Raw genomic sequence first — 40,533 nt, 5'->3', positions numbered from 1 at the left:
CCGAACTACTAGGGCTAACATCAGATACCGTCTTGCGGCGTACCGCAGGGGCGGAATCCTCATTTCCTTCGGACCTGAACCGAGGCGATTCGTGGGTATAAACCCTTCGAACCTCCGTGGGTTCTGGCCCGGTGAGGCAGGACGCGTTGAATCGCCCTGCAATCGCGGTGTGTCGTTCGCATTCATCCGAAATGCCTTGGACCACTTAAGGCCGTCGTATCGTGGCGACCCCCGGGAAGGTGTGTCATCCCGGTGAGCGCCTGACGACCTTGGGGTCGGGGCGTTCGGTGGAAGCTTTCGGGGGGAGTACCCCCGTGCGCTTCTTCGCATTAATCCGAATGCCGGGGATACATAAAAGGCCGTCGAACCGATGGCGCTTCGTCATGCGGTTTCATGGCGGGATTATTCATAAAATAATGATAGACTCTCGGAGAGACGAATAACTCTCGAGGATGTAGATATCGCGCGACTGGAGGCCGGTCGGTCATCCCCCGCGTCGTACGTTCGGTCTGACCGGGTGTCGGTCGCGCAAGCAGACGCTGGCGGCGCTGTTTGAAAGGCGTATCGACTAGACTACGACTCGAGTGCTACACGTGCGTGCGCACGATAAGAATGTGAACGTCGGTCGCGCTACTCGTCGAGGTGCTCGATTCCCTTCTTGGAAACGTTTCCTTTGGTAATCTTCCCCTCCATCCAGCCGGGCTTGTCCTCCGGGGCGCTGCTGTTCCACGCCCACGCGTCGAAGATGTGGACCTTGTCGGTCCCCTTTTCCCGGAGTCGAATCTCGACCGCGTCCGACTTCGCGTCGTCTTCGGACCCGGCGGGGTCGAGTCGTCGGGCCGCCTTGAGCGCCGCTTGCCTCGGCATGCTGCCCGAAAACACGCTCGTCTCTGTACCGTCCTCCTCTCGGAGCACGAAGTTCCGCTTACCGTCCTCGCGTACCATGATTTTCCACCTCTATGCCAATGAACCACATGGCACATGATAAATATATCGACGAATTTCGACCGACGACGCCGTGTTACTTATATACTCGACCGGTTCGACGCGCCGACTCACCTCGCCAACGGTGCGACGGACTTCGCTGCGAGACGGTCGGGTTCCGGCGAAAATCACCACTCTCCGGGAGGACGGAGACAACACTTATGTATCCCCTGCGGCGAACCAACGGATAGACCCCCAGATGGTCCGGAAAAAGAAGCTCAGTCCGAGTGGCGCCAAAGACGAGAACGGCGAGTACCACAACGTCCATGTCAACCTCCACGAAGACGAACTCGCAGTCGCCGGAATGGAGATCGGCGACGAGGTGTTCGTCCGCGTTCGGGACGGTAAAATCATCATCCAAAAAGCGGACCCAGACCAGGTCGAACACGACTTCTGAGCGCGTGATACGCATCGTCTCGAACCGACCCGTCACCAGCGGAAGGCACGACAGAGAGCAATGAACCCCTACCACCTCGCCAAACCACTCCTCTTTTCGTTTCCACCGGAGACTGCCCACCGGACCATCCACGGACTGCTCGCGACCGCTCGCGGCACTCCGGTCGAACCGCTCTTAGAGCGGCGCTACCGCGTAAACGACTCCCGACTCGCGACGAACGCGTTCGGCCTCGACTTCCCGAACCCGGTCGGCGTCGCGGCCGGGTTCGACAAGAACGCCGAGATACCCACCGTTCTCTCGGCGCTCGGCTTCGGCCACGTGGAAGTCGGCGGCGTCACCGCGGAGCCCCAGCCCGGTAACCCGCGCCCCCGGATGTTCCGCCTCCCCGAGGACGAGGCGCTCATCAACCGCATGGGCCTCAACAACGAGGGCGCGGACGCGGTCGGAGAGCGCCTCGCCGCCGGACCCCTCCCGGACATCCCTGTCGGCGTCAACCTCGCGCTCTCGGAGGTAACGCCCGCCGAGGAGGCTCCCGACGACTACCGCTACACCTACGAGCGCGTCGCCGACGGCGCGGACTACTTCGTCGTCAACGTCTCGTGTCCCAACAGCGAGGGCTTCCGCGACCTACAGAACCGCGACTCGCTCGAAGCGATTCTCGGGACGCTCGTCGACGCCGGCGCCGACCCGCTTCTCGTGAAACTGTCGCCCGACCTCCCGGACCCCGCGGTGGAGGACGCGCTCGAAGTCGTCGACGAACTCGGTCTCGACGGCATCATCGCCAGCAACACGACCACCTCGCGGCCCGACACCCTGCGGAACCCAAACCGGGCAGAACGCGGCGGCCTCTCCGGGAAGCCAATCGAGGCCGAGGCCACGAACATGATTCGCTTCATCGCCGAGCGGACCGACGTGCCCGTCGTCGGCGTCGGCGGCGTCTCGGACGCCGAAAGCGCCTACAGAAAGATTCGCGCCGGGGCCGAGATGGTCCAACTCTACACGGGCATGGTCTACGAGGGACCGTCTATCGCCCGCGACATCAACCGCGGCCTCCTCGACCTGCTCGACCGCGACGGCTTCGACGACGTGGCCGACGCCGTCGGGTCGGGACTGTAGCGGCCCGAAGCCTCGCCGACTGCGGCCGCAACGACCGAGAACCTGCGCGTGATAACGAACCGAAGACTGATTTTCTTCCCATCCGGTTGAAAAGTCGTGCGCCCTCCCTCCCCTCGTGACTCCGGCGTGCTGGCGGTCCTCGCCTCGAACGCCGTCGCGCCCGTCGGCGTCCTGTTCCTGGGCTGGTCTCCGACCGTGCTCTTCGGCGTGTTCGTCGCCGAAATCGCCGCCGTGTTGTGCTGGACGCTCGTGAAGATACCCTTCGCGGCGAAGCGCCCCAACAACGCCATCGGCGACGGCGACCGACTGTTCGGCGCGTTACAGGCCAAGCGAGGGTCGGTCTCGCTCCCAGGGCCCCTCCCACCGTGCTACCCGCGGAACGTCCCGACGTTCCTCATCGCGGCGTTCTTGCTCGTCCCGGTCGAACTCGGCGTCGCCTTCGGCACCTTCAGCCTGACCGGTCCGGTCGTCACCGACGAAGTCGCCGGACAGATTCTCCTCGGCGGCGCGAGCGTGTTCGTCGGCCGGGGCGTCGAAACGGTCACCGGCTACTTCGCGGCGGGCGGCTACCGCGACCACTCCGCCCGGTCGGTGCTCTTGCCTCCGTTCAAACTCCTGTTCGCCGTCGGACTGCTGATGTTCGTCGTCGGGCCGTTCGCGGTCGAAATCGAGAACGACGCGTTTCTCGTGGCCCTCGTCGGCCTGAAGCTCCTCTACGACCTCCGCGCGCTCCAACTCGAACGGAGCGAAAAGCGGGGCATCTTCTACCGACTCTACGGGAGCGAGGAGACGGAGATAGAACCGGTCCCGGTGGAGGTTCCTACAGGAGCACCGACCTATCGAACCACGCCCGCCCGCGTGGTCGCCCTGTCCGACGCGGTCTACCGGAGCCTCCGGTACACGGTCACCAGCGGCGTGCTGTGGTGCTACGGCGTCGCCGCCGCGCTCGTCGTCTTCGGCGCTGGGACGCTCGCTCTCGCGCCGCTCACCCTCGCTGGCGCGTTCGGTACCGTTCGAGGAGCCTCCCGCTGCCTCGCCTACGGACCCGTCGAGTTCCGGTGCTACGGCGACGTACTCGTCGCCCACGACGTGTTGTTGGACGAGCCGCAAGCCCGCCTCGAACGCGGCGCGGTCACCGACATCAGCGTGTCCACCGACGCCGTCGACCGCCTGTTCGGCACGGAGACGATACGGTTCGAAACGGGCATTGACACGGGTCCGGACGTGCAACTCACCGTCCCCGACCCCGAGGAGGTCAACACCGACGATGCGAACGCGAACCATCCGATGACGGTTCCCCACGTCGAAGACGCGATGGCGGTGCGAGACGCCTTCGGCGGCGTAGATGAGGCTGAAGCTGAGCCAGAGACAGAGGTCGAGACGACGGTGCCGAGCGGCGACGACTGACGGGCCGCCGGCTAAGCGACCGAATACCGGGAAAAGAACGCGGACGAAAACGAACGAGTCGCCGCCTCAGTCGGCGTGCTGGACGATGACGATGGCGTCGCCGGCTTCGAGCATGTCGCCTTCGCCGACGTACTCGCGGGACTCCTCGATGGTGAACATCTCGGGCGCGAGTTCGACGCCCGCGACGTGCATGACGCCGTCTTCGACCTCGTAGTCGTCGCTTTCGAGGGCGGCCTCGATGTCCGGGACCTGCGCGCCGTACTCGGGGCCGACGAGCGAGTAGTCGAGGTCGACGCCGGTCACGACCGACTCGATTTCGGGCTCCTCGCCGAGCAGTTCGAGTTCCTCGATGTGCATGACGCCGCTCACGTCCTCTTCGAAGCCGTGGATGTCGCCGTACACCTGCACGAGGTCGACGGGGGCGTTCATCGAGAGCTGGTTGTCGCTTTTGTACTTGCGGAGCGCGCCGACGACTGCCATCGCGGTTTCGCCGGCCGCCACGTCGGCGTCGAGTCCGAGCGGTTCGGGCCACGGCTGGTCGTGAACACTCGTTTCGTCGTACATGTCGCGCCAGAGTTCCTCCGTGACGTGCGCGAGGATGGGCGCGAAGCAGGTCAGGAACCGCTTGTGGGCGGTCTGGAGCGTGTACGCCGCCGAGGGGTCGTCACCCTCGCGGACGCGCTGTTTGGCGATTTCGAGGTAGTCGTCGCAGAACGTGTGCCAGAAGAAACTGCGCAGGCGGTCGCGCGCCTTCGAGAACTCGCGGTTCTCCAGTTTCTCAGTGACGAACTCGAGTTCGCGGTCGAGCGAGGCCAGAAGCCAGCGGTCGATGGCCTTCAGGTCGTCGTGGTCGAACTCGGCGGGCGCGTCCTCGGTGAGGCTCTCGACGAGCTTCGAGGCGTTCCAGAGCTTCCGCATGAGTTTCTCGCCCGCGACGAGGCCCTTCTCCTGGTACGGCAGGTCGTCGCCGACGGCGCTCCCGGCGGCCCAGTAGCGGGCGGCGTCGACCGGGAACTTCTCTAAGACCTCGTCAGGCGAGACGACGTTACCGACGGACTTCGACATCTTCTCGCGGTTCTCGTCGAGGACCATCCCGTTTATCATGACGCTGTCGAACGGGACCTCGCCGGTGTGCTCGTAGCACTTGACGACCGTGTGGAACAGCCAAAAGGAGATGATGTCGTGGCCCTGCGGGCGCATGTCGAACGGGTAGAGTTCGGGCCGTTCGAGTTCCATCTCCTCCGTCTCTGGGTTCCAGTCCCAGCCGCCGTTGATGAGGGGCGTGAGCGACGAGGTCGCCCACGTGTCGAACACGTCGTCCTCGGCGGCGAACTCGTCGTGGCCGCACTCGGGGCAGGCGTCGACCGGCGGGTCGTCCGAGAGCGGGTCGACCGGCAGGTCCTCGCGGTCGGCGACGACGACGTGCTCGCAGTCCTCGCAGTACCAGACGGGGAACGGAATCCCCGAGGAGCGCTGCCGCGAGATGGCCCAGTCCCACTGGAGACCCTCAATCCAGTTCTTGTACCGCGTGAACATCTTCTCGGGGTACCAGTCCATCTGCTCGCCGGCTTCGAGATACTCCTCGCGCTTGTCGAGCAGTTTGATGTACCACTGGTCCTTGACGAGGAACTCGACGCTCGTGCCGCAGCGCTCGTGGACGTTGACCGTGTGCGTGATGGCGCGCTTGTCGAGGAGTGCCCCGGCGTCGTCGAGGTCGGAGACGATAGCCTCCCGCGCCTCGTCGGCGGAGAGACCGGCGTACTCGTCGGCCTCCTCGGTCATCGTTCCGGACTCGTCGATGGCGACGCGGAGCGGCAGGTCGTGGGCCTGATACCACTCGATGTCGGTCTGGTCGCCGAAGGTACAGCACATGACGAGACCCGTACCCGTCTCCAAGTCGACGCGCTCGTCTTCGAGGATGGGAACCCGCTGTCCGAACAGCGGAACCTCCGCTTCCTGTCCGACGAGGTGCTCGTTGTCGTCGTCGTCCGGGTGGACGAAGACGGCGACGCAGGCGGGGAGCAGTTCGGGTCGCGTCGTGGAGATGACGAACGACTCCTCGCTGTCGTCGGACTCCGTCCGACTGCCAGAGGAACGCTGTTCCTCGCTGTCGGCCACGCCGAACTCGATGTCGTGGAAGTGCGAGCCCTGCTCGTCGTCTTCGGTCTCGACCTGCGAGATTGCGGTCTCGCACTCGGGACACCAGATGGCGGGGGCGCGCTGGCGGTACTGCCGACCCTTGTCGTAGAGGTCGACGAAAGAGAGCTGGGAGACGCGCTGGACCTCGGGCGAAATCGTCTGGTACGTCTGGTCCCAGTCGATAGAGATGCCGAGGTTCTGCATCTTCTCCGTGAACTCGCCTTCGTACTCCGCCGTGACCTCGCGGCAGAGCTTCTGGAACTCGCGTCGCTCGTAGTCCTGGTGTTTGATTCCGAGTTCGTCCTCGGTCAGGAGCTCCGACGCGATGCCGTTGTCGTCGTAACCGAACGGGAAGTACACCTCGTCGCCGCGCATCCGGTTGAACCGGGCGACGAAGTCCTGAAGGGTGAAGCCGTAGACGTGGCCCCAGTGGAGGCTGCCGGACACCGTCGGCGGCGGTGAGTCGATAGAGAAGACGGTGTCGGGGTCTACCGCACGCTCCGGGTACGCGTACAGGTCCTCGTCGACCCACCTCTCTTGCCACTTCGCCTCGACGGTTTCCGGATCGTATTCTCCGCTCGGCATTGCGTTGGCGTACCTACAGCCGGGCGGACTGTTAAACGCCTCGGTTAAGTGCCCGAGGGAACGGAATTCGGGCGCGAGAGCGGTGACTACCTACAGGACCGAAAGCGCCGACTCGAGGTCCGAACGAAGGTCGTCGACGTGCTCGACGCCAACGGACATCCGAAGCAACGAATCGGAGATGCCGAGCGCGTCGCGTTCGGTCTGCGAGAGCGGCGAGTGGGTCATCGTCGCCGGGTGCTCGATGAGGCTCTCGACGCCGCCGAGACTCACCGCCAGCGGGAACTCCCGGAGTTCGCCGAGGAACTCGGCGGTCCCGTCGAGGTCGGTATCGAGTTCGAACGACAGCACCCCGCCGAACCCCGACTGCTGGCGCGCCGCGAGGTCGTGTTGCGGATGGGACTCCAGCCCCGGGTACAGTACCCGCGTCACGGCCTCGTGGGATTCGAGGAACTCGGCGATTTCCATCGCGTTGGCCTCGTGCTGGCGCATCCGCAGCGGGAGCGTCTTGATTCCCCGGAGCGTCAGGTAGGAGTCGAACGGTGAGAGCATCGACCCCATCCCGACGCGCTGGAGGAAGGTAATCTCCTCCAGTACGTCCTCGCGGTCGGTGACGACCGCGCCGCCGATGGAGTCGGAGTGACCGTTGAGGTACTTCGTGGTGCTGTGGACGACCACGTCGGCCCCGAGCGAAAGCGGGTTCTGGAACTGCGGGCTGAGGAAGGTGTTGTCCACCCCGAACACCGCGTCGCCCTCGTCGGCGATGGCGGCGATGGCTTCGATGTCGCAGAGGTGCATGAGCGGGTTCGTCGGCGTCTCCATCCAGACGAGCGCCGTCTCCTCGCGCATCGCAGCCGCGACGTTCTCCGGGTCGGTGGCGTCGACGAACGACACGTCCACGTTCAGCCGGTCGGCGAACAGCCGGTTGAGCATCGTCTTCGTCCCGCCGTAGAGGTCCTCGAACGCGACGATGTGGTCGCCCGGCCGGACCACGGCGGTCATCGTCGCGGCGATGGCCGCCGTGCCGGAGACGAACGCCAGCGCGTGGTCGGCACCTTCGAGCGCCGCGAGCCGGTGTTCCAGCGCGTTCCGCGTCGGATTCGACAGCCGCGAGTAGAGATACTCGCCCGCGTCGGGGTCGAGCGTCTCCAAGTCCGCGTCGGGGTCGATGGTCGGCACCGCGTAGGTCGAAGAGAGATGGACTGGAACGACGACGTCCTCGACACCCGGAGCCGGGGCCTGCCCGCGCTCGCCGTGGGTCACCGCCAGCGTCTCGCGGCGTACATCATTATCGTTCATACAGAAAAGGCGACGACTCGCGTCCTAAAGGTTTCTATCGCGTCCTGACCAAATGCATGAAAAGAATTACTGGAGGTGTAAAATTACCCCAAGTTATCCGGTTTCGGCCCGTGGACCGTCAAAAATCCGCCCGCGGTCCTGTGACAGCTCCGACAGGTCGAAGCTCCCACCGTTTTCCGCGACGCGCTCCGCTCGCCGCGCAAAATCTGGACCGAAAAGAACCGTCCGAAAACCTACGCCAGCGCCGACAGGTCGAACTCGAACGCCGCGACCGGCAGTTCGAGGTCGTGGTCGACGATGACCTTCGGGTGGAGTTCGCCGACGACGCCGACTTCCTCGCCGTCGATGACGACCGCGGCGGTCCGGCCGTCGATGAACGACGGATGCTCGGTAGCGGGCGTCTCCAGTTCCGCGTCGAAGTCGCGGCAGAGCGCCGCGAGGCGGGCCTTCGCGTCCTCGTAGGTCGCGTCGTGACGGGCGAGGACGGCCGCGACGTGCCGGGCCTCGGCGACGCGAGTGTTCTCGTCATCGTCGCGGTGGGCCGCGTGGCCGATTTCCGCGAGGTCCTGCGGGTACGCCCGGTGGGTGTTGTTCTCCAGCACCATCGTCAGCGAGGGCAGCACCCACGTCCGGAGCATGGTGTAGTCCTCGCTGTACGGCTCGGTGATGGAGGCGGGTTCGCCGCCGCCGAGGTACTCGGAACCGACCTCGACGTCCATGCGCGCGTAGTTCTCCTCCTCCGAAATCATGTGGAAGTTGAGGAGGTCCTCGAAGCCGAGACCGACGAGTGAGGTGCGAACGGCGTCTTCGAGTCGGGAGCGCTCGTGGCGCTGGCCGACCGTCCCCACGTCGGGATAGCGCGGTTCGAGCTCGTTGAAGCCGTAGGCGCGGCCCACGTCGTCGACGAGGTCGAGCGGGTGGAGCACGTCCACGCGGTACGGCGGGATAGAGACCTCGTAGACGGTCTCTTCGCCCAACTCGGCGTCCGCGTCGAGGCCGGAGCGCTCGAACAGGTCGATGACCTCGTCCATCTCCAACTCGACGCCGAGGACCGTCTCGATGCGGTCGTGGGAGACGTGTTTCGTCTCGACTTCGAAGTCGGGCTTGACGACGGTCCCTTCCTCGTACTGGACCTCGACGTCCTCGATGGTCGCCCCGCGGGCGGCCAGCGCGTAGCAGATGATGTTGCACATCCGGTCGATGGTCCACTGGTCGGTGCCGGTGAGTTCGACGAGCAGGTCGCGGGAGTCCGTCGAGACCTCGGTCCGGCGGCCGTTGATGACCGGCGGGAACGAGAACAGACCGATTTCGTCGTAGATGGCCGGATAGCGGTCGTACTCGCTCACGAGGTCGGCGTACTTCCGCCCGGTGTCGTGCTGTTCGAGCACCTCGGCGGGCGTGAGTTCGTCGTTCGAGTCGAGCGCGACGAAGGTGTCGCCGTCGGGTTCGATGCCCGTGTACGTGATGGAGTTGCCGGAGGCGTTCTCCGAGAGCACGTCGCCTTTCAGCATCGTCAGGTCGTGGATGCCGATGGCTCCCTTGGCGCGCTTGCGACCCATCGTCGCGTGGAGTTTCTCCTGCAACTGGATGAGCGAGTCGAGCGCCGCGTCGTCCAAGTCGACCCCGCGGACGACCGCGCCTGTGACGTAGGGGCGCTCGTCGGGAACCTCGTCGTCGACGACGAAGGTCCAGTCGGGGTCGTTCGTGTTCGGCACCGAGACGCCGCGAGCGTCGCCGTACTGGTAACGGAGCGAGCGGGCGACACCTTCGACCGACAGGCGGTCGAGGCGGTCGGGGCCGAACTCCAGTTGGAACGCCCCGTCGTCTGTGACGCCCTCGAACTCCAGTCCGAGCGCGAACAGGTCGTCTTTGAACTCCTCGTCGGACTTGTCTTCGTGGCCGGTCAGGCGGCGCAGTTCGTCGGGTTGAACGTCGACTACGGGCATTACTTGAGCACCTCCGTCTCGCGGAGCAGGTCGAGGTCGCACAGCGTTCCGTGCACGTCGCGGATGTCGTCGAAGCCGTACATGAGCATCAGGAGACGCTCCAGGGCGAGACCCCACGCCATCACGTCGCACTCGACGCCGAGCGGGCGAAGCACTTCCTCGCGGAACATGCCGGAGTTACCGATTTCGATGAGTTCGCCCGTCTCGGGGTGTCGGCCGAACAGCTCGAACGACGGCTCCGTGTAGGGGTTGTAGTGCGGCTTGAACTGGATGTCCGTGATGCCGAAGTGGGAGTAGAACTCCTCGAAGGTGCCCATCAGGTCGCGCACCGAGAGGTCCTCGGCCATCACCCAGCCCTCTATCTGGTAGAACTCCAGCAGGTGCGTCGGGTCGAGCGTGTCGTTGCGGTACACCTTCTCGACCGAGAAGTACCGCTGCGGCGGCTCTAACTCGCCGACCTCGTGGCCCGAGAGGTAGCGCATCGACAGCGACGTGGTGTGGCCACGGAGCGCGATGGCCCGCGCGAAGTCCTCGGACCACGGCGAGTGGTAGCCGTCGCCGTCCTCGCCGACGCCGTTGAGGTGGGCGTCGCGGACGCGGTCGATGAGGTCCTCGGGAATGTCCTCCATCGGCGGCACGTCGAGGGCGAAGCGGTCCCAGTGGGTGCGCGCCGGGTGGTCCTGCGGCATGAACAGACAGTCGTTGATCCAGAAGTCCGCGTCGGCGTGCGGGCCTTCCATCTCGGCGAATCCCATGCCGGTGAGCACGTCCTTCACGCGGTCGGCGGTCTGCCGGAGGATGTGCTTCTTGCCGCCGCGGGCCTCGGGCGCGTCGGCCTCGACGTTGTACTCGGTGAACTCCACGTCTTCCCACTCGCCGGAGGTGAGCAGCTCGGGCGTGAGGCGGTCGACCGTCTCCGCCGCCTCGACGCCCTCCATCAGCGCCGTGACGCCCTCGTCTGTGAGAGTGACGGCGCGGATGGTGCGCTCGTGGCGGACCACGAGCTGCCGCGATTCGAGCTGGTCGAGCACGTCGGCGTCGACGGACTCGCCCGCGGCGAGGGCCGCGAGCGCGGCGGCCTCCTCGTCGGCGTCGGGGTCGGCGTCCGCGTCGGGCGCGAGTTCGCCCGAATCGATGTGCCCGTAGCCCTTGCGCGCGAAGTTCGACAGCGCGATATCGACCTGCGGGCCGCCGAGGGAGGACGCGCCGATGACCTGTCCCATCGGGACCGCGTCGCCGTCGCCCACGTCGAGCGCGGCACGGTAGAGCCGGACCTCGGGAAGGTCCTCCTCGGCGTATTCGACGCCCTCGTCGGTCAGTTCGACGGACTCCGCCGTGGTCTCGGTGACCGAGACGAGTCCCTCGTCGCGGAGGTCGAAGACCGCACCCGTCACCGTCTCGGGCTTCTGGTCCGTCGCCTCCGCGAGCTGTGCAATCGTTCGTTCGTCGGTGGCGCTCGCGGCGTTCAACACCGCGACCTGTGATTCCGGAAGTCGCATCTGGTTCGTTGTGGCGTTAGCCGTCTGGTGGTCGGTTAGCAGTTTCGAAGCCTCGCCGCGCTGGCGGGGCTGACCGGCGGGGTCGGTTTCGTCCGGCGGGCGCGATGACGCCCGACCGGAGTCCGCCGACCTCAGGCGGTCAGGAAGAAAAATCCGAACCCGTCGGTGGTCGGTTCGCTCGCTCGCGTCCCGCGTTTGGGTTCGGATACCATATGCGACCGATTGTGAGTGCCGAGTAAAAGCGTTGCGCGTCCATCCCGAGTCAGTCCGAACGCAGATACGTTCTTGGTACCGGCCGACGGAGAGACGGCGAAGACGAATGCGAGACCTGGACACGACCCTCTCGGCGATTCGCCTCGGCCACGAGGCGTCGCTCATCGTCAAACCCCCGAACCGACCGGACGACAGAGACGACGTCGAGGCCGTCCTCGTCCGGGCCTCGCCGCCCTACGAGTTCGACGACGGCGAACGGACCTACCGCGTCGTCGAAGACGAGGGCGACACCGGCTTTCGCGTCCTCGCGTCGCGCGACGTCGCCGACCCCGTGCGCGTCCTCGGCGAACTCCGCGCCGTGGTCGATATGAGCGCCTGAGCCGAGCTTCTCGGATTCTCCTACGCCACGTTCCGCTCGCGGAGCATCTCACCCGACTCGAACCGGTCGAGCGACAGCGCCGACACGTCCACCCCACAGACGTCCTCGCCGAGACACAAGTCGGCGACGGCCTCGCCCGTGGCGGGCGCGTGCTGGAAGCCGTGACCCGAGAAGCCCGCCGCGACGACGAGACCGGGGGCGACCTCGTCCAGAATCGCGTGGTGGTCGGGCGTCACGGCGTACAACCCGGCCCAGCCGTTTCGAATCCGCGTCTCCGGGCCGAAGTAAGCCGCGGCGTCGTCGGCCCGCTCCGTCGCCTCAACCGCCCACTCGAGGTCCATCGACTCGTCGAACCGGTCTGGGTCCGCGTCGGGGTCCGACTCCGAGAAGTGTCCGCCGACGATGGCGGTCCCCTCCCGCTCCGGCCGGAAGTACGCACCCGTGTCGAGGTCGATGGTGAGCGGTGCGTCCGCCGGAAGGTCGCCCTCGGGTTCCACGACGGCTATCTGTCGACGGCGCGGCGCGAGTGGGAGGTCGACGCCCGCGAGCGCCGCGACCCGACCGGACCACGCGCCCGCGGCGACGACGACCGCGTCGGCGTCGATGGGGCCGTCGGGCGTCTCGGCCCGCCAGCCGCCGAAATCGGCAGCGGTCGCAGCTGCGGTCTCGGTCGCACCGTCGTCGAACCCGTCGTCGCCGACACGAGCGAGGTCGGTCACGGGCGTCTTCGTCCGAACGTCGACGCCGGCGACGCGGACCGCGTCCGAGTAGCCCTGAACCGCGGAGTGCGGGTCGGCGACGCCGTCGGCGGCCGAGAAGGTCGCCGCGACGAACGACTCGGTCCGGAGCTCCGGGAGGTACTCGGTGGCCTCCGCGGGCGAGAGGACGCGACTCGGCGCGCCCGCGTCGGTCTGCATGGCGACGTTCTCCCGGAACGCCGCGGCGGTCTCCTCGCTCCGGGCCAGAAAGAGGTAGCCGGAGCGCCGGTAGTCGATGTCGACGCCGAAGTCGTCCGCGAAGGACTCCCAGACGGGGACGCTCGCGAGCGAGAGTTCGACGTTCACGCGCGTCGAGAACTGCGTTCGGATGCCGCCCGCCGCGCGACCCGTGCTGCCACCACCGAGCGTCCCCGCCTCGCAGACGGTGACCTCGGCTCCGCGGTCGGCCAGCGCGTGGGCGCAGGCGAGCCCGACGACCCCGCCGCCGACGATGAGGACGTGCATGGTCCTGTCTGATTCGCCACCGACATGAGCTTGTCTGTCACTCACTATCGAGGGCAACGTTTTCACCCGACCACGGTGAGTAGTCTGGGTATGGTCCGTATACTCTCCGCCGACGCCGTCGGCGAGTTACTGTCGCTCGCGGAGCTGTTTCCCGTCGTCGAGGAGGCGTTCGTCAAGCAGGGTCGCGGCGAGGTCGAACGGCCCCCGAGACCGCACTTCCCGGTCGGCATCGACATCGACAGGGTTCGGGACGGGACCGGCGGCGAGGGTATCGCGGGCACAGATGTGGAACCGGCAGGGCGGGACGACCCGCTCGGCACCGGCCTCACCATGCCGGCGTACATCCACGGGCGCGAGGTGTACGCGACGAAGCTCGCGTCCGTCCATCCCGAGAACGTCTCGCACGGCCTTTCGACGGTGAACGCGCAGGTCGTCCTCACCGACGCGACGACCGGCCTCCCGCTCGCGCTCCTCGACGGGACGACGATTACCAGCGCCCGCACCGGCTGTATCGGCGGGCTCGCCGCGGAGTACCTCGCCGCCGACCCGGTCCGACTCGGCGTCCTCGGCGCGGGCACGCAGGCCCGCTGGCAGAGCCGCGCCGTCGCCGTCGGCTCCGCGGTCGAGTCGGTCCGGGTCTACTCCCCGAGCGACTCCCGCGAGGCGTGCGCCGCCGACCTCCGCGCTGACGGCCTCCCCGCCGAAGCGGTCGACTCCCCCGAGGCGGCCGTCTCCGGGGCGAACGTCGTCGTCACCGCGACGACGAGCGAGACGCCCGTCTTCGACGGCTCGTGGCTCGACCCCGGGACCCTCGTCGTCGCCGTCGGGGCCTACACGCCCGAGATGCGGGAACTCGACGCCGAGACGTTCGAGCGGGCCGCGCGGGTGTTCGCCGACGTGCCCGAGGAAGTCGCCGATATCGGCGACGTGCGCGGGGCCGCTCTCGACGAGTCCGACCTGATTCCGCTCTCGGCGGTGTTCGAGGGCGACGCCGGCCGCGGCGGCGAGGACGAGATTCTCGTCGTCGAGAGCGTCGGCTCGGCGGTGCTCGACGCCGCGACCGCCGAGTACCTCTACGAGAAGTCGAACGCGCGCGGCGTGGGAGAAGAAGTGGGGTTGTGAGCGGTCGTGTGGGCGATGGGTGGCGTTACCGCCTCACTAGTGCTCGGCGGCAACCCCCCGCCGCTCCGTCTCTAAGTCGATGTCCAGCGAATCGAGGACTTCCGCGGCCTCCTCGCGCTTTTCGTGGTGGTCTTCGAGGAACTCCCGCATCATCGTCGCCGCCTGCTCCTTGCAGCCGCCGCAGAGGCGCTCGCCGCCGACGCACTCGTCGTAGACCTCCTTGGCGAGTTCGTCGTCGTCGCCCGTCAGCAGGTAGGCGTACAGCTCGTACACCGGACACTTGTCGGCCTCGCCGCCGAGTTCGCGCTGTTCGTCGGCGGTGTCGCGGCCGCCGGTCGTCGCCGACTTCACCTTGTCGTAGCCCTCCTCGGGCACGTCGAGAAGCGAGATGTGGCTCGCCGGAATCGACGACGACATCTTGCCGCCGGTGAGGCCGGTCATGAAGCGGTGGTAGATAGAGGACGGCGGGATGAAACCGTAGCCGCCGTGATGGGCCTCGACCTCGCGGGCGAGGTCTTCGGCCTCGTCGACGTCCATGTCGAACGCGTCGATGTGCTGGTCGTACCGGCGCTTTTCGCCCTCGATGTCCTCGATGAGCGCCTCGAACGCCTCGTCGGTCGCCTGCCGCGCGAAGAACCGAATCCGCGGGCGGAGCGGTTCCATCCCGGCGTTTTCGAGCTTCTCGACCGCCGATTCGCGGACTGACTCGGAAACGAGCACGCCGGCCGCGTCGAGGTCGGCGTCGGCGAGCCACTCGGCCGCCTCGCCGCACCGCGGCATATCGGCGTCCTCGGCGTACGCCTCGCGGGCGTCGTGGGCGGCCGCAACGAGCGGTCGCTCGCCGTCGTCGAGTTCGAACGAGGCGAACGCCTCGGTCACCTTGAAGAATCGCATCCGGATGGCGAGGTCGCGGGCGAACCGGACGTGGGGGTCCTGGTCGGGGCCGACCGGGATGACCGTCGGCTTGGGGTCGTCCAACTGCGGGTAGAGGATGTCGGCCATCTGCGTGACGACCGACTGCATGTGCGAGACGTTGGTCTCGCCGTCGAAGCCGTAGATGGACTGGAACTCCGAGAAGTTGGCCTTCCCACCGAGTTCGAACGCGAGCCGCTGGAGGCGGTCGTTGTCCGACTGTCGGTAGAGTTCGCCCTCCTCGGGGTCGAACCCGAGCGCGATGAGCGACAGCAGGTAGTCGCGGCTGTGCTCGTTGATTTCGTCCCACGGGATGCCGCGGGCGGAGTGCGCCTCCATGTCGGCGATGAGGCCGTAGGCGTCGCCGCCCTGCTCTTGATGCCAGATTATCTCGTCGAAGACGAGCTTGTGGCCGATGTGGGGGTCGCCCGTCGGCATGAAGCCCGAGAGGACGGCGAAGTCGTCGCCGTTTCGCATGGCGTCGAGGACCGGCCGGTAGTCGCGGTGGCCGAAGATGACCCCGCGGCGCATCAGGTAGTGCGGGTTCGGCACCTCGTCGAGCACCTCGTCGAACTCCTCGATGCCGAACTCCTCGAACAGCTTCCGGTAGTCGGAGACGGTCGACGAGCCCCACGGGTCGAGGGCGACGTCATCTGCTCCCTCTGCTGTGCCTCCATCGGTGCGGATGCGCTCCGCGGGTTCGTCGTCTGTCATGGCGTGAGCCGACTGACCGAAAGCCAGTCTATCTCTCCGTTGTCGTCGGTCAGCGCAAAAACCATTCGCTTGCGGACACCGCCGGCGAGGCGCACGTCGAGCGAGAGGTCCCGCGGGACGAACGTGTGGTCGGGCGCGACCACGCGCACGAGGAACTCGGAGTGCGAGAGGTCCAACACCGACTCAAACTCCGTGTAGACGCGGAAGTCAGAGCCGAACTTGAACCCGCTTTTGGGGACCGTCTTGGCCTCCCGGAGCGCGGCGTAGACCGCGAGCCTGCGGTCGAATCGGTCGCCCTCGACGTCGCGGCCGCGGGAGACCACGTCGGCCTCGTCGATGGCGAGCGCGTCGGCGCGGGCGAGGTACGCGGCTTCGAGGAGCGACAGTTGGAGCGGGCCGCTGTCGGCGTTTCTTCCGTACAACCGCTGGCCGAAGAAGCCGCGCTGGTAGAGGCGGTCGACCCCGTCCCAGACGAGCGCGCGGTCCGAGAGGAGTTCCGCGTCGAGGTCGGCCGGGAGGTCTTCCGCGGCCGTCCCCTCGGGGTCGTCCCCCTCGGTGTCGAAGTACGTCAGGTCGCCGTCCTCGTCGACGATGGCGAGGACCACCTCGCCGAGCGACGAGACGGGGATACTCTCGCGCTCGCCGACGACGCGGATCCGGTGTTCGACCTCGCCGTCCCACGGACCCTTCCCGCGGGGGTAGACGAGGAAGTCCGCGTCAGCGGCGTCCGCGACGCCGGGCCAGCCCTCGCGGGCGGGCGAGAGGTAGAACCCGCGGTCGCGGAGGTCTTTGTAGACGACGAAGTCGAGGGTGGTCCCGGTGCGCGCGAGGAGTTCACGCAGGCCCATCCCGTCCACGCCGTCGATGTCGTCCCGCGAGAGCAGGTGGGCGGCCTCGACGGGCGCGACCTCGAGGTCGTCGCCGCCGGTGGGTCTCCCGTAGCCGCGGGAGTCGTGGAACCGCTGTCGAGCGTCGCCCGGGAGGTGGACGACGCCGTCTTCGAGGCGTCCTTGCATACCCGAATCGGGGCGCGGCGACGACAAAGGGCCTGCGATGCCGGCGGCGCGGCGCGCGGGAGCGTCGGGATGACCGCCAGCGTCGACTCGTCGCGGCCGCGGTTCCGGACGCGCACCGCTCGGCCGGCCGTGTCGCCAGCGGCGGGGCCACGGTCGTCGTCCCCCGTCTTGCTGCCCTATGCGTGGGCGTCGGCTCATGCGACCTCGCAGGTCGAGTCGAGACACCGCCGGCCGCGACTCGTCTCGAATATCGGGAGGCCGCAGTCGCAGTCGTCGCCAACGACGCCCGCGGGGAGGGAAAACGCCGTTTCACACTCGGGGGAGGCGTCACAGCCGGCGAGCAGGCGGCCGCTCCGCCGGATGATGCGGAGCGGCGACCCGCAGTCCGGACAGGACCACTCGCCGTCAAAGCGGTCTCTCACGCGGTCGTCCAGCGGGTCGCACCCGCGGTCGATGCACACCTCGAACGGCGCGCCGCGCTCGACGCGCATCAAAGGCAGGCCGCAGTCGCCACAGGTCTCGTCGAGGACGGTTGCGCCCGCTGGCAGTCGATACTCGGTCCCCGAATCGAGAGCGACGACGGAGCCGTTGGTCCTGACGAGCGGGTCGCCGGTGTCGGGGTACGAACCGACCGGGACGCCCGCGTCGCTCGCGGGGTACTCGGCGCGGCCGGTCACGTCGTTCGACTCGACCGTGAGGGTCTGGTCGCCGGCGCGGGCCACGAGGCCGAACGACCCCGGTCCGGACTCGACGGTCAGCGAGTCGGCGCGGGTCAGCCACGCGACGGGTTGGTAGCCCCCGGCGTCGTGGACGAGGACGGTGCGGTCGGGCTTGGCCACGACGACGACCCGCCCGCGCTGGGTGCGGTCGCGGGAGCCCTCGAAGCTGACGGTGCAGTCGCCGGCGAAGACGCGTATCGAATCCATGGAGCGGGGTGGTTCCGGGTTCCGATTTGAACCTTCGTACGGGGGTTCATCAGCCATGCCGCGGCACGAAGGTCTTTGGTCGGCCGCGGCCGAGGGCGAACCATGGACGCGAACGTCGTGCTGTTCGACATGGACGGAGTGTTGGTCGATTCCGAGCAGTACTGGCACGCCTTCGAGGACGAGTGGGTGTTCGCCGACGCCATCGAGTCCGGCGACCCCGACCACGAGGAGATAACGGGGATGAACTTCCGCGAGATATACGACTACCTCGACGCGGAGTACGGGACGACCGTCACGAAAGACCAGTTCGTCGCGGCGTACCACGAGAACGCCGAGGGCGTCTACGGCGAAAATGTCGTCCTGATGGACGGCGCGGAGGAGCTGTTTTCGGACCTCCGCGCGGCGGGCAAGCAGGTGGCAATCGTCTCGTCGGCCCCGCAGGACTGGATTTCGACCGTCCGCGAGCGGTTCGACCTCGACCCCCTCGACCTCGTGCTCTCGGCCGACGACATCGACGACCCCGGCAAGCCCGAACCCCACATCTACGAGCACGCCGCCGCCGAGTTCGGCGTCGCACCCGAGGAGTGCGTCGTCATCGAGGACTCGATAAACGGCATCGAGGCCGCCGTGCGGTCCGGCGCGTACACCATCGCCTACCGCGGCGGACAGAACGCCGACCTCGACCTCTCGCGGGCGGACGAAATCGTGAACGGGCCCGAAGAGTTGCGGGCGGCGTTGCTCGGCGAGGAGTAGCCGAAATCGACCGAGAAAACGGCTGAAGAACGGCTGACACCGCGGTTTCTGCTATTCGACCCGAACCGTCCGCGTCTCCCGAATCGGGAGCAGCGGCAGGTCGGGGAACGTGACTTCCACGACAAACTCCAGTTCGTCGTCCGTCGCGCCGAAGACGCCGACAGGGACGGTCACCTCGTCGGAGAGGTAGCACGTCTTCGCCGACATCTCCACGTCGTTGACGGTGACGCGAATACCGACAGAGCCACCGCCGCCGTCGTTCCGCACGCGGATGTCGTGCATGTCGCTCTCGCCGCGGGCGACCGACTCGGGGAAGTCCCCCCAGTCGATGTCGGGTGCGGGGAGGTCCTTCGCGCTCTTGATGACGCGCTCGGCGACGCCCTGCGAGAGGCCCGCGCGGGTGAGTTCCTTCACGCCGGCGTCGACCACGTCGGCCGGGGTGGAGAGCCCGCCGGTCGCGAGCTTTCGCGCGCGGCCGGGACCGATGCCGTCGACGGCCGTGAGCGCCGCGGCGTCGCTGCTGACGCCGTTGTCGACGCGGGCCTCGACGCGCTTTGCGAGGTTGGCAGCGCGGGCGTCCGCGAAGGTGTCGAGGAACTCGCGGAGCGCGGAGAGGAGTCGGAGCGCGTTCTGCTTGATGACCCACGCGTCGCTCCGGAGTTCGCTCGGCGTCGAGTTCGCCATGCTGGCGTGGAGGATGGCGAGCACCTTCTTCGGGCCGTCTTCGAGCGTGGTCGAGACGCCCGTCAGCACCGAGTCGACGGCGTCGACCTCGGACTGACGCGCCGACACCTGCCGGAAGTCGGCCGCGCCAGCGACGGTTTCGAGGATGTCGTCGGCGGTGATGCGGTCGCGCTCGGCGAGGTCGGCGAAGCGGGAGGCGGTCCCGAGGCGGAGGTAGTACTTCGAGGTGAGTCGCCCGAGCGGGGTCGCGTCGATAGAGAGGTCGTCATCCATCTCAACGAAGCCGCGGGAGACGAGGCGGTCGAGCACGTCGCGGACGCGCTCGCGGAGGTCCTCGAAGTCGTAGGCCGCCGGGTTCGACTGCGCCCGGCGGTAGTAGAACGTCGTCTCCAGCCACGACAGCACGTCGTCGAGGTCGCGGATGGTCCCCATGGCGATTTCGGCGTTGAGGTGCGAGTCGAGGTCCTCGGCGAGGCGTGACTCGATTTCCTTGCCCTCGCGGAGTAGACGACGGTACTTGTTCTGGTCCGAGCGGTCGCAGACGACCCAGCCGTAGCCCACGTCGTCGTAGCCGGGGCGGCCCGCGCGGCCGAGCATCTGGAGGATGTCGAGCGGCGAGATGTCCACCTCGCCTTCGAGGGGGTCGTGGTGTTTCGTGTCGCGGATGACGACACAGCGGGCGGGGAGGTTCACGCCCCACGCGAGCGTGGAGGTCGAAAACAGGAGCTGAATCTTACCTTCCTTGAACCACTCCTCGACGGCCTCGCGGTCGTCCCGAGAGAGGCCGGCGTGGTGGAAGCCGACGCCGTCTAAGACGCCCTTGGCGAGCGAGTCGTTGCTCAGTTCCTTCGCCTCGTTGTGGAAGTCGTAGTCGCCGCGCGCGCCGATTGGCACGTCGCGCTTCGCGAGTTCGTCGCGGGCCTTGGCGGCCGCGCGGACGGCGTCCTGCCGCGAGGAGACGAAGACGAGCGACTGGCCGCCGTCGCGGATGTGGGGCTCCGCGAGGTCGAACGCCCGGTAGAGTCGGCGGTACTTGTCGGCGAAGGAGTTCTCGCCGTGGGTGTAGGTCTTGACGCCCGCGTGCAGGTCGACGGGGCGGTAGTCGTCGCCGAACTCGAAGGTCGTCTCGTCCGGCGCGTCGAGCCACGCCGCCACGTCGTCGATGTTGGGCATGGTCGCGGAAAGCGCGACGATGCGGGGGTCGCAGATGCGGCGCATCCGTGAGACGGTGACTTCGAGGACGCCGCCGCGGGTCTCGGAGTCCAGCAGGTGGACCTCGTCGATGACGACGCAGTCGACGTCCTCGATGAACGAGTAGCGCGCCGAGTCGTGTTTCCGGGTCGCGGAGTCGGTCTTCTCGGGCGTCATCACGAGGATGTCGGCGCGAGCGGCCCGCCGCGGGTTCAGGTCGCGCTCGCCGGTGACGACGTACACCGAGTAGCCGAGGTCCTCGAAGCGCTCCCACTCGGTCTCCTTCTCGGTGGTGAGCGCGCGGAGCGGCGCGATGAAAAGCGCCGTCCCCTCGTCGCGGAGGGTCCGACAGATGGCGAGTTCGGCGAGCGCCGTCTTCCCGCTGGCGGTGGGCGCGGAGGCGACGACGTTGTGGTCGGTGTCGAGGATGGCGGGCAGCGCCTCGCGTTGCATCCGGTTGAACTCCTCGAACCCGAAGGCGTCTGCGAACTCGGGGACCGCCTCGGCGACTTTCACTGGGCGCACCTCCGGGTGCGCGCTGGCGTCGGGGACGAGACGAAGACGAGCGTCATACACGAAGCCGAGTCGTCCGTGGGGAAAGGCGTTTCTCCATCCGGCGCGGCGGCTCGCAGGTCTCGAGCGTGCGGAAAACGGAGGGGCTGAGGTTGGTGGGTGGGTGGTAGGGAGGGTCAGGTCGAGGACTGAGGCGTCGGCCGGTTACGCGGCGCCGGCGAGCGCGGCGATGAACGACCAGTTCGTCCCCGCGGTGGCCTCGTGCTTCTTCGATTCGGCCTTCGTCATGTTGCGGCGGTGTTTCCAGTTCATACCCGTCAGAAGTCTTTACTCGAATATAAGTTTTTCAGTTAGATGATACATATAGCACGGTCGTACATGCTGTTTGATGGAAAGTCGTGATGTATTCGGCCCGAACGTTTCGTTTTCCGAGATAGTAGTGTTCGTTTGAACGATTCTGAACAAGTCGTGATAACACGAAGCACACGGGTACTGGGCGAAGTCACGGCGGTGCGGTTTCGGTCGCCTCGGGGAGTGGCTCCGTCGGCAACCCGACAGACGGCGGACCAATCCTCACGTTTTTGCCCGTCGCCTCGCAAGAACTGCCTATGCGCACGCGGCGGAAGCCAGACTGGTTGAAGATGCGACCGCCATCGGGCCGGCGTTTCACCGATATCAAATCGACGCTCCGGGACCGGAACCTCAACACCGTCTGCGAGGAGGCGAACTGCCCGAACCTCGGAGAGTGTTGGAGCGGCCGCGACGGCCCCGGGACGGCCACGTTCATGCTCATGGGCGACCGGTGCTCACGCGGGTGTAACTTCTGCGACGTGACGACCGGCGGGATGGAGCCGCTGGACCCCGAGGAGCCGGCGAACGTCGCCGACGCGGTGGCCGAAATCGGCCTCGACTACGTCGTGTTGACCTCCGTGGACCGCGACGACCTGCCGGACCAGGGCGCGGCCCACTTCGCCGAGACCATCCGCGAAATCAAGCGCCGCGACCCCGAGGTGCTCGTCGAGGTGCTGATTCCCGACTTCCAGGGCGAACCCGAGCACGTCCGGAAGATAATCGACGCCGGGCCCGACGTCATCGCCCACAACATCGAGACCGTCGAGCGCCTCCAGTGGCCGATTCGGGACCGTCGCGCCGGCTACGAGCAGTCGCTTTCGGTCCTCCAGCAGGTGACGGACGAGTCTGACATCCACACGAAGACCTCTATCATGCTCGGCCTCGGCGAGCACGCCCACGAAGTCTACCAGACCCTCTCCGACCTCCGCGAGGCCGACGTGGACATCGTCACCTTCGGTCAGTACCTCCAACCCTCTCGGAGCCACCTCGACGTGTTCGAGTACGTCCACCCCGACGCCTTCGAGACGTGGCGGCGCGTCGCGGAGGACGAACTGGGCTTCCTCTACTGCGCGTCCGGCCCGATGGTCCGGTCGTCGTACAAGGCCGGCGAACTGTTCGTGGACGCGCTCCTCCGCGAGGGGTCGAGCGTCGAGGAGGCGCGACAGGCCGCGCGCGCGGCCGCCGGACAGTAAGTCTCGCCGCCATCCCACCCCACTCCGCGCGACTCGACCGACCGGGTCCGACCCCGTTCCCGCCCCGAAACAGTCCTGCAATGCTGTCGATATTTCCGATTATTTCTCGGTGATGTGTGGGTTCACACTAATGAACGTCAGGAAGAATCGTTTAGAAGCGAAAATGTCCAATTTTACCTCGCGTGAGTTTACATAGCACGACGCGAGCCGCAATATTCCGAGCCAAAGTAAATTATATACGAAAACAATATAACGCCGGCGGGTGTCGATTTTGCCATGAACAGGAGGGTTCTCCCGTGAGCGTGCTTCAGCGCGACCCGCAGGACCAGGTACGAGTGCTCGACGAGGACGGGACCGTCGTCGGCGAGGTTCCCGACATCGACGACGAGACGCTCGTCGAGATGTACCGGTACATGCGTCTCGCCCGACACTTCGACACGCGGGCGGTGAGTCTCCAGCGGCAGGGGCGGATGGGGACGTATCCGCCGCTGTCGGGACAGGAAGGCGCACAGATCGGCAGCGCAATCGCGCTCGACGAACAGGACTGGATGGTCCCGAGCTATCGCGAACACGGCGCGTCGCTGCTCCGGGGGCTCCCACTGAAACAGACGCTGCTGTACTGGATGGGCCACGAGAAGGGCAACGAGATGCCCGAGGGCGTGAACCTCTTTCCGCCCGCGGTCCCCATCGCCTCGCAGATTCCCCACGCGACCGGCGCGGCGTGGGCGAAGAAGCTCCGCGGCGAGGACGACACGGCCGTCATCTGTTACTTCGGCGACGGCGCGACCTCCGAGGGTGACTTCCACGAGGGACTGAACTTCGCGGGCGTCTTCGACACGCCGAACGTCTTCTTCTGTAACAACAACCAGTGGGCTATCTCGGTGCCGCGGGAGCGACAGACCGCCTCCGAGACGCTGGCGCAGAAGGCAACCGCCTACGGCATCGACGGCGTGCAGGTCGACGGGATGGACCCGCTCGCGGTCTACTCGGTGACGAAGGCGGCGCTCGACAAGGCGAAGAACCCCGCCGAGGGCGAGGGCCGGCCGACGCTCATCGAGGCGGTCCAGTACCGCTTCGGCGCGCACACGACCGCCGACGACCCGACCGTCTACCGCGACGACGAGGAAGTCGAGAAGTGGAAGGCGAAAGACCCCATCCCGCGGCTGGAGTCGTTCCTCCGCGAGACGGGTCGGATCGACGACGAGGGCGTCGAGGCCATCGAGGCGGACGTGAAACAGCGGGTCGCCGACGCCATCGAGGCGGCCGAGTCCGACCCGCGACCGGACCCGAGCGAGATGTTCAACCACGCATACGCCGAGCGAACCCCGGAGATTCAAGCGCAGTACGAGGAGTTCGAGGCGCTCCGCGAGAAGTTCGGCGACGAAGGATTCCTCAGAGAATGAGCAGTCAGAACCTCACCATCGTGCAGGCGGTACGGGACGGTCTCTACACCGAGATGAACCTCGACGACGAGGTGCTCGTCATGGGCGAAGACGTCGGGAAGAACGGCGGCGTCTTCCGTGCCACGGAGGGCCTCTGGGACGAGTTCGGCGACGACCGCGTCATCGACACGCCGCTGGCCGAGTCCGGCATCGTCGGCACGGCCGTCGGCATGGCCGCGATGGGGCTGAAGCCGGTCCCCGAGATTCAGTTCTCCGGCTTCATGTACCCCGGCTTCGACCAAATCGTGAGCCACATGTCGCGGTTCCGCAACCGAACCCGCGGCCGCTACACGCTGCCGATGGTGCTCCGCGCGCCCTACGGCGGCGGCATCCGCGCCCCCGAGTCGCACTCGGAGTCCAAGGAGATGTTCTACGCGCACGAGGCCGGCCTGAAGGTCGTCATCCCCTCGACGCCGTACGACACGAAGGGACTGCTCATCTCCGCCATCCGCGACCCCGACCCGGTCATCTTCATGGAACCGAAGCTCATCTACCGGGCGTTCCGCGGCGAGGTCCCCGAAGAGGAGTACACGGTCCCCATCGGCGAGGCCGCCGTCCGCCGCGAGGGTACGGACGTATCCGTGTTCACCTTCGGCGCGATGACGCGTCCGACGCTCGAAGCCGTCGAGAACCTCGAAGAGGAGGGCATCGACGCAGAGGTCGTGGACATCCGCACCATCTCGCCGCTCGACCGCGAGACCATCGTGGAGTCGTTCAAGAAGACCGGCCGCGCGGTGGTCGTCCACGAGGCCCCGAAGAACGGCGGTCTCGGGGCCGAAATCACGGCGACGGTTCAGGAGGAGGCGCTGCTCTACCAGGAAGCGCCGGTCAAGCGCGTCGCGGGCTACGACGTGCCGTACCCGCTGTACGCGTTGGAGGACTACTACCTCCCCTCGGTCGCCCGCGTCGAAGAAGGTATTCGTGAGGCGGTGAACTTCTGAACGATGGCGCTCAAGGAATTCAAACTCCCCGACGTCGGCGAAGGCGTCGCGGAAGGCGAACTCGTAACGTGGCACGTCGCGCCGGGCGACGAGGTGACAGAAGACCAGGTGCTCGCGGAGGTCGAGACGGACAAGGCGCTCGTCGACGTGCCCTCGCCGTTCAACGGGACGGTTGAGGAACTCCTCGCCGAGGAGGGCGAGGTCGTCCCCGTCGGCAACGTCATCATCACCATCCGGGTGGGTGGCGACGACGAGGCCGACGAGACAGCCGACGCGGATGCCGAGGAGACGGCCGAGAGCGACGACGCGCAGGCGTCCGACGACGCCGGCGACGACGACGACTCCGGTTCCGGCGGACGCGTGTTCGCCCCGCCGAGCGTCCGACGACTCGCCCGCGAACTCGGCGTCAGTCTCGAATCCGTCGACGGCAGCGGCCCGAGCGGCCGCGTGACCGAAGGCGACGTTCGCGCCGCCGCGGAAGACGACGGCGACGAGGACGAATCCAGCGGCCCGCGGACCGTCCAGAGCAACGGGAAGTCCGCGACCGCGAAGCGCGACGAGGGAACGTCGAGCGCGTCCACATCCGCGTCGGCCGAGAGCGCCGACCGAGAACAGACGCTCGCCGCGCCCGCGACCCGCGCGCTGGCCAAGGAGGAGGGCGTTGACATCAACGCCGTCCCCGCGACCGAGATGCGCGACGGCGAGGCGTTCGTCTCGCCCGAGGCCGTCCAAGAGTACGCCCAAGCCCAGCGCGAGGCGCAGGCCGCGGACGCCGAAGCGGTGGCCGCCGAGCCCGACGCCGGAACCGCGACCGCCGAGGCGACGAGCGAGCCGGAACCGGCCGAGAGCGCCGAAGCCGACACCGGTCCCGGTGCCGGCGAGCGCGTCCCCTACAAGGGCGTCCGCAAGGCCATCGGCGACCAGATGCAGCGCTCGAAGTACACCGCGCCGCACGTCACCCACCACGACGAGGTGGACGTGACCGAACTCGTCGAACTGCGCGAACAGCTCAAACCGGTCGCCGAGGAGCGCGGCTCGCGGCTGACCTACATGCCGTTCGTGATGAAGGCCGTCATCGCGGCGCTGAAGGACTTCCCGTATCTCAACTCGCAGCTCGACGAGGAGAACGAGGAAATCGTCCTGCGCGACGAGTACAACATCGGCGTCGCGGCCGCGACCGACGCCGGCCTGCTCGTCCCCGTCGTCCACGACGCGGACCGCAAGGGCATGCTCGAACTCGCCGACGAGATGAACGAGAAGGTCGAGAAGGCCCGCAACCGCAAGATTTCGCCCGGCGAGATGCGCGGCGGCACCTTCACCATCACCAACATCGGCGGCATCGGCGGCGAGTACGCGACGCCCATCATCAACTACCCCGAGGTGGCGATTCTCGCGCTCGGAGCCATCAAAGACAAGCCGCGGGTCGTCGACGGTGAGGTCGTGCCGCGAAAAGTCCTCACCCTCTCGCTGTCGTTCGACCACCGCATCGTCGACGGCGCGCAGGGCGCTCGCTTCACGAACCGCGTGAAAGAACTGCTCGAAGACCCCAAGCTGTTGGTGTTAGAATAATGGTCGTCGGAGACATCGCGACCGGAACCGACCTGCTCGTCATCGGCGCGGGACCGGGCGGCTACGTCGCCGCCATCCGCGCCGCACAGAAGGGAATCGACACGACACTCGTCGAGAAGGACGCCTACGGAGGCACCTGCCTCAACTACGGCTGTATCCCCTCGAAGGCGCTCATCACGGGCGCGAACCTCGCTCACGAGGCGGGCCACGCGGAGGAGATGGGCATCCACGCCGACCCCGTCGTCGACATGTCGCAACTGCGCGACTGGAAGAGCGGCGTCGTGGACCAGCTCACCGGCGGCGTCGAGAAGCTCTGTAAGGCGAACGGCGTCAACCTCGTCGAGGGAACCGCCCGCTTCAAAGACGAGAACGCCGTCCGCATCGCCCACGGCGGCGAGGGACAGGGCTCGGAGACCATCGAGTTCGAGCACTGCATCATCGCCACCGGCTCGCGCGTCATCCAGATTCCCGGTTTCGACTTCGGCGACGAGCCGGTGTGGTCGTCGCGCGACGCCCTCGAGGCCGACACCGTCCCGGAGCGACTGGTCGTCGTCGGCGGCGGCTACATCGGGATGGAGCTGTCCACGACGTTCGCCAAGCTCGGCGCGGACGTGACCGTCGTCGAGATGCTCGACGACATCCTGCCGGGCTACGAGTCCGACGTGGCCCGCGTCGTCCGCAAGCGCGCCGAGGACCTCGGCATCGACATGCACTTCGGCGAGGGAGCAAGCGGCTGGCGCGAGGAGGACGACGGCATCATGGTGACCACCGAGACCGAAGACGGCGAGGAAAACGAGTACCGCGCCGACAAGGTGCTCGTCGCCGTCGGGCGCTCGCCCGTCACCGACACGATGGACATCGAGAGCGCCGGTCTCGAGGCCGACGACCGCGGCTTCCTCTCGGTCGACGACCGCCGCCGAACCGACGTGGAGCACATCTACGCCGTCGGCGACGTGGTCGAGGACACGCCGATGCTCGCGCACGTCGCCTCGAAGGAGGGCATCGTCGCCGCCGAGCACATCGCCGGCGAGCCGGTCGCCTTCGACAGTCAGGCCGTCCCCGCGGCGGTGTTCACCGACCCCGAAATCGGCACGGTCGGCATGACCGAAGCCGACGCCGAGGAGGCCGGCTTTTCACCCGTCGTCGGCCAGATGCCGTTCCGGGCGTCCGGCCGCGCGCTGACGACGAACCACGCCGACGGCTTCGTCCGCATCGTCGCCGACGAGGAGTCCGGCTTCGTCCTCGGGGCGCAAATCGTCGGCCCCGAGGCCTCGGAGCTAATCGCCGAACTGGCGTTCGCCATCGAGATGGGCGCGACGCTCGAAGACGTGGCGTCGACCATCCACACCCACCCGACGCTCGCGGAAGCGGTCATGGAGGCCGCCGAGAACGCGCTCGGGCAGGCGATTCACACGCTGAATCGGTAAGCGCCGCAGAACCGGACCGGTCTTTTTTCACCCGTCGTCGAACCACCACAGCGCCAGCATCGTCCCCACGACTGCCACGGCCGCGGGAATCGACTCGTCGACGCCGAATGTGCGGACGTCGAAGAGGACGACGCCCTCGAAAAGGGCGGCGAGCGCGAGGGCCACGAAGACGAACCCCGCCACCCAGATTTCGGGTGTGTTGACGTCGCTGATTGACATGCGCGGTGCTACGGGCCGGAATATGATAAGTGTTAGCAGGCCACAAATAGACTACTCGTCGGCGTCGAGAATCCCGTGGCTCTCGAAGAGCTTTCCGAGTCGGTCCATGGAGGCGACGACGGCGTCGCAGGCCGGGCGGACCGCGTCCTTGGGGACGAAGCCGACCGAGAGGCCGGCCACTTCGAGCATCGGGAGGTCGTTCGCGCCGTCGCCGACCGCGACGGTGCGGTCCATCGGGACGTCGTGTTCGGCGGCGTGGTTCTCAAGCGCCGTGTCCTTCGTGCCCTCGATGAGCGACCCCTCCACGTCGCCGGTGAGTCGGCCGCCCTTCACGGGCAGGCGGTTCGAGACGATGTCGTCGACCTCGACGCCCTCCTTTTCCAGCGCGCGCTCGACGCCGCGTTCGAACCCGCCGGTGAAGATGGCGACGTGGTGGCCGTAGTCGCGGAGGCGCTGGATGAGGTCGGCCGCGCCGGGGCGGAGTTCGACCTCGCCGTAGGCTTCCTCTGCGAGTTCCTCTTCGAGGCCTTCGAGGAGGCGGGCGCGCGACCGGAGGCTCTCCGCGTAGCTCATCTCGTCGTTCATGGCTCGTTCGGTGATGTCGGCCATCTCGTCGGCCGTGCCGTTCTTTTTGCCGAGGAGAACCGTCATCTCGGAGTCCGAGAGCGTGCCGTCGAAGTCGAAGGCGATGATGCGCATATCTGCCCGTCGTCGCCGCGGGGTTTCAAAGCTTCCGCGTCGGCAGTTATCGGGTGAGGGAGACAGCGACCGAGTCGGCCGCCGGAGGAAAGCAGCGTCGCGCCGCGCACAGCTATTTACCGGTCGTCTCCCTGACAAGCACGTATGGACGACCTCCACGACGCCGAACACGAGCGGCTCAGCGATGTCGAAGCCGACCTCGCCGACGACTTCGGCGAGGAAGGCGACACCCCGCTCCGACAGTTCGTCCGGGGTCTGCGCGACCTCGACGAGGCCGACGTGCGCGCGGTCGGGCAGTACGACGGCGAGTCGTTCGAGCTGCTCTACCTCCGCGACGACATCGAAGCGGCGCTCGAACCGGACGCGCGCACCGAGCGCGTGAAGACGCTCGTGCTGAAGGCGCTCGGCGAACCCGTCAACGAACCCGAACTCGACGACTACGGCGAGTTGAACGCCGTCATTAGGTGGTTCGACGAGGTCGTCGTCGCCATCTACCCGCACGACGAGTGGTCGGGGGCCATCGCGACGTTCGACCGGGCGAACTCGCCGCTGGTCGACCTCGCGTCGAAGCACCTGTCGTGAGAACGTTCTCGGGGCGGCCGCGACGCCCGCTCAGAGTCGAAGCGGCGTCCACGACCGCGGGCCGTCGTCGAGTCCGCGGACCCGGAACTCCGGGTCGCCGTCGGTGTCTCGCGTCTCGACGAACCCGTCGAACGGCTGCTTGAGAAGCGCGAGTTCGCGCTCGTCGACGAAGCCGGTGTCGAGCGTGAAGACGCCCGAAAAGCCCGCCGCCGAGATGCGACCCGTGATGACGTGAAGGAACTGAAACAGCCGCTTGAGGTCGACGTACATCACGAGCGTCGAGAGGACGTGGAGGCCGACGCGGGCCGCCCGACTCGCCTCGTAGTGCTGTCGGAGCGACTCCGTCAGGTGGATGCCGATGCCGGTCAGGTCGCCGGGGCTGGAGACGTACCGGAGGTTCCCCGCGTCGGCGCGGTCGCCGAGGAGGTCGGCGACGCTCGTCGTGTCGATGACCTCGAACTGCTCCGGGGGCGAGCCGCTGATGTGCGACAGTTCCTGTGCGATGCTCGGGGCGGGCTTCTTGGTCGTCACGACGACCGTCCCCACGTCGTCGCGCTCGCCGGGCGCGAGCATCGAGAGCATGAGCCGTCGCTTCCGCGTCATCGTCGGACCGGCGATGAGCACGGACCCGGTGTCCGGAAGCGACACCTCGGGCGGTTGCGTCGCCGGCGAAGCGTTCTCGGGACGGAAGACCATCTACAGAATCTATCGGACTCGCCGAGATAATACTAGTGGGCGAGAACGTCGGGCGACCCGAACCGTGCGAGACAGTCTCAATGTCACGATATCGGCCGTTGTGACAACCCTTAACCCGCACGGGTCTGACCCTACGCGCATGAAGGTACTCGTCACGGACCCGATCGCCGACGCGGGTCTGGACCGGTTACGCGAGGCCGGTTACGAGGTAGAGACCGCGTACGATGTCGAAGGTGACGCGCTGCTCGAAGCCGTCTCCGACGCGAACGGGCTCATCGTCCGCTCCGGAACGCAGGTGACCGCCGAGGTGTTCGAGGCGGCACCCGACCTCGTCATCGTCGGACGCGCCGGCATCGGCGTCGACAACATCGACATCGACGCCGCGACTCAACACGGCGTCATCGTCGCCAACGCGCCCGAGGGGAACGTCCGCGCCGCCGCCGAACACACGGTGGCGATGGGCTTCGCCGCCGCGCGCTCGATTCCGCAGGCCCACGCCCGCCTGAAAGACGGCGAGTGGGCCAAGTCCGACTACCTCGGCAACGAGGTCAACGGCAAGACCCTCGGCGTCGTCGGCCTCGGTCGCGTCGGCCAAGAGGTCGCAAAGAAGTTCTCGTCGCTCGGGATGGACATCGTCGCCTACGACCCCTACATCGGCGAGGAGCGCGCCGACCAGCTCGGTGCCGAACTCGTCGAGTTCGATGCCTGTCTCTCCCGCGCCGACTTCCTCACCGTCCACACGCCGCTGACCCCCGAGACGGAGGGGCTCATCTCCACCGACGAACTCGAAACGATGGGGAGCGGCTACCTCGTCAACTGCGCCCGCGGCGGCGTCGTCGACGAGGCCGCCCTCGCCGAGGCCGTCGACGCCGGCGTCATCGACGGGGCCGCGGTCGACGTGTTCGCCGACGAGCCGGTCTCGCCCGACAACCCGCTTCTCTCCGTCGACGACGTGGTCGTCACGCCGCACCTCGGCGCGTCCACCTCGGCCGCACAGGAGAACGTCGCCGTCTCGACGGCCGACCAAATCGTCGCCGCGTTCCGCGACGAGCCGGTCATCAACGCGCTCAACGCGCCCTCGGTCGACGAGAGCGCCTTCCCGCGCATCCAGCCGTACATCGGCCTCGCCGAGACCGCCGGCAAAATCGCCGCCCAACTGCTCGACGGCCGCCTCAACGAGGTCGAGGTCACCTACACCGGCGACATCGCCGCAGAGGACGTCGAACTCGTCACGGCCTCCGCGCTGAAGGGCGTCTTCGCGCCGCTCGAATGGCAGGTCAACGCCGTCAACGCCCCGCAGGTCGCCAAGGAACGTGGCATCGAGGTCGTCGAGTCGAAGTCCCGCCAGTCGGACGACTTCCAGAGCCTCGTGACCGTCACCGTCCGCAACGGCGACGAGGAGATGACCGTCTCCGGGACGCTGTTCACCGGCGAGGACCCGCGCATCGTCCGCATCAACGGCTACCGCCTCGACGCCATCCCGCACGGCCAGATGCTCGTCGCCCGCAACTACGACAAGCCGGGCGTCATCGGCTTCATCGGGACCGTCCTCGGCGAGAACGACGTGAACATCGCCGGGATGTTCAACGCCCGCCGCGCGAAGGCCGGCGGCGAGGCGCTGACCGTCTACAACCTCGACGACGACGTACCCGAAAGCGTCCGCGAGAAGCTCCTCGCCGACGACCGCATCATCGACGTGGACCTCATCACGCTCTGAAGCGGACGAACCGCACCTCTTTCTGAAAGAAAAGCCGGACTACCGTCGGCCGAACGCCGACGCGACCCGGTCGACCACGCGGTCGGCGACCGCCCGGACCGCGGCGACCGCGTTCGATTCCGAGCCCGAGCGACGGGACCGGTCGGTCCGCCGACCCGAGCGGCCGTGCGTCTGCTGCCGACCACGGCCCCGGCTCTCGGCTAACAGTCGTTCGTAGCGGTCGATTATCTCCTGTCGGTCCGCGTCGGCGCTGTCGAGGCGGGCGTTGAGTCGGGCGTTCGCGCGACGGAGCGCCTCGTTCTCGCGCTGGAGAGCGTCTCGACCCCGGGTGTCGCCCGCGGGTGACTGGCGGTGACCACGGGGTGACGCGGACGTGGACGCGGGTGCGGACGAGGCCGCGGCGGTGGACGACCCTCGCTCGGGCTCGTCCGGCGGGTACGTTCTCGACCCGGCCCCGTCCCGACTGACGGTTCCGGTCGGCATACTGCTGAGCGACATCGTGTGCCACGACGTACCACAGAATGAAAAGGATGCGTCAGACGCGCACCCGACGCGCGTCATCGTCCGCGGTCAGACGGCTCCGCCCGCCGATATTCGCGACCGTCGGCGACGGTCGGACCGAACCGGTCGCGCCTACTCGGCGAGGTGTTCGAGGACCGCTTCGGTGTCGTTCGGGACGGGTTCGGGGTCGTCGCCCGCCTCGAACGCCGCGTCGGGGTCCTTCAGCAGGTGGCCCGTCGTGAGACAGACGACCCGCTCGTCCGCGTCGACGACGCCCTCGGCGCGGAGCTTTCGGAGGCCGGCGACGGAGGCGGCGGAGGCGGGTTCGACGCCGACGCCCTCGGCTGCGAGGTCCCGCTGCGCCTCGGTGATTTCCTCGTCGGAGACGGCGACGGCCATGCCGTCCGTCTCGCGGATGCCGGGGAGCGCCTTCGGCGCGTTGACCGGGTTGCCGATGCGGATGGCGGTCGCACGCGTCTCGACGTCGTCCCAGCGGCGGGTTTCGTCCCAGCCGTTCTCGATAGCTTCGACCATCGGGGCCGCACCCTCGGCCTGCACGCCGGTCAGTTTCGGCACGTCGTCGACGTCGAGCGCGCCCGACTGGACGAGTTCGCGGAACGCCTTGTAGAGCGCGGAGGTGTTGCCCGCGTTGCCGACGGGGAGGACGATGCGGTCCGGGTAGGTGCCGTAGTCCTCGTGGAACTCCTCTAAGATTTCGAGGCCGATGGTCTTCTGGCCCTCCAAGCGGAAGGGGTTCAGCGAGTTGAGGAGGTACGCCTCGCCGCGGGCGGCGAGGTCCTGTACGATGTCGAGACAGGAGTCGAAGTTCCCGTCGACTTCGAGGATGCGCGCGTCGTGGAGCGACGCCTGCGCGATTTTCCCGGCGGCGACCTTGCCGGCGGGGAGGAGCACGAGCGTTTCCATCCCGCCGCGCGCGCCGTAGGCGGCGAGCGCGGCCGAGGTGTTCCCGGTCGACGCGCACGCGAGGCGGCCGACGCCGAGTTCCTTCGCCACGCGGACGCCGACGGTCATGCCGCGGTCCTTGAACGAGCCGGTGGGGTTCATTCCCTCGTGTTTGACGCGGAGGGTCTCGACGCCGACGTCGGCTTCGAGGCGGGGGACTTCGTGCAGCGGCGTCGCGCCCTCGGGGAGCGAGACGCCCTCTTCGAAGGGGAGCGCGGCGTTGTAGCGCCAGACGCCGCGGCCCTCGAAGTCGTCCCACGTCGGCGGGGACGCATAGCGCACTTCGAGGAGGCCGTCGCAGTCGTCGCAGGTGTACCGAACGTCCTCGAACGGCGCGAACTGCGCGCCGCACGCGATACATTCGAGCCAGGTGCCGTCGTCGGCGACGGATGGCTCCTCGGGGGCGGGTGCCGTGAGTTCGAGGCTCATTGCTCGGGCGGTGGCACCAGAGGGACAAAAGCGGGCGGGTTTGGGCGGCACCTGCCGGGCGACGACCTCGTCGGGAACGCGGTCGGTCGGGGAGGGCTACGACTCGCCGAAGGCGTCGATGCGGGCGTGCACGTCTTCGGCCCACTCGTCGAGCGCGGCGTGCATCATCTCCTTGGCCTCGGGGAGCGGGGTCGCCGTGTACTGGTAGACGTAGCCGCCGGGGTCGAGCAGGCGGCGCTTGCGCTCGGTGAGCCCCTTGTCGAGGAGCGTCGTCAGCGAGCGGTTGACGTTGCTCCGGTCGCGGTCGAGCACCTCCGCGAGTTCGGCGACGGTGCTGCCGGGGTTGTCGAGTAGTGCGAGATACGTCCGGCTCTCGTGGCTCTGGATGCCGAAGACGCACGCGAGGACCTGTCCGAAGTTCGGGTCCTCGGTCTCCATCAGTTCGCCCATGTCCGGTGCGTCGGCCATGCACACCTGTTCGCCGTGCGCCGGATTAAACCCTCACCTACAGGCGAGCGAGCGGTCGTCCCGGACGGGACGGCGCGGCTACTCCGATTTCGCGTACCCCATCTTCAGCACGCAGTCCCGCATGCCGTCTTCGTCGTCGTGTTTGTGGAGCGTCGTCGGCGTGTCGCAGTAGAAGACCGTCCCGTCGTGTCGGAGCGTCACCTCGTGGATACCGCCGAGCATCTCCGCCTGGACGACGACGCGGCGGCCCTCGCGGAGCGCGTCGAGGATTTCGTCTGCGGTCAGTTCGCCGGACTCGACTCGAAGCGGCTCGGGCATACCGGAGGGTCGCGGGCGAACGGTATCAGTATTGTCGATGACGGCGGACGCCGACGACGGCGACCACGCTCGACGAGTCGAGTCAGCGCGAGACGCGCGTCAGTTCGTCGTGGACTTGGACCGCTGTTCGTCGTCCGTCACCGGAACCTCCACGCCCTCGACGACCTCCGCGACCTCGGTCTCTTTCGGCGTGTCGATGTGCCAGCGGTCGATTTCGTCCTCGAAGTCCCGCAGCGTCTCCGACACCATCGACTTCAGTTCGTCGTCGTTGACGTTCACCTCGAAGACGAACCGCTCGTCGCCGGAGCCGCGACCGACCTGCTGGATGTTCGCGCTCACGAGTTCGTTGTCGAAGTAGTACGGTGCCAACTGGGTCATCACGTTGCGGTAGACCGTGTCCTCGACCTTCCGCAGCGCCTTCCGGCCGGCGGAGTCTGCCGCGCGGGCGACGTAGTTGATGGAGTCCTGCCACGACTCGACGGCCCCCTCGTTGTCGCCCTCCTCGACACGCTCGTAGGACCGAGAGAGCTTCTCGCCCGCCGTCTTGAGGTCGTCGTTGGGCGTCTTGCCCGCCTTCTCGCCCTCGCCCTCGCCGACGCTGGCCTGCTGGGCCGTCTTCTCGTTGACGTCCTCGCCGAGGCGCTCGTGGGACTTCGGTCGCCACTCGTCCCAGTCGTCGAAGGCGGCGCCGTCGACGTCGGCGTCGCGGAGCGCTCGGGTGATTCGCTCCCCGTGTTCGACGACCTCGTCCCAGGTGCCGCGGCGCTTGAACCCGGAGATGCTCTCTTCCATTGTCGTTGACGGGTGTACGTGCCAGACGGTATAAACTCTACGAGGGGACAGGTTCGCACACGCATGGGAACGCCTAGCGGTCGCGGTAGACGAACCGCTCGGCGGCCGCGTCGAGGCGGGCCGACACCCGACCGAGCCACGCCGCCGGCGACGCGAGTCGGAGCGCCGACTCGTCGAGTTCGATTCGGTCGTCACCGAGCGGGTCGCGGTCCTCGCTCGCGGTTGCGTCCACGACGGTGGTCATCGAACACCGACCGCAGGCCTCGCGGGACGAGTCTGTCATGCGCCGCGGTTCGAAACCTTCACGAATAAACCTTGGTTTTCGGACGGGTCGCGACGGGCTTATAGGGTCGAACGTGTTGCTCCGTCTCATGGGATATCGCATCGTGGACGCAACCGCCGTCGAACCCGCCGACGACCGCCCGTGCGAACTCCGCCGCATCGGCGGCGAGGGCGGCTTGGAGACCGTCGCGCTCAACCGCTTCCGGGCCGCCCCCGGCGAGCAGGTGCCGCTTTCGTACCACTACCACACCGAACAGGAAGAGGCGTTCTACGTCCTCTCGGGCACGCTGTTCGTCGAGACGCCCGACGAGACGTTCGAAGTCGGCGCTGACGGCCTGTTCGTCGCCGACCCGAAGAGCCCCCACCGGGCGTACAACCCCGAAGAAGCCGACGAGCCGGTCGAACTGCTCGCGCTCGGCTCGCCGGCCGTGTCGGGCGACGCGGTGGTCTACGACCCCGACGAGGAATGAAGCGCGTCGAGCCCGAGGACGCCGAGGGAGCCGGAACGTCGGGGAAGTCGACCGAGGCTAACGCGTCGGCTCCGGGTCCGGCCCTCGACCGCCCCGAGTGGGACGACGAGTACCTCGACCGGGTCGCCGAACGGCTCATGTACAACTACGACTTGGAGCGGGAGTACGCCGTCCGCGGCGAGCGGTTCGACCTGTTCGGCTCGATGCGCATGGAGAGCCAAAAGCAGTTCCTCCACCAGTCTATCAACTACGCCAACCACCACGCGATGGAGTACATGTTCGCGCGGCGAGTCGAGTCGGCGACGGTCGCCGAACTCGAACGGCTCGTCGAACTGGGCCACGCGCTCGCCGACGAGTGGATAGAACCCGACGAGAAGCACTACGGGACGGACTTCACCTTCGTGCTCGTCGCCGACGCGGTGTCGGACGAGGTCCGGTCGTTCGTTTCCGACTTCGCGGACCGGACGCTCCTGAAGTTCGGCTACTACGGTCACTACGAGGTGAACCTCGCCGTCGTCGCGCCGACCGACGAGGACGCCGTCGCCAGCCGGAACGCCGACTCGGTCGCCGCGTTCACGCTCTGGAGCGACGGCTCGCCGGCCGTCTCCGACGGGCTGTTGCGTCGGCTCCTCGGGAAGCTTCGTCGATAAGAGAAAACGGAGTAGTCGAACGGCCGCGCGTCAGTCGTCGCTCGGCTGCGGACGACCGCCGCCACCGCCGCCCGAGCTCCGGGCGTCTTTGATGTTGTCGTAACCGATTTTCGCCAGCGACAGCGCGAGGTAGACGAGCACCAGCGCGAGGACGATTTGGACGACTGCCGACACCATCGCGAAGGTGCCCGCCGAGGCCATCCACTCGGCGTTCAGGAACTTCGCGTAGAGGTTGTCGTGGAACGCGAGCCAGAGCAGACCCAGCGACGTGATAGTCGTCATGAGGGCCATCGGCAGACCCGTGCTGAGGAGCTGCTTGGAGTCGTCCCAGTTAGCCAGCCAGACGGTCGCGGTCAGGAGCGCCAGCGCGGCGAGCAACTGGTTCGCGCCACCGAACAGCTGCCAGAGCGTCAACCACGAGCCGCTCGTGATGAGGATGTACGCCGGCAGCGACTGCACGAACGCGTTGCCGTAGCGGTTGGTCGCGAACTCCTCGACCGGCGTCTCGGGCGTCCCGACGATTTCCTCCATCATGTAGCGACCGAGTCGAACCGCGGTGTCGGTCGACGTGAGGAGGAAGCTGACCAGCACGAGGGCCATGAACGGCCCGCCGAAGGAAGTCGGGATGCCGAAGCTCGACAGGATGACGCCGCCACCCGCGGCGAACGTCGGCAGCGCGAGGCCGATACCGCCGCCCACGTCGGGCGCGATGATAGCGACCGTCGCCAGCGCGACGGTGGCGAGGAGTCCCTCACCGAGCATGCCGCCGTAGCCGATGACGCGCGCGTCGGACTCCTTGTTCAGTTGTTTCGAGGTCGTGCCCGACGAGACGAGCGAGTGGAACCCGCTGATGGTCCCACAGGCGATGGTGATGAACAGAAGCGGGAACAGCGGCGCGCCGGAGCGCCCGATGAACCCGTAGTACGGTTCGAGGTTCGTCACGAGCGGCTGGGTCGGGTTCGTGAAGAACGTGCCCACGACGATAGCGACGAGCGCGCCGCCGACGCCCGCGTACAGCAGGAACGACGAGAGGTAGTCGCGCGGTTGCAGGAGCACCCAGACCGGGAGGGCGCTGGCGATGGCCCCGTAGACGAGGATGAGCGGCACCCACGCCGCGGTGTTCCCGTTGAACGAACTCGCACCGGGGAGCCACGCGCCGGAGCCGGAGAACAGGACGAACGTCTCGGCGGGCGCTCGGGCCGCGGGTTCGAACAGCGCAATCGGGAACTGAATCCCCGCGTAGACGCCGACGAACATCGCCACGACGAAGACGGCCGTCCCGAGCAGGAACGGGAGGTTCAGTTGGTAGAGGTAGACGCCGAACAGCACCGCGAGGACGATGTACACCAGACTCGCCGTGGCGGCCTCCGGATAGGCGTTGAACACGATGGCCACCACGAGGGCGAACACCGCGACGACGAGGACGATGGTGAGAAACGCGAACCACAACAGCATGTTCTTGCCGCGCTCGCCGACGTACTCGCCGATGATGTAGCCGATGGACTTCCCGTCGTGTCGCAGACTGCTCGACAGCGACACGAAGTCGTGAACGCTCCCGAGAAGCGGGTTGCCGATGGCGATCCACGCGAGCGCCGGGAGCCAGCCCCACACCACGCCCGCCGTAATCGGCCCGACAATCGGCGCGCCGCCTGCGATGCTCGAATAGTGATGCCCCAGTAACACCGGCTTTTTCGCCGGAACGTATTCTTGGCCGTCTTCGTACTTGTGCGCTGGCGTCTCACGACTGTCGTCGAGCTCGACGAACTGCGCGAGATATCGGGAGTAACCGAGATACCCGACGGTAAACAACGCGAGTACCGTGACGACCAACCAAATGACTTGTACCATGGTACGCTGCCCCACTCGGTGACACGAAAATGCCCACCTTAACGTTAACGATAGATAGGAATGTATCGTGTTCGAACGACAGGTTCAATCGCCGAGGTGACCGAAAATTCTCACCGTGCGGTCGGTTTACCGGCTCACTGAACGTCGGGCGCGGTGTCGATGTCGAGTTCGGCCGCGACCTCGCCGAGGAAGTCGCCTTTGACTTCGGCCACCCGCGTCTCGACCGCGGCGACGAGCGGCGGTGAAAAATTCTCGCGGAGGTCGTCGAGGTGCTCTCGCTCTGTCTTGACTCGCTCGCGCAAGAACGTCGCGCCCCGCCCGGACTCCTCGGGGTCGGGTTCGGGCGTGAGGCGGTTGACCGCGAGGCCGCGCACGTCGAGGCCGTAGTCGTCGAGTTGGTCGATGGCGCGCTCGGTCTCCCGGAGCGAGAGTTCGTCGGGGTTCACGACGAGGAAGAACGCGGCGTCGTCCCGAAGCGTCTCCTTGGCGAACGAGAAGTCGTCGCGGCGCTGTTCGAGGCGGGCGATGATGGGGTCGCCGTCCATCATCCGCCGGGGTTCGTTGTTGCCGATGGCCGCGCGCTCGAACAGTTTGACCGACTCCTTTCGCTTGTGGAGGAGCCGCTGAATCCAGCCGTCGAGGTACTCCGGCAGCGAGAGCAGTCGGAGCGTCCCGCCGGTCGGCGAGGTGTCGAAGACGACCCGGTCGTACTCGTCCGCGGAGCGCATCACGTCGATGAAGCGGTCGAACAGCGCCGACTCGTACGCGCCGGGCGTCTGGTGGGCCATCTCTATCTGCCGGTCGATTTCGTTGACCATCGCGGGGCTGACCTGGTCGCCCATCGCCCGCTTGGTCTCCATGAGGTGCTCGCGGACCTCGGTCTCGGGGTCGATTTCCATCGCGTCGAGGTTCGGTTCGTCCGCGACGGCCGCGGGCTCGTCGGTGAACGACTGGTCGAACACGTCGCTCGTGCTGTGGGCCGGGTCGGTCGAGACGAGGAGCGTCCGGACGCCGTCGCGGGCGCACTTGACCGCGTAGGCGCTGGACATCGTCGTCTTGCCCACGCCGCCTTTGCCGCCGAAGAAGACGAATTTGCGCATGTTAGAAGTGGTACTGGTGACCTTTGCGTTCGAGGAGCGACCCGCGGTCCCACATCCGCCGCTCCCACGCCTCGAACTCGTCTTCGAGGTACGGGAGCAGTTCGGCGGTGTAGTACGAGATGGGCGAGGGGATGCCGAACGCGTCGGGGAAGCACGCGAGCATGAACGCGTCCTCGTCGTCCTCGGCCTGTTTTTCAATCTTCTCGTAGGCGGGATGCGAAATCAGCCCGTGGTAGAGGCCGCGGAGCCACTCTTCGACGAGTTCGCGAAAGGATTCGATGCGCGCGGCGAGCGTCATCAGTTTACACACTCACCCGCTTTCGGACAAAAGGGTATCGTTCACGAACGTCCACGCTGGTTACCTGCGATTTCATATGTGCGGCCCCGGTAGGCCCGCCCATGAACGCGGGGGAGACGATTCCGGTGACGGTGCTCGGCGGGAGCCTCGGGGCGGGCAAGACGACGCTTCTCAACCACCTGTTGACACACGCCGGCGACCGAGACATCGCCGTGCTCGTCAACGACATGGGTTCCGTGAACGTCGACGCCGAACTCGTCGCCGAGGAGTCCGACCTCGCGGTCGGCGACGGCGTCGCCGAACTCTCGAACGGCTGTATCTGCTGCGAGCTACAGGACGACCTCGAAACCGCGGTCGTCCGCCTCGCGCGCGAGCGGTCGTTCGACCACCTCGTCGTCGAGGCCTCGGGCGTCTCGGAGCCCGGCCCTGTCGCCCGGCTGTTCGTCACCTCGCGGGCGGCCGCCCGCTACGACGTGGCCGGCCTCGCCACGGTCGTCGACGCCAGACTCTTCGCGGACACCTTCGGCGACGGCGACCCAGACCGGACCGTCGCCGAGGAGGGA

At 67.2% G+C, this 40,533-nt stretch carries 38 protein-coding genes (1 of these 38 cut by a window edge); 16 read left to right on the top strand and 22 right to left on the bottom strand.

Annotation, left to right across the window (positions count from 1 at the left end):
- Positions 1-630: 630 nt before the first annotated feature.
- Positions 631-945, bottom strand: coding sequence for a non-histone chromosomal MC1 family protein (locus C5B91_RS14720; RefSeq protein WP_004044781.1), 315 nt, complete (start codon positions 943-945; stop codon positions 631-633).
- Between the two features lie 238 nt (positions 946-1,183).
- Between C5B91_RS14720 and C5B91_RS14715 the strand changes: the two genes are divergently transcribed.
- The 3 genes from C5B91_RS14715 to C5B91_RS14705 all read left to right on the top strand — a co-directional run bounded on the left by C5B91_RS14715 (position 1,184) and on the right by C5B91_RS14705 (position 3,904).
- Positions 1,184-1,381, top strand: coding sequence for a hypothetical protein (locus C5B91_RS14715; protein WP_004044784.1), 198 nt, complete (start codon positions 1,184-1,186; stop codon positions 1,379-1,381).
- A 60-nt stretch (positions 1,382-1,441) separates the two neighbouring features.
- Positions 1,442-2,497 carry a quinone-dependent dihydroorotate dehydrogenase gene (locus C5B91_RS14710; protein ID WP_008090858.1) on the top strand — a complete coding sequence of 352 codons (1,056 nt, stop codon included), beginning with the start codon at positions 1,442-1,444 and terminating at the stop codon, positions 2,495-2,497.
- Between the two features lie 96 nt (positions 2,498-2,593).
- Positions 2,594-3,904: a DUF6498-containing protein gene (locus C5B91_RS14705; protein ID WP_255409930.1), complete on the top strand. Its 1,311-nt coding sequence runs from the start codon at positions 2,594-2,596 to the stop codon at positions 3,902-3,904.
- Between the two features lie 66 nt (positions 3,905-3,970).
- Here C5B91_RS14705 and C5B91_RS14700 read toward each other — a convergent pair whose 3' ends face one another.
- The 4 genes from C5B91_RS14700 to C5B91_RS14685 all read right to left on the bottom strand — a co-directional run bounded on the left by C5B91_RS14700 (position 3,971) and on the right by C5B91_RS14685 (position 11,369).
- Positions 3,971-6,628, bottom strand: a complete 2,658-nt coding sequence (locus tag C5B91_RS14700) for a valine--tRNA ligase (RefSeq protein WP_115819907.1) — start codon at positions 6,626-6,628, stop codon at positions 3,971-3,973.
- Positions 6,629-6,718: 90 nt separating this feature from the next.
- Complete coding sequence (locus C5B91_RS14695) at positions 6,719-7,924, bottom strand: PLP-dependent aspartate aminotransferase family protein (RefSeq protein WP_049913327.1); 1,206 nt, start codon at positions 7,922-7,924, stop codon at positions 6,719-6,721.
- A 233-nt stretch (positions 7,925-8,157) separates the two neighbouring features.
- The gene (gene pheT / locus C5B91_RS14690) at positions 8,158-9,870 is read right to left on the bottom strand and encodes a phenylalanine--tRNA ligase subunit beta (RefSeq protein WP_008090861.1); all 1,713 of its coding nucleotides are present in this window, start codon (positions 9,868-9,870) and stop codon (positions 8,158-8,160) included.
- On the bottom strand, positions 9,870-11,369 hold the full coding sequence (locus C5B91_RS14685; protein WP_049967883.1) for a phenylalanine--tRNA ligase subunit alpha: 1,500 nt from the start codon (positions 11,367-11,369) through the stop codon (positions 9,870-9,872). Before C5B91_RS14685 ends, pheT begins: the two co-directional genes overlap by 1 nt.
- Positions 11,370-11,688: 319 nt before the next feature.
- On the opposite strand from C5B91_RS14685, the gene C5B91_RS14680 reads away from it, so the two are divergent.
- On the top strand, positions 11,689-11,961 hold the full coding sequence (locus tag C5B91_RS14680; RefSeq protein ID WP_004974211.1) for a hypothetical protein: 273 nt from the start codon (positions 11,689-11,691) through the stop codon (positions 11,959-11,961).
- Positions 11,962-11,981: 20 nt separating this feature from the next.
- Here C5B91_RS14680 and C5B91_RS14675 read toward each other — a convergent pair whose 3' ends face one another.
- The gene (locus tag C5B91_RS14675) at positions 11,982-13,184 is read right to left on the bottom strand and encodes an FAD-binding oxidoreductase (RefSeq protein ID WP_049967884.1); all 1,203 of its coding nucleotides are present in this window, start codon (positions 13,182-13,184) and stop codon (positions 11,982-11,984) included.
- A gap of 90 nt (positions 13,185-13,274) precedes the next feature.
- Between C5B91_RS14675 and C5B91_RS14670 the strand changes: the two genes are divergently transcribed.
- Complete coding sequence (locus tag C5B91_RS14670) at positions 13,275-14,306, top strand: ornithine cyclodeaminase family protein (RefSeq protein ID WP_115819906.1); 1,032 nt, start codon at positions 13,275-13,277, stop codon at positions 14,304-14,306.
- 36 nt (positions 14,307-14,342) lie between these two features.
- On the opposite strand, the gene C5B91_RS14665 is transcribed toward C5B91_RS14670, so the two are convergent.
- From C5B91_RS14665 to C5B91_RS14655, 3 genes are all read right to left on the bottom strand, one after another.
- A complete protein-coding gene (locus C5B91_RS14665; RefSeq protein ID WP_115819905.1) occupies positions 14,343-15,932 on the bottom strand; it encodes a tryptophan--tRNA ligase in 1,590 nt (529 codons plus the stop codon).
- Positions 15,929-16,948 carry a tRNA-intron lyase gene (gene endA / locus C5B91_RS14660; RefSeq protein WP_115819904.1) on the bottom strand — a complete coding sequence of 340 codons (1,020 nt, stop codon included), beginning with the start codon at positions 16,946-16,948 and terminating at the stop codon, positions 15,929-15,931. The genes C5B91_RS14665 and endA overlap by 4 nt, the downstream gene beginning before the upstream one ends.
- 194 nt (positions 16,949-17,142) lie before the next feature.
- Positions 17,143-17,874 carry an Sjogren's syndrome/scleroderma autoantigen 1 family protein gene (locus C5B91_RS14655; protein ID WP_115819903.1) on the bottom strand — a complete coding sequence of 244 codons (732 nt, stop codon included), beginning with the start codon at positions 17,872-17,874 and terminating at the stop codon, positions 17,143-17,145.
- A gap of 102 nt (positions 17,875-17,976) precedes the next feature.
- Between C5B91_RS14655 and C5B91_RS14650 the strand changes: the two genes are divergently transcribed.
- On the top strand, positions 17,977-18,627 hold the full coding sequence (locus C5B91_RS14650) for an HAD family phosphatase (RefSeq protein ID WP_049967888.1): 651 nt from the start codon (positions 17,977-17,979) through the stop codon (positions 18,625-18,627).
- Positions 18,628-18,678: 51 nt separating this feature from the next.
- Here C5B91_RS14650 and C5B91_RS14645 read toward each other — a convergent pair whose 3' ends face one another.
- Positions 18,679-21,018: a DEAD/DEAH box helicase gene (locus C5B91_RS14645; RefSeq protein WP_008090869.1), complete on the bottom strand. Its 2,340-nt coding sequence runs from the start codon at positions 21,016-21,018 to the stop codon at positions 18,679-18,681.
- A gap of 605 nt (positions 21,019-21,623) precedes the next feature.
- Between C5B91_RS14645 and lipA the strand changes: the two genes are divergently transcribed.
- From lipA to lpdA, 5 genes are all read left to right on the top strand, one after another.
- Complete coding sequence (gene lipA, locus C5B91_RS14640; protein WP_049913328.1) at positions 21,624-22,559, top strand: lipoyl synthase; 936 nt, start codon at positions 21,624-21,626, stop codon at positions 22,557-22,559.
- Positions 22,560-22,855: 296 nt separating this feature from the next.
- The gene (gene pdhA, locus C5B91_RS14635; protein ID WP_008090871.1) at positions 22,856-23,962 is read left to right on the top strand and encodes a pyruvate dehydrogenase (acetyl-transferring) E1 component subunit alpha; all 1,107 of its coding nucleotides are present in this window, start codon (positions 22,856-22,858) and stop codon (positions 23,960-23,962) included.
- Positions 23,959-24,942 carry an alpha-ketoacid dehydrogenase subunit beta gene (locus tag C5B91_RS14630; RefSeq protein WP_008090872.1) on the top strand — a complete coding sequence of 328 codons (984 nt, stop codon included), beginning with the start codon at positions 23,959-23,961 and terminating at the stop codon, positions 24,940-24,942. Before pdhA ends, C5B91_RS14630 begins: the two co-directional genes overlap by 4 nt.
- Before the next feature lie 3 nt (positions 24,943-24,945).
- Entirely contained in the window at positions 24,946-26,511 is a 1,566-nt protein-coding gene (locus C5B91_RS14625) for a 2-oxo acid dehydrogenase subunit E2 (RefSeq protein ID WP_115819902.1), read from the top strand.
- Positions 26,511-27,938, top strand: coding sequence for a dihydrolipoyl dehydrogenase (gene lpdA / locus C5B91_RS14620; RefSeq protein ID WP_008090874.1), 1,428 nt, complete (start codon positions 26,511-26,513; stop codon positions 27,936-27,938). Before C5B91_RS14625 ends, lpdA begins: the two co-directional genes overlap by 1 nt.
- A gap of 27 nt (positions 27,939-27,965) precedes the next feature.
- Here the strand turns inward: lpdA and C5B91_RS14615 are convergent, their stop codons facing one another.
- Both C5B91_RS14615 and serB read right to left on the bottom strand, forming a co-directional pair.
- A complete protein-coding gene (locus tag C5B91_RS14615; RefSeq protein ID WP_115819901.1) occupies positions 27,966-28,157 on the bottom strand; it encodes a hypothetical protein in 192 nt (63 codons plus the stop codon).
- 51 nt (positions 28,158-28,208) lie between these two features.
- Positions 28,209-28,856, bottom strand: coding sequence for a phosphoserine phosphatase SerB (gene serB, locus C5B91_RS14610; protein WP_008090876.1), 648 nt, complete (start codon positions 28,854-28,856; stop codon positions 28,209-28,211).
- Between the two features lie 144 nt (positions 28,857-29,000).
- Between serB and C5B91_RS14605 the strand changes: the two genes are divergently transcribed.
- A complete protein-coding gene (locus tag C5B91_RS14605) occupies positions 29,001-29,438 on the top strand; it encodes a hypothetical protein (RefSeq protein WP_008090877.1) in 438 nt (145 codons plus the stop codon).
- 30 nt (positions 29,439-29,468) lie between these two features.
- On the opposite strand, the gene C5B91_RS14600 is transcribed toward C5B91_RS14605, so the two are convergent.
- A complete protein-coding gene (locus C5B91_RS14600) occupies positions 29,469-30,134 on the bottom strand; it encodes a hypothetical protein (protein WP_008090878.1) in 666 nt (221 codons plus the stop codon).
- 139 nt (positions 30,135-30,273) lie between these two features.
- Between C5B91_RS14600 and serA the strand changes: the two genes are divergently transcribed.
- Positions 30,274-31,851, top strand: a complete 1,578-nt coding sequence (gene serA / locus C5B91_RS14595; RefSeq protein ID WP_049967890.1) for a phosphoglycerate dehydrogenase — start codon at positions 30,274-30,276, stop codon at positions 31,849-31,851.
- A 39-nt stretch (positions 31,852-31,890) separates the two neighbouring features.
- On the opposite strand, the gene C5B91_RS14590 is transcribed toward serA, so the two are convergent.
- From C5B91_RS14590 to C5B91_RS14565, 6 genes are all read right to left on the bottom strand, one after another.
- The gene (locus C5B91_RS14590; RefSeq protein ID WP_115819900.1) at positions 31,891-32,349 is read right to left on the bottom strand and encodes a hypothetical protein; all 459 of its coding nucleotides are present in this window, start codon (positions 32,347-32,349) and stop codon (positions 31,891-31,893) included.
- Positions 32,350-32,484: 135 nt separating this feature from the next.
- The gene (thrC, locus tag C5B91_RS14585; protein ID WP_115819899.1) at positions 32,485-33,744 is read right to left on the bottom strand and encodes a threonine synthase; all 1,260 of its coding nucleotides are present in this window, start codon (positions 33,742-33,744) and stop codon (positions 32,485-32,487) included.
- Between the two features lie 96 nt (positions 33,745-33,840).
- Positions 33,841-34,212, bottom strand: a complete 372-nt coding sequence (locus C5B91_RS14580) for a helix-turn-helix domain-containing protein (protein ID WP_004044838.1) — start codon at positions 34,210-34,212, stop codon at positions 33,841-33,843.
- Between the two features lie 78 nt (positions 34,213-34,290).
- Entirely contained in the window at positions 34,291-34,530 is a 240-nt protein-coding gene (locus tag C5B91_RS14575) for a hypothetical protein (RefSeq protein ID WP_004974161.1), read from the bottom strand.
- A gap of 99 nt (positions 34,531-34,629) precedes the next feature.
- Entirely contained in the window at positions 34,630-35,322 is a 693-nt protein-coding gene (locus C5B91_RS14570; RefSeq protein ID WP_008090882.1) for a DUF5828 family protein, read from the bottom strand.
- Positions 35,323-35,395: 73 nt separating this feature from the next.
- Positions 35,396-35,605 (bottom strand): hypothetical protein, encoded by a 210-nt coding sequence (locus C5B91_RS14565; RefSeq protein ID WP_008090883.1) that lies wholly within the window; start codon positions 35,603-35,605, stop codon positions 35,396-35,398.
- Positions 35,606-35,693: 88 nt separating this feature from the next.
- Here C5B91_RS14565 and C5B91_RS14560 point away from each other — a divergent pair, with 88 nt between their 5' ends.
- Both C5B91_RS14560 and C5B91_RS14555 read left to right on the top strand, forming a co-directional pair.
- Entirely contained in the window at positions 35,694-36,074 is a 381-nt protein-coding gene (locus tag C5B91_RS14560) for a cupin domain-containing protein (protein WP_008090884.1), read from the top strand.
- Positions 36,071-36,724 carry a hypothetical protein gene (locus C5B91_RS14555; RefSeq protein WP_008090885.1) on the top strand — a complete coding sequence of 218 codons (654 nt, stop codon included), beginning with the start codon at positions 36,071-36,073 and terminating at the stop codon, positions 36,722-36,724. The genes C5B91_RS14560 and C5B91_RS14555 overlap by 4 nt, the downstream gene beginning before the upstream one ends.
- A gap of 30 nt (positions 36,725-36,754) precedes the next feature.
- Here the strand turns inward: C5B91_RS14555 and C5B91_RS14550 are convergent, their stop codons facing one another.
- The 3 genes from C5B91_RS14550 to C5B91_RS14540 all read right to left on the bottom strand — a co-directional run bounded on the left by C5B91_RS14550 (position 36,755) and on the right by C5B91_RS14540 (position 39,970).
- A complete protein-coding gene (locus C5B91_RS14550; protein ID WP_008090886.1) occupies positions 36,755-38,572 on the bottom strand; it encodes a carbon starvation protein A in 1,818 nt (605 codons plus the stop codon).
- Positions 38,573-38,706: 134 nt separating this feature from the next.
- Positions 38,707-39,672 carry a TRC40/GET3/ArsA family transport-energizing ATPase gene (locus C5B91_RS14545; protein WP_008090887.1) on the bottom strand — a complete coding sequence of 322 codons (966 nt, stop codon included), beginning with the start codon at positions 39,670-39,672 and terminating at the stop codon, positions 38,707-38,709.
- Position 39,673: 1 nt separating this feature from the next.
- Positions 39,674-39,970: a hypothetical protein gene (locus tag C5B91_RS14540; RefSeq protein WP_008090889.1), complete on the bottom strand. Its 297-nt coding sequence runs from the start codon at positions 39,968-39,970 to the stop codon at positions 39,674-39,676.
- Between the two features lie 101 nt (positions 39,971-40,071).
- Between C5B91_RS14540 and C5B91_RS14535 the strand changes: the two genes are divergently transcribed.
- Positions 40,072-40,533, top strand: partial view of a GTP-binding protein gene (locus C5B91_RS14535; protein WP_115819898.1) — the 5' portion only. The gene runs 846 nt beyond the window's last position; 462 of the gene's 1,308 nt are visible here — the first part of the coding sequence; the start codon lies at positions 40,072-40,074; its stop codon lies beyond the right edge, outside the window.

This window comes from Haloferax sp. Atlit-10N, from assembly GCF_003586325.1.
Classification (GTDB): domain Archaea; phylum Halobacteriota; class Halobacteria; order Halobacteriales; family Haloferacaceae; genus Haloferax; species Haloferax prahovense.
This window is presented reverse-complemented; position numbering and strand designations above follow the sequence as displayed.

Coding starts and splice junctions, on each gene's coding strand:
- C5B91_RS14720 (WP_004044781.1), bottom strand. CDS start 945: ATGGTACGCGAGGACGGTAAGCGGAACTTCGTGCTCCGAGAGGAGGAC.
- C5B91_RS14715 (WP_004044784.1), top strand. CDS start 1,184: ATGGTCCGGAAAAAGAAGCTCAGTCCGAGTGGCGCCAAAGACGAGAAC.
- C5B91_RS14710 (WP_008090858.1), top strand. CDS start 1,442: ATGAACCCCTACCACCTCGCCAAACCACTCCTCTTTTCGTTTCCACCG.
- C5B91_RS14700 (WP_115819907.1), bottom strand. CDS start 6,628: ATGCCGAGCGGAGAATACGATCCGGAAACCGTCGAGGCGAAGTGGCAA.
- C5B91_RS14695 (WP_049913327.1), bottom strand. CDS start 7,924: ATGAACGATAATGATGTACGCCGCGAGACGCTGGCGGTGACCCACGGC.
- pheT (WP_008090861.1), bottom strand. CDS start 9,870: ATGCCCGTAGTCGACGTTCAACCCGACGAACTGCGCCGCCTGACCGGC.
- C5B91_RS14685 (WP_049967883.1), bottom strand. CDS start 11,369: ATGCGACTTCCGGAATCACAGGTCGCGGTGTTGAACGCCGCGAGCGCC.
- C5B91_RS14680 (WP_004974211.1), top strand. CDS start 11,689: ATGCGAGACCTGGACACGACCCTCTCGGCGATTCGCCTCGGCCACGAG.
- C5B91_RS14675 (WP_049967884.1), bottom strand. CDS start 13,184: ATGCACGTCCTCATCGTCGGCGGCGGGGTCGTCGGGCTCGCCTGCGCC.
- C5B91_RS14670 (WP_115819906.1), top strand. CDS start 13,275: ATGGTCCGTATACTCTCCGCCGACGCCGTCGGCGAGTTACTGTCGCTC.
- C5B91_RS14665 (WP_115819905.1), bottom strand. CDS start 15,932: ATGACAGACGACGAACCCGCGGAGCGCATCCGCACCGATGGAGGCACA.
- endA (WP_115819904.1), bottom strand. CDS start 16,948: ATGCAAGGACGCCTCGAAGACGGCGTCGTCCACCTCCCGGGCGACGCT.
- C5B91_RS14655 (WP_115819903.1), bottom strand. CDS start 17,874: ATGGATTCGATACGCGTCTTCGCCGGCGACTGCACCGTCAGCTTCGAG.
- C5B91_RS14650 (WP_049967888.1), top strand. CDS start 17,977: ATGGACGCGAACGTCGTGCTGTTCGACATGGACGGAGTGTTGGTCGAT.
- lipA (WP_049913328.1), top strand. CDS start 21,624: ATGCGCACGCGGCGGAAGCCAGACTGGTTGAAGATGCGACCGCCATCG.
- C5B91_RS14630 (WP_008090872.1), top strand. CDS start 23,959: ATGAGCAGTCAGAACCTCACCATCGTGCAGGCGGTACGGGACGGTCTC.
- C5B91_RS14625 (WP_115819902.1), top strand. CDS start 24,946: ATGGCGCTCAAGGAATTCAAACTCCCCGACGTCGGCGAAGGCGTCGCG.
- lpdA (WP_008090874.1), top strand. CDS start 26,511: ATGGTCGTCGGAGACATCGCGACCGGAACCGACCTGCTCGTCATCGGC.
- C5B91_RS14615 (WP_115819901.1), bottom strand. CDS start 28,157: ATGTCAATCAGCGACGTCAACACACCCGAAATCTGGGTGGCGGGGTTC.
- serB (WP_008090876.1), bottom strand. CDS start 28,856: ATGCGCATCATCGCCTTCGACTTCGACGGCACGCTCTCGGACTCCGAG.
- C5B91_RS14605 (WP_008090877.1), top strand. CDS start 29,001: ATGGACGACCTCCACGACGCCGAACACGAGCGGCTCAGCGATGTCGAA.
- C5B91_RS14600 (WP_008090878.1), bottom strand. CDS start 30,134: ATGGTCTTCCGTCCCGAGAACGCTTCGCCGGCGACGCAACCGCCCGAG.
- serA (WP_049967890.1), top strand. CDS start 30,274: ATGAAGGTACTCGTCACGGACCCGATCGCCGACGCGGGTCTGGACCGG.
- C5B91_RS14590 (WP_115819900.1), bottom strand. CDS start 32,349: ATGTCGCTCAGCAGTATGCCGACCGGAACCGTCAGTCGGGACGGGGCC.
- thrC (WP_115819899.1), bottom strand. CDS start 33,744: ATGAGCCTCGAACTCACGGCACCCGCCCCCGAGGAGCCATCCGTCGCC.
- C5B91_RS14580 (WP_004044838.1), bottom strand. CDS start 34,212: ATGGCCGACGCACCGGACATGGGCGAACTGATGGAGACCGAGGACCCG.
- C5B91_RS14575 (WP_004974161.1), bottom strand. CDS start 34,530: ATGCCCGAGCCGCTTCGAGTCGAGTCCGGCGAACTGACCGCAGACGAA.
- C5B91_RS14570 (WP_008090882.1), bottom strand. CDS start 35,322: ATGGAAGAGAGCATCTCCGGGTTCAAGCGCCGCGGCACCTGGGACGAG.
- C5B91_RS14565 (WP_008090883.1), bottom strand. CDS start 35,605: ATGACAGACTCGTCCCGCGAGGCCTGCGGTCGGTGTTCGATGACCACC.
- C5B91_RS14560 (WP_008090884.1), top strand. CDS start 35,694: ATGGGATATCGCATCGTGGACGCAACCGCCGTCGAACCCGCCGACGAC.
- C5B91_RS14555 (WP_008090885.1), top strand. CDS start 36,071: ATGAAGCGCGTCGAGCCCGAGGACGCCGAGGGAGCCGGAACGTCGGGG.
- C5B91_RS14550 (WP_008090886.1), bottom strand. CDS start 38,572: ATGGTACAAGTCATTTGGTTGGTCGTCACGGTACTCGCGTTGTTTACC.
- C5B91_RS14545 (WP_008090887.1), bottom strand. CDS start 39,672: ATGCGCAAATTCGTCTTCTTCGGCGGCAAAGGCGGCGTGGGCAAGACG.
- C5B91_RS14540 (WP_008090889.1), bottom strand. CDS start 39,970: ATGACGCTCGCCGCGCGCATCGAATCCTTTCGCGAACTCGTCGAAGAG.